A 57671-nucleotide genomic window follows, 5' to 3' on the forward strand; every position below is an offset into this window, starting at 1 on the left:
ATCCTCAAGCAAACTAAAGGTAACTGGGGTGCCCGTAGAAATGTCTGGACGGTAGCAAAAAACACCTATGAAAAAGGGTTGCAATATGCTTATCGTGACCGGAAAGCTAAAAAACGTAACTTCCGTGCCCTTTGGATTCAGCGTATTAACGCTGCAGCTCGTATGGAAGGACTCAGCTATTCTCAGTTGATCGGTCTGTTAAAAAAAGCCAGCATCGAAATCAACCGTAAAGTTTTAGCTGATTTAGCAGTGTATCAACCACAGGCTTTCAAAGCTATTGTTGATAAGGTGAAATAATTCGCACACGAATCAGGTCGAAATAAACATAGTAGCCCTGTTCCGAATCATCGGAGCAGGGCTTTTTATTTGCAGGGCTCGTCGTTTGGTTGCTAGCAGGAGGACTCGCTCTACGATCTCTATTTCATTCTCGGCAGCCCACTGCTTTTTTATTTTGACGAGTTACTTTTGACTTTCTTCATCTTTCTTCCCGGATTTTCTGGTTATCTTCGTGAGCATTTTCAAAATTTCCACATGACAAGCGAAATCATTCAACTCATAGCGGCCAAACTCAATTTGGCAGCCAATCAGGTAAAGAATACAGTCGATTTATTAAACGAAGGCGCAACAGTTCCCTTTATTTCACGATACCGGAAAGAACGTACCGGCAGTCTCGATGAAGTACAGATTGGTGCCGTAAAGGACGAGAAAGCTCGCTTCGAGGAATTGGTTAAGCGGAAGGAAACCATCCTGAATACAATTGATGAACAGGGGCAGCTGAGTGGTGAGTTGAAGTCGCGAATCGAAAAATGCTGGGAGAGTACCGAGTTGGAAGATATTTACCTTCCATATAAGCCAAAACGGAAAACGAAGGCTTCAATAGCCCGCGAAAAAGGGCTGGAACCGTTAGCGAAAATCATCCTGAATCAGCAGGAACGCGACATTGAATCGCGGGCGCTTTCGTTTGTGAAAGATGACGTTCAATCGACTGACGATGCTTTGTCGGGAGCCCGGGATATTATCGCGGAGTGGATTAATGAACATGAAAAGGCCCGGAGTATCGTTCGCCGTTCGTTCGAAATAGGGGCCGTGGTTCGCAGTAAGGTGGTGAAAAATAAAGAAGAGGAGGGCGCGAAGTATCGGGATTATTTTGATTGGGAAGAGCCTTTGAAACGATGTCCGTCGCATCGGTTATTGGCGATGCGTCGTGGGGAAAGTGAAGGCTTTTTGCGACTGAGCATTGCACCCGACGAGGCCGATACTGTTGAACGTCTGAGCCACCTGTTTGTGCGCTCAAATAATGAATGCGGGCGGCAAGTTGAGCAGGCTCTTAAGGATAGCTATAAACGCTTGTTGTCGTCTTCTATGGAGACCGAATTTTCAAATTTGTCGAAAGCTAAAGCCGATCAGGAAGCCATTGGTGTATTTGCCGAAAACCTGAGGCAGTTGCTACTGGCTGCACCCCTTGGCCCGAAGCGTGTTCTTGCTCTTGATCCGGGTTATCGCACCGGATGTAAGTTGGTGTGTCTGGACGCGCAAGGCAATTTGTTGCATAACGAAACGATTTATCCGCATAAACCACAAGAACAAATCAAGCAATCGGCCCGGAAAATTACATCGTTGGTAAGTGCTTACCAGATTGACGCGATTGCGATCGGGAACGGAACCGCCAGCCGTGAGACCGAACACTTTGTGAAAAAACTTCACTATGATCGGGATTTGAAAGTTTTTGTCGTTTCCGAAGATGGAGCTTCAGTGTATTCGGCGTCGAAAGTGGCTCGTGACGAATTTCCGCAGTACGATGTTACCGTTCGAGGAGCCATTTCTATTGGCCGCCGCTTGATGGATCCACTTGCCGAGTTGGTGAAGATTGACCCGAAGTCGATTGGAGTGGGGCAGTATCAGCACGATGTGGATCAGAAAATGCTAAAGGAAAGCCTCGACTCAGTGGTTGAATCTGCGGTTAACAAAGTTGGTGTAAATGTGAATACTGCTTCCAAACACTTGCTAACCTATATCTCCGGACTTGGACCCCAGTTGGCGCAAAATTTGGTCGATTATCGTAAGGAAAACGGCGTATTTTCGAGCCGCAAGGAATTGATGAAAGTACCTCGTATGGGGGCGAAAGCGTTTGAACAGGCGGCCGGATTCTTGCGCATTCCCGAAGCCGAAAACCCATTGGATAATTCGGCTGTTCATCCGGAATCTTACTCTGTAGTCCAAAAAATTGCCAAAGATTTGAAGTGTTCTGTAGCCGATCTGGTGGCCAATAAAGCTCAACTGGAACAAGTTGATTTGAAGCGCTATGTAACAGCAGAAGTTGGTTTGCCAACATTAACGGATATTGTCAACGAATTAGCCAAGCCGGGACGAGACCCTCGGAAAGGAATTAAAGTATTTGAGTTTGCCGACGGCATTTTTAAAGTGGAAGACCTGCAGGTGGGGATGGTGTTGCCAGGAATTGTAACCAACATTACCAAATTTGGTGCTTTTGTCGATGTTGGTGTTAAACAGGATGGATTGGTTCATATCTCACAATTGGCAGATCGTTTTATCAGCGACCCGAACGAGGTGGTTAAGCTGCACCAACATGTAAAAGTGAAAGTAACCGAGCTCGATTTAGCCCGGAAAAGAATTCAGCTAAGCCTGAAAGATATTTCTCAGGATTAGCCGATATTGGAAAACTGGTTTATTCTCTTTCCGGAACAACAATCCAAAGGATGATGTAAACGAACAAGCCCGGGAAACCGGCACTGAAAATCGACAATAGTACGTACGCAACTCGCGCAATCGTCGGATCCATGTCAAAGTATTCAGCAAGTCCGGAAAGTACACCCGCGATCATTTTATCCGGGGAGCGTGTAAGTCGTTTCTTTTCTGGAGATGTGTTCATTTGTGTTTTTTTCGTTAGTTAATCTTCGTCATCTTCATCCTCAGCATAAAGATTGTCTTGATTTTCGAACTCATCATCCAGGAAGGTTTCAGCATCTTCCAACAAAGCCTTAATTACATCTTCAGATGCAGGTACTTCGCTTAACCAATGCACTTTCTGGTTTGTCCAAAAGTCTTCAATATCACTTTCTACAATGAATTTTGGCTCTTCAGTATGGACCACAAAAATCGTGTCCGGGCATTCCTGAGAATTGTCTGCAAGTAAAAATTTTGGTAACATAATCTGCAAAAGTTTAATTGTTGTAGGGCAAAAATAGAGAAAAAGCAATTCATAAGGGGGATTTCGATTTTTATTTTTTGGATGAACCCTTTCTTTTACGATCAATTCAGGAATATGCCGGTTACTTTCTCTTCGTCGGTAAGAATGTATTTTGTGCCCTGGAATGCTTTTCGGTGTCAAATGTCATCTTTATTCTATTATTCAATGAATTATGTAATAAAATGAAACGATAACTTGAGTGGTATGATGCAAAATGTTATTTTAGGCGACAATTTAAAAATAGCCTATGTCAAAGCTAAATGATATTCTCGCTTTAATTGACGGATATATCGGAGGTAGTTCCTGGTTTGTGTATTTGCTACTCGGAACGGGATTGTTCTTTACCGTTTATCTCAAGTTTCCACAGTTTCGGTATTTGAAGTATGCTGTTCGTATTGTTCGTGGAAAATTCGATCGGGAAGGAGATACCGGTGACACTTCCCACTTTCAGGCTTTGACAACGGCACTCTCCGGAACAGTTGGAACTGGCAATATTGCAGGGGTAGCACTGGCGATACATCTGGGCGGTCCGGCAGCACTTTTCTGGATGTTGGTGACAGCCTTGCTCGGTATGACCACCAAATTTGTAGAAGTGACCCTTTCGCACAAATACCGCGAAAAAACCGAAGATGGAACAATGGCCGGTGGGCCAATGTATTACATGAAAAACCGGTTGAACATGAAATGGCTGGCAGTCATATTTGCAGTAGCCACGGTATTATCGTCTTTTGGTACCGGTAGTTTACCGCAGATTAACTCCATTTCCAACTCGCTTTTTGCCACTTTTGGTATCAACAAAATTATGACCGGTGGAGTCTTGTCTGTTTTGCTCGCCATTGTAATTATTGGAGGGATTAAACGGATTGCGAAAGTTACCTCACGATTAGTGCCAATTATGGCATTAATTTATTTTATCGGTGCAATTGCTGTTATTGCCTACAACTACCAAAATATTGTTCCTTCGATCGTTGCCATTTTTAGTGATGTTTTCACGGGGACGGCAGCCACCGGAGGCTTTCTTGGAGCCGGTTTTGCTTTTGCGTTCAACAGAGGGGTGAACCGGGGGCTGTTTTCAAACGAAGCTGGACAAGGGTCTGCACCAATCGCGCATGCCGCGGCCCGTGCTCATGAACCTGTTTCCGAAGGGCTGGTTGCGCTGCTCGAACCATTTATCGATACGATCATCATCTGCTCGCTTACCGGTTTGGTCATTCTTTCGTCGGGAGCATGGAATGAGAAAATAACCAACCAATTTCAGACAACCGATATCATTGTGATGGCTAAAAATTACGATGAAACTAACCCGGGCGATCAGCAAAGCTTGCACGATTTTCTGTTAGGTCGTGAAGTGCTGCCGGAATTCACCGGAGATCTGGATGTTGTTGATGGAAAAATACAGAATGAACTAACGATTCTGCATGCGCGTTCAGTCGCTGAAGATATCGTGGTGAAAGAAAGCGACCTGCTGTATAATGGATCAATAGGGGTGGTGAACGGGATTATCCCCAACAGCGTCAGTCTTGCTTTGGAAGGAAAGTCGCTCGTGCACAGTGCGCCGCTTACAACAATTGCTTTTACCAAGGGTTGGTTTGGCGATTTTGGACAATACATTGTTTCCATTGGCCTGTTGTTGTTCGCTTTTTCAACAGCCATATCGTGGAGTTACTATGGCGATCGGGCGATGACATTTATGTTTGGGGCAAAGGCTGTAATTTATTTCAGAATAGTGTATGTTCTGGGCTTCTTTGTCGCTTCATTTACAGATACGACGATTATTTGGACGTTGTCAGGAATTACCATAGCTTTAATGACAATTCCGAACTTAATAGGCATATTGTTGTTACGACGAGAAATGAAGTCTGAAGTAAAAAGCTTCTGGATTGAATATGCTGATCGTTTCCCGGAGGACAATGCCCCGGTTGATTAATTGAATTATCTAGGACATAATTAAATGGCTCACGAATTAGATTTATCCCGCGTAAAATTATTAATTGTTGATGACAGTCCGATTAATCACCGGATTGTTAGCCTGTCTTTACGTGGTCGTTTTTTGGCGATCGATAGTGCTTATAACGGGCTCGAAGCTTTTGAGAAGTATAAGAAGACACCTTATGATGTGATCCTGATGGACGCGATGATGCCGGTTATGAATGGCTGTGAATCTACTCATGTGATTCGTTTGTACGAAACGGAGCAAGAAATGAAGGACAAAGCATTTATAATCGCGATGACTGCCAATGATGCGGATGGCGATATCAAGCGGTGTCTGGAGACAGGGATGGATGCCTATATTGGCAAACCATTTGTCGCTGAGAAGTTCCTGAACATGCTCCAGGAGAAACTAGATGTTGGAAGGCCCGCTTCCGGCGATCCTGCATGATCGCATGTGTTTCCGATGTCGGCTTAGTGAGTTTGAAACTCGCAAGCTGATTGTATTTGGCAGAGAGCAAACTGCCCGGTAAACGACTTGTAAATGGGGAGCTGGCACCCGGCCACTGATTGCACTGCTTCAAAGATTCACCGCAAAACTCGGAACTAAGAAACTTCTTGCTATTTTTGCGCCTGCAAAACAGAACTGATGGCAAAAATTTATCCTGATAATTTTGAAATTAAGATTGGTTTCGACCGAATTCGAGAACTACTAAAGGGAATCTGTCTGAGTCCGCTCGGTCAAGACCGCGTGGATGAAGTTGAATTCATGTCGAGACCCGGTCAGCTTCAGTTTGAACTGGCTCTGACCGATGAGTTTTCGAAATTATTGCAGGAATCTGATAATTTCCCGGTGAGCTATTATTTCGATATGCGACCGGCACTTTCAAAAATTAAAACCGAAGGGCGCTTTTTGGATGTGAGCGAATTGTTCAACCTGAAGCGTTCGCTTGAAACGATCATGGCCATTGTTCGTTTCCTGACCCAGCAAAAAGAAGAAAGCTACCCAAATCTGAAAAAGTTGCTGGAACAGGTTCAGGTTTTTCCTTATGTGAAAGACCGGATTGATCAGATTTTGAATCAGCACGGAAAGATCAGAGATAATGCGTCACCCGAACTGGCCCGCATTCGAAGGGAATTGTTCGCCAAACAGGGAAATGTTTCCAAGCGTTTACATTCAATCTTAAAACAAGCCCAACGCGATGGGTTGGTTGACGATGATGCCAGTGTTTCTATTCGCGACGGTCGGCCGGTAATTCCGATTTCGTCGGCATTAAAACGACGAATCAGCGGGATTGTGCATGACGAATCGGCGACAGGGAAAACTTCGTACATCGAACCGGCTGAAGTGGTGGAGCTTAACAATGAAATCCGCGAACTGGAATATGCTGAAAAGCGCGAGATTGTGAAGATCTTAGTTGAGTTTTCAGATGATATTCGTCCGTATCTGGACGATCTAATGAACCAATACGAATTTTTGGGGACAATCGATTTTATCCGGGCGAAAGCTCATTTGGCCAACCGAATGGGTGCTATAAAGCCGAAAATTGATTGGGAATGCCAGTTGGAATGGGTAAAAGCGGTGCATCCATTGTTAAAATTCAACCTTGAAAAAGAAAAGCGGCAAGTAATTCCTTTGAACATAAACCTGACAACGGATGACCATTTATTGCTGATTTCAGGACCCAATGCCGGTGGAAAATCAGTTTGCTTAAAAACCGTTGGCTTACTGCAATATATGCTGCAATGCGGCCTGCTGATTCCGGTTGACGATAGCAGTCGTGCGGGTATTTTTGAGCAAATATTTATCGATATTGGCGATGAGCAGTCGATTGAAAACGACCTGAGTACTTATAGTTCGCACTTAATGAATATGAAGTACTTTGTTAAAAATGCGAATGCAAAAACCTTAGTGTTGATCGATGAATTTGGTACCGGAACTGAACCAATGCTGGGTGGAGCTATTGCCGAAGCCATTCTGAACCAACTAAACCAGTTGGGATCTTTTGGTGTGATTACGACCCACTACACCAATTTGAAACATTTTGCATCGGGTGCTGATGGCATTATTAACGGAGCAATGATGTACGACTCGCACCGCATGGAGCCACTGTTTCAGCTTGAAATAGGTAAGCCGGGGAGCTCGTTTGCTTTTGAAATTGCCCGTAAAATTGGTATGCCCGAGGAGATTTTGCAAGAGGCGACCGACAAGATTGGGAAAGACCATATTGATTTTGACAAGCATTTGCGCGATATTTTACGCGATAAACGATATTGGGAATCGAAGCGGCAACGCATTCGGCAAGTGGAGAAAAGTCTCGATGATGTATCCTCGCGGTACGAAACCGACTTGAAAAAGCTGAATGAACAGCGCAAACAGATTCTGGACGAAGCCAAAGCTGAAGCCGCAAAAATTCTGACCGAGGCGAATAAGAAGGTCGAGAATACGATCCGTGAAATTCGAGAAAGCCAGGCCGAAAAGGAGAAAACCAAATCGATTCGCAAGCAGCTGGAAACCTTTAAAGAAGAGGTGGTTGAAAATGACGCTGAGCAGGATGAGTGGATTCAACGTAAAATTGAAAAGCTAAAAAATAAGAAGCAAAAGCGGAAAGATAAAAAGGTTGCAGAAGAAGCGCCGAAAAAAGCGATTCAAGCCCAAACGGAAAAGGAGCTTGAAGCGGGAGGCAAAGTGCGGATTGAAGGTCAGGATACCATTGGTGAAGTGCTTGAGCTGAGCGACAAGAATGTGATCGTAGCCTTTGGGCAATTGCGAACATCCGTAAGCCGGAAGAAGCTGAAAATAGTATCTAATAACGAAGCAAAAAGAGAGCAGAAGACCTACAACCAGACAAAAGCGAATATCAATAAAAACCTGTCGGAGAAACGTCTCAGCTTTAAGCCGGATATCGATATTCGCGGGCAACGGGCCGAGGAAGCCATTACCAACATTCAGGCCTTTATTGATGAGGCGATCATGCTCAATATTTCAGATTTGCGCATTTTGCATGGAAAGGGAACCGGAATCCTGAAAGAAATGATTCGCAATTACCTAAAATCGGAACCCGCGGTGCGGTCGTTCCGCGATGAGCATGTACAGTTTGGCGGAGCCGGAATTACGATTGTTGAGTTGGGGTAGTTGAAAGAGGTTTTCCGACTGGTCGACCTAAGTCATCTTATTGGCCGATGCGGGAGGATGATTCCCGAATCACCAGTTGAGTTTCCATCACCACCGTGTGGGGCGTAACTTTCTCTGCAACCTGTTCAAAAAATAATTGCCCTGCCATTCGACCCATTTCAAAGGTTGGATGAGTAATGGACGTCAGAGGCGGATCAACAACGGTAGAGTGAAACTCATCGGTAAAACCAATGACTCCAATATCGCCCGGAATGCTTAATCCGGCTTCTTTTATCTCTTTCATCAACGCGAAAGCAACGGTGTCGTTTATTCCAAAGACGGCATCCGGAAGCTCAGGTAGGTTCAATAACCGGTGCATTGCCTGTCGTGCTGAATCCGGATTTAACTCACATTTTTCAATATATTCCTGACGGATGGGTAATCCGCAATTGGTTAGTCCTTGCTTGTATCCGCTCAGTCGTTCTTTTGAAATGTTCAGATCTTCAGGGCCGCCAATGAACGCGATTCTGCGATAGCCCTGTTCGTGAAAATGCTGAACGATTTTTTCAGCCGCCAGTACGTTGTCGGCAGTAACCGCCGGAACTTTTCCGTTGAGAGCCACTCGATCGAAAAACACCAGTGGAAATTCACGTTGCAGCAACCGATTGAAAACTGTCATGTCCGAAGTTTCCTGGCTGAGGCAAACAATCAACCCTTCTACCCGGGCTTTTAGCAAATTTTCAATCGCTTCTTTTTCTTTTTCAGCTGATTCATTCGAACTGGCGATTACAATAAAATAGCCATTTTCTTTGGCCGAACTTTCTATTCCGGCGATAATGGACGAGTAAAAGTGTGTGACCAAATCCGGAACAATAATGCCAATCATTCGGGTTTTTTGCTTTAATAAACCCATAGCCAGCGGATTGGGACTATAGTTCAGCTTCTCTGCCAATAGCTTCACCTTTTTCCGAACTTCTTCGCTGATGTCCGGATGATCTTTCAGAGCCCTTGAAACGGTTGAAATGGAGACATTCAGTTCTTTTGCCAGATCTTTTAGTGAAATGTGTCTTTTAGTCATACTGCGAATCCTAGGATTACAAAAGTAGTTTTTTCCCGTTTCTCGGCTCTATCCTACGAGATTGATTCGCAGGTTTTCAGCTTTTTTTTGTTCTGCAATGCTTTGCGACAAGCTTTGCAGAACAAAAAAACAGGTCCCGAAGGGTATTGATAATCGTTTTTGTTGAATTTTCACGCCGGAGGCCCGAATCATATCCGACTGTTTGTTCGCTTATCGCGTTGCTTTTCGTTACGAATCCTAAAGTGTTTTGGGCTAAACGAGCAACTACGATCGGCATTCCTCACTTTGGATTGTACGCGAGGCATTTATGATGAATGTAGATTCGTGATCTCAGTATTCGAAGCTTCTATTACTGATTTTCGGTTCACGAAATAAACCTTGTTACGCGGAACGAATACTCCGAAGTATGGATTCTTGTCTGCAAGTTTGCTATATTGTAGTGTTTTTACAGCCATGGAAGTTAGGCTGACGAAAACAACTAGTTACATGATCATTTCAACCCAATTCAGCATTGTCCTATTAAATTGAAATGCCCCGCTGTACACTAACTTTGTTATGGATGCAGCTGGAACCGGCGTTTCCGGGAGAGAGTAAGGTGAAGTGCACTCCAATTAGCAAATTTGACAAAAGCAGAATTAAACAACGTTAAAGATGGTTTTAGATTACGAAAAAAGCGAGTTGTTAAAAAATGACTATAGTATTGACGAATACAAGTATCTAAACTTGCTCGCCGAAAAGTTTCCGACAGTACAATCCGTTTGCACCGAAATAATCAATCTCGAATCGATTTTGAATCTTCCGAAAGGAACCGAGCATTTTCTGACAGATATACATGGTGCCTACGAAACGTTTAGTCATGTATTAAGAAATGCCTCGGGAATGGTCCGTAAAAAAATTGATGCTGTGTATCAATACTCGTTGGATGAAAAAACGAAGCGGCAACTGGCTACACTCATTTATTACCCGGAAGAAAAGCTTGAAATTATTACCAAAGAGGAAGAGGATCTTGATAGTTGGTATTCGGTTACGCTGCTTCGTTTGATTGAAGTTGCGAGAGTTGCAGCCGACAAATACACGCGTTCGAAAGTACGAAAGGCAATGCCGGAAGACTTTGCCTATGTGATTGATGAATTGCTGAATGAGCGTAATGCCAAAAAAGATCAGTATTACAACAGTATTATAAAATCGATCATTAATGTTGATCGGGCCAATTATTTTATCGTAGCCATCAGTAAGTTTATTCAACGACTTCTCATCGATCGGTTGCATATTATCGGTGATATATTTGATCGTGGTCCGCATGCCGATCGGGTAATGGATGCAATTCAAAACCATCATTCGGTCGACATTCAGTGGGGAAATCACGACATTTTATGGATGGCTGCTGCTACGGGCATTCGGGCAAGCATTGCCGGAGTTATCCGGATTAGTGCCCGATACGACAACCTGGCAACCCTGGAGGATGCGTATGGGATCAATCTCCTGCCACTAGCCACTTTTGCACTGAAAGCCTACGCCGGAGATCCTTGCGAAGCATTTATACCCGTTAATACGCCACCGGAGAATCTGGGGTCGACACAAACCAAATTAACCAGCAAAATGCACAAAGCCATTATGGTTTTGGAAATGAAACTGATGGGAGAGATCATTCGCCGTAGTCCGGAAATGTACATGGACGACCGTTTGTTGCTCGATAAAATCGACTATGAAAAGGGAATCATCACCATTGACGGCCGCGAGATGACCTTAAACGACACCAATTTCCCGACGATTGATCCGCAAAATCCTTACGAACTAACACCGGAAGAAAATGATTTGGCCGAAAAACTTCGGTTCTCATTTTTAAAATGTGAGCGTTTACAACGACATGTAAAAACGTTGTTTTCACGAGGAAGCACTTTTCTTACCTACAACTCAAACTTGTTGTATCACGGATGTATTCCGTTAGATGATAACGGCGATTTTAAAGAAGTGACAATTCACGGTAAAAAGTATAAAGGGAAGGCATTGTGCGAGCAATTTGATTTGATATCGCGACGGGCCTATTACAACCGCGAACGACAGGACAAGCGAAGCAGAGACCGTGATTATATGTGGTACTTGTGGAGTGGAGCAGATTCGCCTTTGTATGGAAAAAAGAAGATGGCCACGTTTGAACGTTATTTTTTGTCGGATAAAGATGCCCAATACGAAGCGAGCAATATGTATTACAAATTGCGCGATGATAAAGAAACCTGTATGCGCATATTGGAAGAGTTTGGGCTCGATCCCGCGAAATCGCACATTGTTAACGGACATGTACCTGTGAAAGTTGGAAAAGGTGAAAGCCCGGTGAAGGCTGAAGGAAAGCTGTTTGTGATCGATGGCGGAATGTCGAAGCCTTACCAAAAGGTAACTGGTATCGCCGGGTATACATTAATCTATGATTCGTATAGTTTGATCCTGGCAGAGCATGCTCCCTTCGAGTCGAGACGAAATGCGATTCAGGAGGAAATCGACATTGTATCAACCCGAAGTATGATTGAGCGGGCAACGGATCGGATTCTTGTTGGCGATACTGATTCAGGCAGACAAATTAAAACTCAAATTCAAGATTTAAACCGACTTCTTGATGCCTATCGGAAAGGTGTGGTGAAGGTTAAAAGTGCTTAGTTTTACTCTTGTTTAGGGAGAACCGACTCAATCTGATTTAGCTTGTACTGTGACTTTTTTACGCTGAAAATGCCGCAATTACTTTTCAAGAGGTAGGGTGAAATGGAAGGTAGTTCCTTTGCCTACAATTGATTCGACAGTTAATGTTCCTCCCATTTGTTTGATTAGCTCCTTGGAAATCGACAAGCCTAGTCCTGAGCCGCCGTAGACTCTGGTTGTGGAGTCGTCGGCTTGCCGGAAGCGCTCAAAAATACTTGTCAGTTTTTCCGGCTCAATTCCGATACCCGTATCGGATACAAAAAAAGTAACTTCTGACTCGGTAAAGCTTTTAATCCCAAAGTTGATTTCTCCATCCATGGTGAACTTAATCGCATTGTTCAACAGGTTGTTCAACACTTGGGTGAAACGGACTTTGTCAGTAAAAAGACTTAGCTCCTGATTCGGAACATGGGAGTTTATCTTTAGATGCTCTTTATTGTACCGTTGCAATTGATGCTGAGATACTTTGTATATATCGAGAATGGTTGCACCAACATTAAAGCTTGTATTGAATATTTTCAACTGCCCAGTTTCTATTTTCGAAATGTCGATGATATCGTTGATTACCTGAAGTAGGTTTTCGGAGCTTTGTTTTAAGATCGCCTCAATTTCTTGCTTGGCTTCAGTTTCCATATCTTCATCCTCTACCAGCAAGTTTGTAAAGCCCAGAATCGCATTTAGCGGTGTCCGAATTTCATGGCTCATGTTGGCCAGAAAGGCTGATTTTAAGCGGTCACTTTCCTCCGCTTTTTCTTTTGCTCTTCGTAATTCAGAGATGAATTTTTTCTTTTCTGTGATGTCTTCCTTCGCCCCAACAAAATGAGTTATTTCACCTTTATCGTCAACAATCGATGAAATAATGGTGCTTTCCCAGAACAACACGCCATTTTTTTGCTTATTTAAAAACTCGCCTTTCCAGTCGTTGCCTGCCAATATGGTTTTCCAGAGTTCGTCATAAAATTCTCTCGGGTGCTTGCCTGATTTCAAGATCGATGAACTTCTACCAATTACTTCATGCTGATCGTAGCCCGAAACTTCTGTAAACTTCGGATTTACATAAATGATTTTACCTTGGTTATCAGTGATGACGGTGCTCACCGGACTTTGATCGACCGCACGTCCTAGTAGTTGTAGCTTGTTTTCGGCCACTTTCCGGTCTGTGAAATCCTGATAAATCGCCAGGTTCTGCATTTGTCCATCCCAAAATATCAATTTGCGGATAACCAACAGGTTCTTGGTGTCAGCTGCTTGAGTAATGATCTCAACCTCATATTCGGTTTGCTCCGGTAACCCGGCTTTACGGCGTTGCTTGCGAAGTTCATGCTCCTCGTAACTTGCCGGAGTGTAGCGCGACGACACTGGAGTTCGGTTGTATTCTTCCTTATCTGCAAAACCATATAAATCCAGAAAAGCTTTATTCAAATAGGTCGTCTTACCCTCATTGGAAACGATGCGCACTCCAAGTGGCAAGTCGTCGATCGTTAGCCGGAAATTTTCGTGGGATTGAATTAGCTCTTTTTGGGCTAATTTCCTTTCGGTAATGTCAACGACTGTCCCGATATAGCCGGTTACTTCTTCCTCTGACGAAAGTTCCGGTACGGCTACGCCCATGATATAGGTTACTGCGCCGTTGGCTTTTAAAAACCGATATTCGGTTTTTGATTGCTGATTTATTGAGACATCCTTTTGCCAGTTTTCGGTAACGCGTTTACGGTCGTCAGGATGAACACTGTCCAGCCACTTGTCACCCATTGCCTGCTCAAAACTCAGTCCGCTAATTTCGCACCACCGAGGGTTCACATAAGTTGTCTGGCCATTTTTGTCGGTTCTAAATATTCCAACAGGTGATTTATCAGTGAGCGAGTGAAAAAGACGCTCACTTTCTATGAGTTTGTTTTTCAACCTGCGCTCGTCGGTTTGATCTTTAAAAACCAAAACAACTCCGGTGGTTCTACCTTCACTGTCTTTTATCGGCGCTCCACTGTCGGTAATGGGAATCTCGCGATTGTCTCTGGTCAGAAGCAAGGTGTGGTTTGCCAATCCAATGGTTAGCCCTTCCTTCAGAACTTTTTCGACTGGCGAATCGGTTTTTTCCCGGGTTGATTCACTGATGATTCTGAAAATTTCACCGATCGGTTTGCCTAAAGCTTCCGCTTCTTTCCAGCCGGTGAGTTTTTCAGCCATATCGTTCATAAATGTAACTGTTCCCCGGTTGTCGGTCGTAATGACTCCATCGCCAATACTAAGCAAAGTCGTTCTATGTTGTGCTTCACTTTCTTCTATTCTAGCCTCGGCAATCACACGTCTTTTTTCATTTCGCAAAATTAGTCCCATTAAAAGACTTGCGCCCGGAAAAATCAGAATTATGGGTAGCCAAATTTCACGAATAACCTGCCAGACAGATTCTTTAGGTAGAAGGAGTTGACAGGCAAGTATTACTATATGAACGATGACCCCCATTACGAATAGAGCGGATGCAGTAATGTTTTCCGGCTTGTTTTTGAGTTTGAATCGGAATAAAAGGCCGATGGCGATAGAAAGTATAATTGAAGAAGTACCGGCCCAAATTCCTCCTCCTCCCAGGTAGATTCGGTAGCCACCGGCTACAATCACGGAAATTATAGCGGCAGGGTATCCACCAAATAGTCCGGCCATCGACAAAATAATCGATCTTCCATCGTAAAAGATGCCATCAGCAACGGATACCGGAAAGTTCATGCCAATGACCGTGATTCCACCGAACAAAAGACCGGGTAAAATATGTTTTGCAAAACCAGTGTATTTTGCCCTGGTTATAAAACCGAATAAAACGGTTAAAGTGATCAGTAATGTCGAATTCAGTATAAGCTCATTGATCATTGATGAGTGAATTTCTTTTTTGTTAGAAACTATATTGATCGGATTTCTGAATCAGAAAGCCAGGATAAGGGGTCGAAATTAACGAATAAATTCATGGAATAAAAGTAACGGTTATATATAACTTGTTTAAATAGTGTTTTATAGACACATTTGCTTATTTCAATATGCCTGTGCTATGAGACAACCAAAAAATGAGTCATATTTATTGATAAGTAAAGGCTCCTTGAAATTGCTTATTGCTGGTTGTATCGATATATGGTTACCGGGTTGAGTGACAAAAAGTTTTTTAATTTATTAATAGTTATTTAGGTGATTCAATTTAGAACTGATCGGCGACTCTGCTTCTATAGAAAAAAAAGAGCTCCGATTTTTTCATTCCGGAATGAAACGAAGCGTATGGTTTCTTGTTCTTAGAGTTGTAGGATTTATTTTTTGCCATCGAATAGCGCATAGTTGAAAGAAACAGTCAAACATACATTTGGTAAAACTGTTATGCAGACAAAGGAGATCGTCAATGAGTTTATTTAGAACACCGGCATCGGGTTCCGGAAATATCTTGCCGTACGATGGTATGGTTGTGTATTATGGATGCATTTTTTCCTCAGCTGAAGCGACTTGTTTTTTCGATACTTTATGGAAGGAAGTTGATTGGAAAAATGATGAAGTTTTCCTGTTTGGCAAGAAAATTATAACGAAACGGAAAGTTGCCTGGTACGGAGATCAGCCATTTCGATACAGCTACTCTAACGTTAGCAAGTATGCGCTGCCGTGGATTGAAGATTTAAGGCTGTTGAAATCGATTGCTGAGGAGAGGACAGGAGAAACATACAACTCGTGCTTATTGAATTTGTATCACGATGGTTCCGAAGGAATGGCCTGGCACAGCGATGCCGAGAAGGATCTGAAGCCATACGGAGCTATTGCTTCCATGACCTTTGGTGCAGAGCGGAAATTCTCGTTCAAACACAAAAAGACAGGCGAAAAGCGCTCGCTGTTGCTGGAACATGGTAGTTTGCTGGTTATGAAAGATGAAACTCAAAGTCACTGGTTGCACCGTTTACCCCCAACTAAAACCATTCATCAACCGCGCATCAATCTCACCTTTCGGACGATTGTACAAGTAGAAACGAATAATTTTTAAGCTGTGCTGTTGTTGGTTTTTGTTTGATCAGTAATCAACTTCGAGGCTCCGTTGAAAACAAGTGTCATGGCACTTTCTTGATTAAATTATTGCAATACCTTTGCCGATCAACCGGTTAAAATTAAGCTGAATATATGAGTTTCAAGCGTCTTCACTCTCGTCTAAAAGGATCACAGAATAGTTTTGATCAGCTAGCGAATGCCTTTGAAGCAGAGGGGCGCGCTATGCAGCAGACGTTTGAGCCTGATATTTGTGAGCCCGATTCTGACTACGAGCGCGAAATTGAGCGAATCCGCAACGTGGACACCAAACTTGGACGGACTTTTGAACGCCTGAACCGGCATCAGCGGCACGCTGTGTTTTATGAAACGCAAAATGCCATTCTTTCGGCAATGGTTGGCAGCGGTAAAACCACTGTTTTGATTGCCAAATTGTTTTACCTGCACTTTATCGAGCATATTCCGTTTGAACAGATGGTGGTGCTGACATTCACCAATAAGGCGGCAAAGGAAATCAAGGAGCGCATTACCGGTTTCATGGGTGAAGCCGATGCCGCAATGAATGAGCAGTTGCGCTATCTGGGTACTTTTCACGGTGTTGCGCGACAACTTTTACATGAACATCCTCATCTTGAAACGCTGGGGTTTAAGCCTGGTTTTGCGATTATGGATGAGCAGGAGAAGCAAGAGTTTCTGGAGCGGTTGATTGTTCAGGAACAGTTGACGATTAAATACCAAAATCAGCTGGCAAAGCGTTGGCGAAAATATAATCAGTCTGGTGAGATTAGGATGGGGAATATGAAGACTGACGATGATTTTGGGAGCCTGGTCCAACGAGCAGATGTGGAGAAACGAGCAATCAATACCATGGATTTTGACGACCTGATCCGCTTGTGCAACAAGCTGCTGAAGGATCATGTCGTTTTGTCGCCGCGATGGATTATTGTTGATGAGTTTCAGGACTGTAACGACGATCAACTCGCGATGATCGAATCTCTGAGGGGAGAGACAACCAAATTGTTTGTGGTTGGTGATCGGAACCAGAGTATTTATGGTTGGCGGGGCAGCAAAGAGCATTTATTTCAGGAAGTGCAGTCTCGTTGGGCGGCAAGCTGGATGGAGTTGCCGCAAAATTATCGCAGCACCGAATCCATTCTTGCAGCTGCCGAAAACTTACTAAATCAGCAGGACGGTGCGCTGATTGCGACCCGTCGAGCTGGAAAGCCTATTGAAATGGTGCGGCATTTCGATGACCAGCAGGAGGCTTATTATTTGCGCGAGAAGCTCTTGGCATTGCAGCGCGAAAACGAATCACTCGATTCGGTGGCGGTTCTTTTTCGTACGCACCAGCAAATTAAAATTGTGGAGACTGTTTTTGAGCAGGCGGGCATTCCTTTTCAACTTGTTGCCCGAAAAGAGTTGCACGAAAATCCGGCTCAGGCCTTTCTGCTTCGAATCTTAAAAGCTTGTATCAACCCAAACGATTCGGATGCTTGTCTGGCTCTGATTTGCGATTCAACTTTTGGAGCATTAAAACGAAGTAAAACCTTGATTCAGGCGCTTCACGAACGGTCTGCCGGAACTACTGTGCCGGAGGCTTTGCGCGAGTACTTGATGAAGCGAAAGGCAGTGTCGGAGGAGCATTTGAAGCTTTTGATACAGATTGAAAAGTTTGAAGCTGAATTTGTGCCGAATCTCAATGCGACAGCTGATGAATTGATTGACTATCTGTCTGTTCGTTCGATTTTAAAACCAACATCCATTCACCACAACGCCTATGTTGCGGCCATTGCCGAGGCCTGGAACCAACTTTCCCGCTATCGGAACGAAAATGGCTGGGGCGACAGTTCGTCCATGTTTCGGGTGGCTTTGGATCAGGTGGTTCTTGAAGGTTCTTTTCAGATTAACGGACGAATAAAGGAGCAGGGCAGTGGCGTGCATTTGCTCACCATTCACGCGTCGAAGGGGCTTGAGTTCGACCGGGTGTACATTGCTGGTGCCAATACCGGGATTATTCCGTTGGAGCAACACAACAAAGCGAGTAAGAATATTAAAGAAGAAAAAAGGCTGTTGTTTGTAGCGATAACAAGAGGGAAAAACGAGGTGGAAATTGGCTGGCATGCCCAACCGACATTGCGCAATGCCGAACCAAAACCGTCATACTTTCTGAATGCCATTCCGGCATCACTATTGATTCAGCGTGAATCTGCGGTTCCATCGTCAGCCGACATAGTAGTGCAGCCGCAGGACGAATGGACCATCGGGCAGCTGGTGCAACACAAAAAGTATGGCGAAGGGCGAATCGTTTCAGTGGAGGAGAAAGAACTGGTTTGCAGCTTCAAATCAGTTGGTGAAAAATCGTTCTCGAAAACTTTTGCGAAAGCTTTACTTACAACGGAAGAGTAAACGTCAAAGCTTTTTATTCGTCATTCTGCTTTCTATCTGAGAATCTGTTGCGAAAGCTGCGACTGATCCTGAAACAAGTTCAGGCTGACGCGTCGGACTCCAGCTTTGTCTCGTTCATCAATACTTATAGCTCCGGTTTCACGACTTTTCTTCGTCTTTTCCACCCATCATCCGGCGAATTTTTAGTTCTTTCCGATGGTCAACTTCACTCCCTGCCCGAAGCGATAGCGTGTATTGTTCCGGTACTTCCACCAGATACGAAAGTTCCGATTTCAACCCTTTGATGACCGTTTCGTTGTTAGCGATTTTTAAGATAGCCGGAGGCAGAAAAAAGAGAAGTGTTTCTCCGGATTGCTCCACACGCATGACCTCTTTTAAAAACTTGGCTCCAAAGCGATCTTCCTGTTGAAAACGCTTGAGCAATTCGTCCCATTTTAGTTTTATTTCGTCCCATTTCATTTTAGGCAACGCCGACTCCTGTGGCCTGTTTAGGCGCTCGCCTACGACACCCGAAAGCGGAGAGGGGAGTTCTTTGTAGAAGTTACGGAGCGCCCAAAGAATGAGGTTTTTATCAATGCGGTGGTCGCCAACGCAAACCGGACAGCCGTTTTTGCATGGGCAACTTTTTACTAATGTGCCGGCATTTTGAATGATTTGATTGACAAAATCGTACACCTTTTCCGAGAAACCCAATCCCCCGGGATAGCCATCATACAGCACAACGGCGTACTTTGTGCGCTTGGTTTCCGCATCCACAAACGAAAAAACGTCGCCTCCCAGATCATTGTCGGTAGCCATAACCATCATAGCTGCTGCAGCTTTAATGCAGTGTACCAGTCCTTCGCTGTAATCGAACCGCGGAATTTTACCTTCGGGAGTTCCCTGCTCCAACGCCGGCGCTTTTCCGGTGGCTACAAAGGTGCGGACCACAATATCAGGTATTTCAATCCAGCAGGCCTCGGTATCCATTTTTGTTCGCAAAATCTCGGATAGTTCCGTAAATCCAAGATTTTGGTGGGTGTTGAATTCAACCATTTTAAATCCGGTAATCATCACTGTCACCCGAACATCGCCAAAAAAACGGTTGATTCGATGTTCTTTCGCTTGTTCATGTTCCATCAGGATGGCAATGTTTCCCGGTTTATGAGGTTCGGTGTAGTAGTTTGAATTTACTTCTTTCACGAAAGCCGTTTTGCTTTCCAGATCCAGTTTAATCGACTTATATTGAACGCTGTCGTGCAGGTAAATGGCCCCGGGGTAAAATTCTTTTTTAGCTTGAATGAGGTCGACAACCGTGATCGTCTCCTGTTTGTCGGAGTCCACAATTTTAATGGTGTCGCCGGTAATGTTGCGCAAACTAATTTCGTGTGCCGGCGATATATCACCACTCCACTGGTAGGTGTTATTTTGCTCCAGTAGTTCTCCTTCTTTTTGAAGCAATGGAATTATTTCGCCTAAATCGGGGAAACTGGCAATATCGTCGATGGTTAAAGGCAGCTCGGCTGATGCCGCGCGAATGTGTGAAAGCTGAATGTACAGGTTGTCACGGTCGATAATGGCATTTTCCGAGTCGGTTTTCAATAGCCAGTCGGGATGTTGCCCCACATACTGATCGAGTGGTTTTTCTTTCAGCATCACAATAGCATGCGCCTCAGAGCCGTTTCGTCCGGCCCGCCCCAACTGCTGCCAGAAGCTGGCACGTGTTCCCGGAAATCCGCCCATCACAACTGCATCCAGACTTCCGATGTCAATTCCGAGTTCCAGCGCATTGGTTGACACCACTCCCAGTAAGGCTCCTTCAACCAAATCCTTTTCAATTTTGGCCCGCTCAACGGGGGAATATCCCCCTCGATAAGCTGAAATCTTATCCGAAAGGTCGACACCATATTCCATTGGATCTGAAGCCAGCACGTCGCGACTCTCTTTGGTGACAATTTCCGTTTCGCGGCGCGATTGGCAAAAAGTGATTGATCGTACGCCCGATAGAACCAATTCGGGGAGAATACCGCGCAACTCTTCGGTGACCGCTTTTTTGCGTTTCGCACCCTCCAAATATTCAGGTTGAAAAAAGTGAATTTGCTTGGCCGGAGCCGGAGAACCATCCTGCCCGACCAGTTCAAATGGTGTATGACAGATATTTTCGGCCAGTTCCAACGGATTGGCAATTGTTGCCGAACTGCACAAAAAGCGGGGCTTATTTCCGTGATAGTCGCAAATGCGCAACAGCCGGCGGAACACATTCGAAACGTGTGAGCCAAATGCTCCACGGTAGGCGTGCAGCTCATCAATGACAATGGTGTCGAGATTGGCAAACAGATGCGGAAACCCATATTTATTGTGATTGGGCAGGAAACTCGCATTCAGCATATCCGGATTGGTCAGGATAATGTTAGCCTGCTCGCGAATGCGGCTTCGCTCGGCGGGAGCGGTGTCGCCATCGTATATCCCGGCCTGAATTCGGTTCTCTCCAAAGAAAGCCACAAACTCTTTGATGTTGCGAAATTGATCTTTGGTCAGTGCTTTAGTGGGGTAAATAAATATAGCCCGGCGCGAAGGATTCTCTAAAATTCGCTGGACAACAGGAAGATAAAAGGACAAAGATTTGCCACTGGCTGTTCCGGTAGTGATAACGACACTTTTACCGGAATGGGCTTTCGTAAACATCTCGCCCTGATGTGAATACAGTTTTTCATACCCGTTTTGTTTCATCCAGTTTTGTAATTCGGGATGCAGGGTTGATGGGGGATTGACAAAAACCGCCGGGCGCGACTCTAAATGTCGGGTTGCTATTATACGGTCGGCATGTTTCAACAAAATACGGGATACAGCACTACTCATAACTCACTCATAAAAAATGGAGAGCAAAGATAGGGTTTTATCCTCCTTTTGGTTAGAAATCAGTCAGCAAGTATAATTGCAAATGTTTATTTAGCGAGCTACCGATCTATTGTCTCTGTCAGGAAAGTGGATGACAAAAAGAACAATTTATTCGATATTATTCTGGAGTTCAGCTTCCCGAATATCGACCGATACACTCATCTCATTTTTACCACTGCTGTAGATTACTCCTTTTAGTGGAGGCAGGTCGTAATAGTCGCGCCCCCAGGCGACTATCAGGTGCTGGTTTTCGGGAATTATATTGTTGGTCGGATCAAAGTCGACCCAACCAAAGCCGGGAATATAAATTGAAAACCAGGCGTGAGAAGCGTCCGCTCCAATCAATTTCTCCTTTCCAGCTGGTGGAATGGTCTCAATGTAACCACTCATGTAACGGGCCGGAAGTCCAACCGAACGAATACACGCGATGGCTACCTGAGCAAAGTCCTGACAAACGCCTTTCTTTTCGGCAAAAACTTCGTGGAGAGGTGTGGCCACATCAGAAAAACCCGGTACAAACTGGAAATCAGTGAATATCCGCTGCATCAGTTCATTTGCCGCATCAAAAACCGATCGGTTGGGTTGAAACGATTCAGCCCCATAATTTCTTATTTCGGGGCTAATTTTCCGGATCAACGGTGATTCTAACGTATATTGACGAGCATCCAAAATTTCCGGAGTGAGAGCTTTTAAATGTTCGATGGCTTGATTCATAGTCACCTGACGGCTGGCATTGGAATAATACGATTGGGTGATTGCCTGGTGATCCCGATCGATTATACTCTTTGAAATGACTTTTAATTCGTCGTGCGGTTCCTGAATTGAAAAACGCGTTAAATGATTCCCGAAAAAGTCTAATCGTTCGGTGATTTCGGATGGTTTCGGATGGATTTCCAGTTTAAAGTCGACTAATTGCTGGCCCGGGAGGTTGCGTGGCTTTAGCGTTGCCATGTTGTGGCAATAGCTTACGAAACTATCGTAATGATAACTGGTTTTGTGAAGGACCTGAAAAATCATAATGGCTAGGCGAAGCTTTGATTAATTAATTGATTTTGCTGGTAGCTATGACTGAAATAAGTGGTTGTAACGGCCAATGAAGCATGAAAAAGCAAGTCGCTTAATTCGGACATTAAATGGTCGAGATCTTCGCGAATGCTACTTCCCGGGGAAACCTGAACCAATTCAGCACTGGTTGCCAACCGTAATTTGGCAAAACCTTCAAAAATAAATTTTTCGTAATTGGTTAATTCGTGCGACTGTTGCGACAGTGGTAAAACGGCCAAATCCTTATTCAGTCGGTTAAATCGGTAGGCCACGGAGCGCGGATATTTTTGATCTAAAATAATCAAGTCAATCACATTTTCCAGCTTGATGTACGAACGGTAACTGTGTCGGTAAATATTTAAGCTTTCGTGACTGTTTAATAACGATTCAAGAATTTCATATTCAATATGTTCATCGTGCTTAACAACCAACAGGCTGCGACATTTTGAGATGTTAAGCATGCTTAGCTCGAGTTGAAGTCCGATGAAATACAACAAAAGGCCATGCTCGATTAGGATGCATTCTTCCACTAAACCCATAAAGGCGATCAGGCGTGTAATTAGCTGATCAAGCGTTTGAATTAGCTTTCGGGTATTGATGTTCTCGTCCAGCAGCACATCTTTCCAAATGGTGTTGATGCGTTCAAAAACCCGCCACATATCTGACGACCACAAATTCCGGATCGAATAATAGGCATTGAAAAACATGTCCATCGTATGCGATAAACTGCCTGCCCTGTTCGAGTTTAGAATGACATCGTAAATTTCTTTTACCGGATCTTGAATTGGTTTGTCGCCCACAAATCCGGGGAAAGTACAGGTAAGATTAGTTACCGCTTTCAGAAGTGCATCGAGACTTTGATTGTTTGGCCTTCGCTCGTTGAAGTTTGTAAAGTTCATCTGCTTAAGAATCATACGCAGAAAGCGAGCGGTTGAAAGTGCCCGCCCAACGTAACGTCCGGCCCAAAAAAGGTTTTCAGCCGTCAAACTTGGGAGATCACTTAGTCCGGATTCTATAAAATTGGTTGGCCGGGAAAGGCTGACAATCGGCTTCTTTTGATCGTTATCCTTGCCAAGAATCCATAAATCTTTGCTCAATCCACCCTTTTGGTTTGTAACAGCGTTGTTGCCAACGCCGGAGGCTACCCGAACCAATCCTCCGGGCATAACTTCGTAGCCACCATTTGAGGCAACTCCGAAGGTTCGGATGGTCATATTGCGCGGTTCCAGATTATGACCGACAAAAGTGGGGGTTGTTGAAAAACCAATTTGTTCCTGTGCTACAAAGCGATAGGGACGATCGATAATTTGAGCCCGTAGTACCTCCAGATCTTCATTGTTCATTTGAAACCCAACAAATACGCTATCGTTGTGTGGGCGATCGATACGCCGAACCACCAGCTCTGAAAGATGTTCAAGTACATATTGTCGTTCTTTTTCCTGTCCGCACCACCACGAAGCAACCTGCGGCAAAATTAATTCCTGATTGAGGAAATACTTTGCGATGCCCGGAATGAAGGGAATCAGGCCCGGATTTTCAAGCACCCGCGATCCAATTGGATTGATAATGCTCACATTTTTTTTGCGAACCACTTCTAGCAAGCCGGGAATACCCAGCTGGGAATCTTCGCGCAGCTCGAGCGGATCTGAGTACAGATCATCGACACGACGCAAGACCACATCAACCTGTTTGAGGCCTTTCAGTGATTTCATCCAAAGATAGCCATCGCGCGCAACCAGATCATTTCCCTGAACAAGCGGATATCCCATGTACGATGCCAGATAGGCATGTTCGAAATAGGTTTCGTTCAAGGGGCCTGGTGTCAACACGACAATGACCGGGGAGTCGATTTTTCGCGGTGACGAGTTGATCAGCAAATTGTTGAAATGCTGAAAGAATGGCTTCAGCTTTTTGTAATACAATCCTTTTGATAGCTCAGGAAGAACCCGGCTAATCGTTTGCCGGTTTTCAAGCGCATAGCCCATACCCGATGGCGCCTGTGTCCGATCGCTGAAAACCCACATTTGTCCGTCGGGCCCCCGGGCGATATCAGCCCCGTATAGTTGAAGGCGTTTGTTTGACAGGTATTCAATTTGGTCGCACTGGCGGATAAACCCACGGTGCGAGTAAATCACTTCCTGCGGAACAATTCCATTGTTTATTAGATCCCGCTTGCCATATAAATCCTTTAATATCAGGTTGAATAGCTCTGCGCGCTGCTGGATTCCCTTTTCAATGGTTTTCCATTCCTTCGCGTCGATAAGTGAAGGAATGGCATTTAAATTCCAAGGGCGGTTCAGCCCCTGAGGATCATTATAAACATTGTAGGTGACTCCGTTCTCCGAGAGATACCAATCCAGATCAGACTGACGAGAGGTCAGGTCTCCATGTCCAATGGTGGCTATATTTTGAAAAAGTACTTCCCAATGTGCTTTCACCGAAGCGTCTTTTCCAATCGCTTCGTCGCTGGCACGTCCAATGGTATAGTCTTCAAATGGTCTGTATTTGGTATCAGGCATCAACTTATGTTATTTTCCAATTGTGTCTTAAATCGAGCGTATGCGGGAACTCCAAACTTACAGGAATTTCTTTGTAATCAAATGTTTTCACATCAGAATGTACAATTACCGACCTTACAGGTAGTTGATCAACCATTTGACTTTCCGGAGAAGCAATTTCTCCTTGTGTGTGACCAAAGTCCCAGAATCGGTTTATTCTGCGCGATTCGGCCTCGTAGCTGTTCACCGGATATGAGTCGTATGAGAGACCTCCCGGATGAGAAACAAAGTAGGTACAGCCTCCGATCGAACGTTTATTCCAACTGTCAACAATGTCGAATACCAGCGGAGTATCAACGCCAATTGTCGGGTGGAGCGACGACCATGGCTGCCATGCTTTGTATCGGATACCTGCAACGTACTCACCCTTTTTGCCGGTAGCAGATAGTGGTACTTTTACGCCGTTGCAGGTGAGTGTATAGCGTTCGTCCACAAAATTATTTAGCTTAACCTGAATACGCTCAACCGACGAGTCGACATAACGGGCAGTACCGCGACCCGACATTTCTTCACCCAAAACATTCCAGGGTTCAATCGCCATTCGCAACTCAAGATCAATGCCTTGAATGTTGACCATGCCGTAAAGTGGGAATCGGAACTCGAAGAACGGATCAAACCAGTCGAGTTTGAATGGGTATCCGGCTGCATTTAGTTGCGAAACAACGTCCTTGATATCTTCTTTGGCATAATGCTCCATCAGAAAACGGTCGTGAAGCTCGGTGCCCCATCTAACCAATTTGTGCTTATACGGTTGGCGCCAGAACCAGGCAACCAACGTTCGAACAAGCAACATCTGCAATAAACTCATTCGGGCATGAGGTGGCATGTCGAAAGCACGAAGCTCCAGAATTCCCAACCGTCCGGAAGAGGAATCGGGAGAGTATAACTTGTCGATGCAAAACTCGGCACGATGGGTGTTTCCGGTAATGTCGGTTAGCATGTGGCGAAACAAACGGTCGGTCAGCCAGTAAGGTACATCTTGTCCATCGGGTATTTGCTCAAAGGCAATTTCCAGCTCGTAGAGGTTTTCGTATCGGCCTTCGTCAACCCTTGGTGCCTGACTCGTAGGACCAATAAAAGCTCCGGAAAATAAATAGGAAAGTCCCGGATGATGCTGCCAGAAGGTTAATAAGCTACGTAATAAATCAGGCCTGCGTAGTAGCGGGCTGTCTGCTGGTCGTTCGCCGCCTAGCGTAACGTGGTTGCCGCCTCCTGTTCCGGTATGTTTTCCGTCGAGCATAAACTTTTCGGTTCCCAGTCGGGCAAGCTTGGCTTCTTCGTATAAGGCAAGTGTGTTGTCAGTTAGTTCTTTCCAGTTTTTGGCCGGATGAATGTTCACTTCAATAACACCAGGGTCAGGGGTTACTTTTAGTTGCTCCATCCGATTATCGCGTGGAGGTTCGTAACCTTCCAGTATAATCGGAACCTGCAATTCTACAGCTGTTGCCTCGAGAGCGGCCGCCATATCCAGAAATACTTCAGCGCTATCGAGCGGAGGCAGGAAAATATAGAGTTTGTTATCCCGAATTTCGCTGCAGATGGCGGTGCGAATAAACGGTAAGGCTTGGGTGATTTTAGGTACTCCGGCATTTTTTCGTTGTTGCACGACCTCATGATACTCGCCCAACGAACCAGTTTCAGCATACAAATCGGGCTCAAAAACAGGCTCGCTGTCGATTGTCGGGCTCTCGAGAAGCGAACCCAGAGGGAGTCTTAATCCCACCGGTGAGTTTCCGGGAGTTAGGAATAAGTTCTTGCGTCGAAATTCCCATTTACTACTGATCCAATGATTTTTATATCGGTTTAGGGGAAGCACGAAACCTGCCGGGTCGTTCATTCCCTTATTTAGTAGTTCACTTAATTTTTGCCGCTCCAACGGATCTTTCAGATCCGTTTTCAATGGATCGACATCAACAGGCAGGCGTCCTTCTTCCCATAAAAAGTAGAAAGCGTCTTCATAGGCCGGGATAATTGTTTCTGCGTCCATTCCCAGGTAGCTGGTCAGGGTTTTTAAAAACTTCTCGGCAAGTTCCGGAGCAGGTTTGTAGGAGTCGGTGAAAGAAGCCAGAAGTTCCGGATTTTTCCAGACCGGAAGACCATCTTTTCGCCAATATATGCCAACTTGCCAGCGAGGTAAGGGTTCGCCTGGATACCATTTCCCTTGTGCATGATGCAGGAGCCCGCCTTTACCAAACCGGCTGAGCAGACGAGTGGATAGCCTGGACGCCAGTTCACGTTTATGCGGTCCGTCGGCAGCTGTATTCCATTGTTCCGATTCCATATCGTCAATGGAAACAAAGGTTGGTTCGCCACCCATTGTCAAACGCACATCGCCTTTCTGAAGTTCTTTTTCTACCTCGAACCCCAGTTTGTAAATCGATTCCCATTGATCTTCGGTATAGGGTTTTGTGACCCGGGGTGATTCGAAAATACGAGTAACTGTGTTGCTGTGAAAGAACTCGGTTTTACAAACATCGGTATAGCCGGTCACTGGGGCGGCACTTTCGTATGATGGGGTACAAGCCAGCGGAATGTGTCCTTCGCCGGCCAGCAAGCCCGAAGTGGCATCGAAACCAATCCATCCGGCTCCGGGGATATAGGCTTCAGCCCAGGCATGAAGATCGGTAAAATCAGCTTCCGGTCCCGAGGGGCCATCAAGCGATTTTTCGTCGGCAGCCAGCTGAACGAGGTAACCCGAAACAAAGCGGGCACCAATTCCCAGATGACGCAAAGCCTGAACTAGTAGCCATGCAAAATCGCGGCACGATCCGGTTCCTATCTGAAGCGTTTCTTCACATGATTGAACACCCGGTGCCATCCGAATGGTATAATTGAGATGCTTGTATAGCTTTTGGTTAAGGTCGATTAAAAAGTCAATTGTTTTACGGGATTTACAGTTGACCGTTTTTAACCATTCTTTCAGAAGCGGACCACTTTCTCTGATCTCCAGATAGGGGATTAGTTCTTTTTGAAGAGTTTCGTCGTAGGTAAACGGATATTCCGTTGCCGATTCGTCAATAAAAAAATCGAATGGATTGATCGTTTTCAGATCAACGATAATTTCAACTTCGACTGATAGCTCATTGGTTTTTTCGGGGAACACCAATCGGGCCTGGTAGTTGCCGAAAGGATCTTGTTGCCAATTGAAAAAGTTCTCTTCCGGTTTTATTTTAATCGAATAAGCTTCAATTGGTGTTCGACTATGAGGAGCCGGACGGAGACGAAAAATATGCGGCGATAAGTTTATCGTCCGGTCGTATTTGTAGATCGTCTTGTGAGAAATGACAACTTTTAAAGCCATGAGCAGTTTATAATTTGGTAATTACGATTTCGAAACATTGTTTTCGATCGAGAAGAAAGAGTCGGAAATAGCCTGAGCTGCGTTATTGAGTTTGATTTGGATGTTATCCAAATATTCATGCATCCCGGTGTTTATAATGTCGGTAATATCGGTGTATTCAAGCTGCGAAGTCATCTGCCCGACTTCTTTCTCTGCACGATTGGAGTAACCGATCGTTTGACCGGAAATAGCCTTCAGTGATAATGTTGTATGTTCCAGACACATTGTGATCGACCGTGGGAATTCCTTGTCCAGAATCAGAAATTCAGCAATTCCTGCCGGAGTGAGTTTTCCGTAAAGTTTCCGGTACATGTCGTACGCGCTAACCGATTTTAACAAAGCTGCCCATTGGATGATATCGACTGAAGTGCCAACATCTTTTGGCGATGGCAATAACAGGTGATATTTTACATCCAGTATCCGCGATGTTTTGTCGGCTCGCTCAAGTAGTTTTCCAATTCGGCCAAAATGCCAGCCTTCCGTACGAGATATGGTCGCGTCGATAATTCCCCAGAATAGCTGGCAACCTTTTTTTATTTCATCAAAGTATATTCTGGGATCTCGTTTTGTCCATATCTTTTTCGACAACCCGTTCTTAACCAGATAATAGAGGGAATTAACCTGTTCCCAAAGCTCTTTGGTAATTTCGGGACGAATGGAACGTGCGTTTTCACGCGCATTAACAATGCAATTGTAGATTGAATTTGGATTCTTGGGGTCGAACCCAAGAAAATAAATCACCTTTTCCTTGTCGATAGTTTTGTGCATCAATTCATATAAATCCCAATCACCGGTTGTAACGACCAAGGGTTGCCATTGTTCTGAAACATTTGGTGGCAACTCCAGCGATAGATTAAAACTTACATCCATAAAGCGGGCATAGTTCTCTGCCCGTTCCATATACCGGTTCATCCAGTACATTGCGTCTGCTACTCTACTCAGCATGTTTTTTCGTTTTATAAATTGTCAACAACCCACGTGTCTTTGCTACCTCCACCTTGAGATGAGTTTACCACCAGTGAACCTTTTTTCAATGCTACACGGGTAAGCGCTCCGGGAATGATTTTCATCTCTGATCCGTATAGAATATACGGCCTCAAATCAACGTGACGACCTTCTATTCCTTCCTCGGTAAGGGTCGGAACGCGTGAAAGGTTAATGGTAGGCTGAGCAATATAATTTCGAGGGTTTTTCTTTATTTTCTGTATAAATTCAGCTTGTTCTTCCTTAGTCGATTTTGGTCCGATCAGCATTCCATATCCACCGGAAGCATCGGTTTGCTTCACAACCAGATCAGCAATATTTTCGATAACGTATTTTTGGTCGTCTTTGCGGTCACAAATGTAAGTTTGAACGTTGGGGAGTATCATTTCTTCGCCTAAATAATACTTTATGATCTCCGGAACATAGGCATAAACAGCTTTATCATCGGCCACGCCGGTTCCGGGGGCATTCACCAACACCACATTGCCTTTCAGGTAGGCACGAAACAAGCCGGGTGTGCCTAGCAACGAATCGGGACGAAAAACTTCAGGATCGATAAAATCGTCGTCAACCCGACGGTAGATTACATCAACCCGTTTCAATCCTTTCGTGGTGATTTTGTATACAAAGTCATTTTTAACAACTAAATCGCGGCCTTCAACTAATTCGGCTCCCATTTGCTGAGCCAGATAGGCATGCTCAAAGTAAGCCGAATTGTAAATACCCGGAGTAAGAACAGCAATGGATGCCGGTGCAACTGGTGATAGCGATTCGAGCATGTCGCGCAGGTAGTGCGTGTAATCATATACCGGCCGAACATTTAGTTTTTCAAATACTTCGGGGAAGGAGCGCTTTAATATTTCACGATTCTCGAGCATATACGAAACACCGGAAGGACAGCGCAGGTTGTCTTCCAATACATAGTAAGCTCCATCGCCACCGCGAATAATGTCGGTTCCGGTAATATGAATCCAAACCCCTTTGGGTGGTTTTAGCCCAATACATTGCTTCAGGTAGGTTGAGCTTGAAAAAATTAATTCCTTGGGGATGATTTTATCCTTTAGAATCTTTTGATCATTGTAAATATCATCAATGAATAAATTCATCGCCTGAATTCGCTGTTTCAATCCTTTCTCCAGAAAGTCCCAATCCTGACCATTAATAATGCGTGGGATGATATCCAAATGGAGAATTCGCTCAATTCCCTGGTTGTCGCTATAAACGTTAAATGTCATTCCTAACGACATCTGAACTCTGTCGGTTGAGTGTTGCAACAGATTGAGTTTTTTTAACCCCATTTTCTTTAGCCGGTCAATAAAAAGGGCGTAATGAGGCCTGACTTGTTTGTCGTTGTCAAAAGTTTCATCGAAGAAACCTTCAGTTACATATTGTTGGAAGTCTATTTTTGTCATATTGCTGCCATGAGGTTTTTGTAATAACGGATTTTAAGAAGGAAAAGTTTTCCTGTCTTTCAAATTGATCATTTAATTAATCCAAATGTATACAAAATGTCATTCGGGCGTTCGTTGTTCGTGCAAATGTTCGGAATTGTTGTGTTTTATTTAATTTTCATCACTTTTAAATTACCCGAACTAAACGTCATAGTGGTTGATTTATGCTCTCTGTTCCACATAAAAGTAATCTTTTTTTTAGTTGTTTTCTAATTTAACCGGCAGGTGTGTCGCAATTATTCTACTCTATCTTGTGCGTTGGTTATCAGGTTAACTAACAAAAATAACGTGTCGGTTTTACCACAAGGAGAAAAAAAGTGAGATATGAAAATGGTTTTTACCGAACTGACAAATCCTGCTCTGATGCCTGGTTTTAAAGTCGATTGTTTTAAGCCTGGAATTTGGATTGAATGGCTGGCGATTGAACATAGTAATTCAGTAGTCGCTGAATCTGCTGCAATAAGATTAGTTTAAATTCAATTAACGAGTCTCTGCAAAATGGCCTACAGACTATGAAAATTCATTTATTTCGCCATTCAAAATAACCAGTCGCAATGGAAAACGCAAAAATAAAACGCATTCAGGATTTGAGCAAAATCTTACTTGAGGTAGGAGCCTTGTTGATGGCATCAGGAGCTAATTCGTCACGAATACGAATTACAACTTTGCGTATTGCCGGAGCTTATGGCTACAGTGCCGAACTGCTGATAACTCACCGGGCATTAATGTTGACTGTCTTCGATGAAGAATCGGACTATTTTTATAGTAGTTTGAAACGAACGTCGCCCCACGGAGCTAATTTCAAGATGGTTAGCGGAATTAGCCGAATGAGCTGGCGGATTGTCGAAGAAGCTTGGGATTTTCAAAAGGTCTGGGACGAAATTGAGCGGTTAAAATCGCTTCCGCACTATCCGCGCTATGTTATTTTGCTGACGGTAGCCCTGGCCGGAGCTTCTTTTTGCCGGTTGTTCGGCGGTGGCCCGATTGAAATGTTGTTTTGCTACGTCGCTACTTTCAGTGGTTTGTTCATTCGGCAGGAGGCTATCAAAAAAAGTTTTAATCCGTATCTCTGTATATTTTTTGCCGCATTTACTTCGTGTTTAATTGCCGGAAGTGCTGTCAAATTTCATCTTGGTACAACACCTGAACATGCTTTTGCGACCTCAGTTTTGTACCTTATTCCCGGAATTCCGCTGATCAACTCATTGTCAGATTTACTGGATGGAAATATCATGAATGGCTTGGTTCGTGGAATGAATGGTTTGATGATTTCCTTTTCAATAGCGTTAGGCATGTTGTGTACAATTCTAATTTATAATATTTAAACCGATGGAGTGGATTACATTTTTTGAAAAATGGATTTGGTTGGGATTTGCTGCGGTGGGTTTTGCGGTGCTGTTCAACGTTCCTCCGCGTACTTTGTGGGTGATTTTTGTGCTGGGAGCTTTAGGAGGCAGTTTGAAATTCTTTACGATGAAACTCGGCGGAGGAATAATCCTGGGTTCTTTTTTCGGTGCCATGTTGGTCGGTTTTTTAAGTATTTCAGCCGCTCATTTACGTCATGCTCCGCCATTTGTGTTTGCTATTCCAGCTGTAATTCCAATGGTTCCCGGAGCCTTTGCTTATCGTATGATGCTTGGAATTATCAATCTTACCGGCGAAGTCGACCACGAGATATACGGACAATTGCTAAGTGAAACGGTTAATAACGGGTTAATAGCGTTTTTTGTCCTCATGTGTTTGGCTTTGGGCGTATCAGCTCCTATGTTGTTGACTCGTCGCGAATCGGCAAAACAGATTAAAGTTCCATTGAAAATCGATGAGTTGATCAAAAGATAGTCTGGCCAGACTGCGATAATTTTTGCTTTTAGAATTTATAAAATGTTACTTTTTTTCGGTCTTAATACAGTGTACAATAGGATGCAATGATTATTGATCGTCAGATGCTGACTGTGTTTCATTCAGAAATAACCGGGTGATTGGTTTGTCACGCTCGTACTCCAGCATGCAGCCCCCTTTTGTGTTGCTTATTTTTAATAAATCTAAATAAAATGTAACTAATCAGGTTGCATAGGTCGTAGTAGTGAGTAGCAGCGACAACTTTAAATTCTGAAGAGTTATAAGCATGTTGTTGATTTCGTTTGGAGTTCGTATTTGCGATCCTTTACCGATTTAAATGATCAGTTGTTTGCTTATGACGTTCAGATCTCACCCCGAAATTCCAGTAAAAATACCAGCAGCACGTTCAACGGGGCTGTACTATAATATATACTTTCTGATACTAGTTCAATGCCCAAAAATTTGAAATATGAAAAACTTAGAAGTTCTGAAACAAGGATATCAGGATTTTGCCAAAGGCAATGTTGAGGCTGTTGCAGCGAATTGGCACAATGATATTGTTTGGGAAGAATGTCCCGGTATGCCGATGGTTGAAGGAGATGCCGTTTACATTGGAGCCAAAGCTGCTGTCGAAAAGGTTCTGGCCCGGCTGCCTGAGTTTTTTGATAATTTCAATCTTGAAATTTCCGACTTTGTTGACGGAGGTGACAAAATAGTTATGGTTGGCTATTACACCGGAGTGTTGAAAAGTACAGGAAAGCCATTTAGGGCTCATGCGACCCATACCTGGGCATTTAAAGACGGAAAAGTCAGCCACTTTATTCAAGCAGTGGATACGGCAACGATTCTTAATTCTTGATTGATTGATTGATTGATTGATTGATTGATTGATTGATTGATTGATTATCAGTGAATCAGTGTGCGATTGTTGGTCGCTGCTCCGTGAAAAATCAGCAAAATATCATTTGCTCTCTTCCCAAAGATATCACCCCGTCGAATATTTACGAAACGATCCTGCAGAGATAATACTTTTTCAATTTCTCAACAGGTCGGAAATCAAACATTAAAAAAATACAGATGAAAATAGTTTTAGTAGCAACATTAGTCATATTTCTGGCTATTGGAGTCAATGCACAGCAAGAACCTGCCACGGAATTTCTATTATTCGAATTTATGGAAGTGCCTGATGAAAATGGCAATGCCTATTGGCAAGTTGAATCTTTTTGGTCAGGAATTCATCAGCAACGAGTAGCCGATAGCTCGATTATTGGTTGGGACCTCTGGTCGTTGACCCCTTCTGGTACAAAGCAGGGATCTCAATTTTTAACGGTCACGATTTTTGCGAGTCTAAAAGACATGCTTAATTCGATGAATTCTCTGGATATTACGAGCTACGCAAAAAAAGCCTACCCCGATATGACCGATGAGGAATTTGGGGGTGTTATGGATATGACCGTAAAGTCGAGAGATTTGGCTCATCAGGTTTTGTTGGTCGGTATTGACAAAACCACTGACGACTATCAAATGAAGGTTGGCAGTATTGTTACTCTGGATATCATGAAGCAAGTGGCTGAAAACTATGAGGAAGCCGAGTCTGAAATTTTTAAACCCTGGCATCAGCAATTGGTCGACGATGGAAAGAAAGCTCACTGGGGATTGTTGAAAGCAATTCTTCCGGTAGGTAATGATGTTTACGGAACCCACATAGCCTATAGCTTTTATAAGGACATGAACCAGTTGGCCGAATTCATGGAGGGCTTCGGGGATAAAATGGATGTGATGACCGGAATGGCCGTTGAGCAAGGGCTGAAAACCCGGGATTGGCGAGAAATGAAAATCGGCAGATTGGTCATGATTGTACGATGAGAAGTACTGTCTGGTGTGTTTAGTATCGTTGATATGTAGGTATTTGTATCCCTTATTTTTGAGATACAGACCTTTTGGTGTTTTTTTGCAAAATAGCGTAACTTTATTCGAAAATAGTCACAATTCTAATTCAATTATAAAATGAAGGTAAAAGCATACGCAGCAAGCAAAGCTGCCGGAAAATTGAGTCCATTTGAATACGAATTACCCGCTTTGGAGAGCGAACAGGTCGATATTAAAGTTCATTATTGCGGCATTTGTCATTCCGACTTAAGCATGCTAAACAACGAGTGGGGAATGACTGAATATCCGTTTGTTCCCGGGCATGAAATCATCGGACAGGTGGTGGCTGTTGGTAACGAAGTGAAAAACCTTCGGGTAAATGATTTTGTTGGGCTTGGATGGAATTCAGCTTCCTGTATGCATTGCGATCAATGTATGGAGGGTAGTCATCATCTTTGTACAAGTATTGAAGGTACCATTGTCAGACGGCATGGTGGTTTTGCCGACTATGTGCGATGCCATTGGTCGTGGGCAATTTCGCTTCCCCAAGGGATTGATATTCAGAAGGCAGGTCCGTTGTTGTGCGGAGGTATCACGGTTTTCAATCCAATTATTTTGGCAGGTGTAAAACCGACTGATAAAGTTGGGGTAATCGGTATTGGCGGATTGGGACACATGGCCTTAAAATTTCTGAATAAATGGGGGTGCGAGGTGGTCGCCTTTAGTTCAAATCCGGACAAAAAGGAACAAATATTGGCCATGGGCGCAACTAAAGTCATTAATTCGAGAGATCCCAAAGAGCTGGAAAGTATTGCCGGAAGCCTAAGTTTTATTCTGAATACAACGAATGTGAAACTGGACTGGAACTCGTATTTATTGACGCTGGCACCAAAAGGAAGATTGCATACAGTTGGTGCAGTGTTGGAACCCATGGAAATTCCTGCTTTTTCGTTGATAATGGGTGAAAAATCGGTCGCGGGGAGTCCGCTAGGTAGCCCGGCTCTCACTAAAACAATGTTGGAATTTTGTGTTCGTCACAACATTTATCCGATGGTTGAAGAGTTTCCGCTGGATCAGGTAAACGAAGCAATGGCCCATTTGGAAGCCGGGAAAGCCCGGTATCGGATTGTTTTGAAAGTTTAAAAAACGAGCTAACGTAATTTTATTTCGAACGGTTTGAGTTTGCTTAATCCGATCGATTCAGAATTCAGTTGGCGTTAGAAATTAGTTCACAAATAGTTTGATGAATACGGATGAGCGATCATGTTGTCCGTATTCATTTTTTTTGTTTCATGATAATGCTGAAGGACCAACGTACAGGTTGAATAGTGGTTTTTGTTGTTTTGGTTTGGCTAGTTTGATCTCAATTTTCGCAACGAAATAAGTCTTTCCCCATCTGTTATATTTTTCCTACTTTTAGACCTCGTTGAAAGAAAATGAACAGGACTGATAGTCGAACTGTTTTGAACATACCACAGTCCACCAGAGCCTAATAATTTGATGATATTATGAAGATACCTGTCGATTTAATCGAAAAATATAATGTACCGGTACCTCGCTATACGAGTTATCCTCCTGCTAACTTTTTTGAGGCTAATTTTGGTACGGCTGATTATCTGAAAGCCGTAACGGAGTCGAATAGTGAACAGCCCGAAAACATATCTATTTACATTCACATTCCGTTTTGTACACAACTTTGTTTGTATTGTGGCTGCAATACGCACATTACGAAAGATGCCGATTTGATGCGTCGTTATGTCGACGCGTTGATAAAAGAGATTCAGATGATTCGCCCGTTGCTTGATAAAAGCCGCAAAGTTTCACAAATACATTGGGGCGGTGGTACTCCAAACGCGATTCCATCATCATACATTGGCGAAGTAATGGCGGTATTGAACTCTGAGTTTGAGTTTATCGACAAGCCGGAAATAGCGATTGAATGTAATCCGGCAGCCTTGAATAAACAATACATTGATGATTTGGCTTCCTTTGGCTTTAACCGGATCAGCATGGGAGTGCAAGACTTTCGCGAAGATGTGCTGAAGGCAGTCCACCGCGAGGTGCCCGAAATTGCGATTGAAGAGTTGGTTCACATGATCAAGTCGCATCAGGGAATGACAGTTAATCTCGACTTTATTTACGGTTTGCCATTCCAAACCGGCGAGTCGTTTGCCAAAACAATTGCCAGGGCTATTGAAATTGCGCCCGATCGGTTGGTGACTTTTTCCTACGCACATGTCCCCTGGGTGAAAAAGGCTCAGCAAAAACTGGAACAATATGGGCTGCCATCAGCTGACGAGAAAGTGAAAATGTTTGAAACCTCGTGGGCGCAGATGAAAGCAGCGGGTTACGTACCAATTGGGCTCGACCACTATGCCCGCCCCGAAGACGAGATGAGCAAGGCTTTGCAAAGTCGCACTTTGCACCGGAACTTTCAAGGCTATTGTACCCGCGAAACAACAGGGCAGGTGTATGCGTTCGGCGTCACCGGAATCAGCCAGCTGGAGAATGTTTATGCGCAAAATTCGCGCACCGTAAGTGAATATCTTGAACATATCGATAAAGGTGAGACTCTTGTGGTGAAAGGCTATATACTGACTCCGACAGAAAAAATTATTCGGCAGATCATCAATGAAATTATGTGCAACCAATACCTGTCGTGGACAAAAATTGGCGACCGGTTTAACCTGCAGCCGGAAGAGGTTAAAAACTTGCTCAACTTCAGCAACGAAAAACTCAACCCGTTTGTCGCCGATCATTTGCTTGAATATAATGATGATGAGATTATTATTTATGATTTGGGTCGCTTTGTTTTACGAAATATAGCCGCTGTTTTCGATATTCATGTTGGTGATCCGAATCGCAAATTTTCAAAATCAGTGTAATGAGCCAAAAAGTAGCTATTATTGGAGCAGGCCTAACAGGTCTTACAACGGCTTTTTACTTGAGGAAGCAAGGCGTTGAGGTAACTGTTTTCGAAAAAGCTGACCGGGTAGGCGGGGTTATTGAAACTTGCCGAACGGACGGCTTCACGTATGAGAATGGTCCGAGTACCGGGGTGCTGGGAACGCCAGAGGCTGCCGAATTGATCGAAGAGCTGAGCGATTTGTGCCGGCTTGAAATAGCAGACGAGGATGCCAAATATCGCTGGATCTGGAAAGACGGTCGTTGGGTCGCGCTGCCCTCGGGCTTGCTTGGCGGCATAACAACCCCCTTGTTTTCCTTCTCCGATAAACTGCGGTTGCTGGGCGAGCCTTTTCGTAAACCGGGAACTAACCCGAACGAAAGTTTGGCTGATTTGGTGCGCCGCCGAATGGGAAAGAGTTTCCTGAAATATGCGGTCGATCCGTTTATTTTGGGGATTTATTCAGGAGACCCGGAAAAGCTGGTGACCAAATTTGCACTGCCAAAATTGTACAATCTGGAGCAGAAATATGGAAGTTTTATTGGAGGTAGTATCAAAAAGGCCAAAGAACCCAAAAGTGAACGCGACAAAAAAGCCACTCGCGAAGTGTTTTCGCTAGAAGGTGGTTTGTCGAACTTAATTGATGCGTTAGTGCAAAAAATAGGTAGCGAACGATTGATTCTGAATGCAGCAGACATTAAAGTTAGTGCAGAAGAATCAGGCTATTCGCTTTCATATAATCAGAATGAAACGGTTCATTTTGATTGTGTTGTTTCAACCGTAGGAGCGTGGGCATTGCCTGAGATGTTTCCTTTTTTAGCCACCGATAAACTTACATCGATTACCAAGCTTCCGTATGCGAAAGTTGTGCAGGTGTCGGTCGGATTTCGGAAATGGGAAGGACGCGAATTGAAAGCTTTTGGCGGATTGGTGCCGTTCTGTGAAAATCGCCGGGTGTTGGGCGCTTTGTTTCTGTCATCGTTTCTGAAAGATCGTGCACCGAATGGAGGGGCATTGATTTCGACGTTTCTGGGCGGAGTGCGTAAACCCGAGATGGTGAAGCTGAGTGATGAAGATATAAAAAGTATTGTTGCTGAAGAGCTAACAGAAATGCTTGGACTAACCAAGTGGAATCCCGATCTGATGGTTGTTAACCGTTACCAACATGCGATACCGCAGTATGGGGCTGAATCGGAACAAAAAATGAAAGCAGTCGCCGAGATTGAAGCGAATTATCCGGGTTTGTTATTGGCCGGAAACTTGCGCGATGGAATTGGAATGGCTGACCGAATTAAGCAGGGACGGGAATTGGCTGAATTACTGATCAAGTAACCACGACGAATGATGAGAAAAGATCAAATCGCAAAACATTACAGAAACTTGCAGCAACAGGTTTGCCAAAAACTGGAGACAGCCGACGGTGGTGGTGTTTTTAAAACCGATCATTGGACCAAAGATATTGGCGAAGGGTTTACCATGGTTTTTCAAAATGGTTCGGCCATCGAAAAAGCAGCCGTAAACTTTTCAGCAGTGAACGGGGTAGTGAACGAAAATATGCGTAAAGCCCTGAAAATAGACGAAGGACAGGAGTATTTTGCCAGCGGCATTTCATCGATCATCCATCCGCGCAATCCGCATGCTCCAATCGCTCATATGAATGTTCGCTATTTTGAGCTGAGCTCAGGGCATTCGTGGTTTGGAGGCGGAATCGATCTCACACCACATTACGTGAATAAGAAAGAGGCCGGTTGGTTTCATCGCGAGCTTAAAAACATTTGCGATCTTTTTAGTCCGGATTATTACCCGAATTTTAAGAAATGGGCCGATGATTACTTTTATTTAAAACATCGTGATGAAACTCGTGGTGTTGGAGGTATCTTTTTCGACCATCAGTCGGCTGATGATGATTTGGCTTTTGAGCAGCTTTTTGCTTTTACCAGAGATCTGACTCAGGCATATCCCCGGATATACAAGGAGCTGTTGAATGCCAATCGTGATAAAGAATATACCGACGATGAAAAGCAATGGCAATATTTGAGAAGAGGGCGTTATGTCGAATTTAACTTGCTGTACGATCGTGGTACAAAATTTGGTCTGGAGTCGAACGGACGCACAGAATCTATTTTGCTGAGCATGCCTCCAATGGCTTCATGGGCTTACGATTTTCAGCCCGTAGCCGGTTCACGAGAGGAAGAGACTTTGAACTTATTAAAGAAAGATATCGGTTGGATTTCGTTTTAGTCATCCCCCTTTTTTTTCGACTAAAACATCGATCTGCAAACAACCGCAACCTCAGTCCGCAAGGGCTGGGGTTTTTTTCGGTGATGCCGTTGATTCGTAACCAATCGGTAAACCCCAAATGTTTCTCAACGCAATGAGTTATAAAGTTGCTCTGTATCTTAAGTGGAAAAGAGATGCTAGATGCTCAATAGTTCCGAATACCCTGAGTACGATTTTAGATTAGAGCTGTTTGATCCGTGAGGATAGCATCGTATTTGATTGCCAGTTACTCTATACTCATGCTCATTTTACGATTTTAAATTGACTTTTAGCCGATTCTATTCGTTCTGCAATACCTCAGAAACATTTAATCTAAAAGCATTCGCTGCAAGTGAGTGAATAACTAGGAAAACTATGGTAACCAGAACTGTTATGGGTGCCACAAACATCCAGATATTAAGTTCTATATGGTGGATGTAACTATTTAGAAACCAGTTTTTATAACCGTGCCATGCCAATGGAGTCGCAATAATAATGGCCAACACTATCTGCACCGATACCTCTTTTATCAATAATCCGGAAACATGGTGCAATTCGGAACCCAGGGCTTTACGAATGCCGATTTCTTTCATGCGTTGGCTAATGGTAATTAGAATCAGGCCAACAATTCCAATAACAGCAATAAGAATGGCCAGTACTGAAAATAGGCCGAACACAAACGAAAAGGTTTTGTCCGGTTTTAAATCTATTTGCATTTGATCATCAAGCAGATAATAGTCAAAAGGTTGGTCGGGGAAGCTTTTTTGGTAAATACTCTCAAGTTCCGGTATAATTGAGCCGACATCCCTGGCGGTTTCGTCGTTAAATTTTAAGGTCAGGTATTTTTTTCTTGCATCGCTAAGTGTAATTACAGTTGGAACGGGGAGATTTTTTATGGATTTATAGTGAAAATCATCTACTACACCCACTATTCGTAGTTCATTCTTTCCGCTTATCACAGTTTTGTCAACGGCTTCGTCTACGCTGGAATACCCTGCACGTTCAGCCGCTTTCTTGTTCATGATAATTGTATTGTGTTTTTCAGTTTCACCTTCTCGGAAGGTTCGCCCCGCAAGCACTTTAACATCATAGAAATCCATGAAGTATTCGTCAACAGCGATTTGAAAATAACCGTTAGCATCGCTGGCATTGTAGCCTTTTCTGTAACAACCAAACCAAGTTTCAATTTCTCTTCCAGGTACATCCGATGTAAATGTTGAGCCTTCCACCTTTGGCAGTTGCATGAACTTATTTTTTAGCACCAATAATTTATTGTGCAATTCGGATTGGGCTTCGCCGGTGCGCGGAGCGCTAATTACCATGCTTTTATGGTAATTTACTCCCATTTCTTTCTCCATCAAATAGTTTGCCTGGTCTGTGGCTACAAATGTTCCGCACAGCAATATTACCGATATAATAAATTGCACGGTGACCATTACTTTTCTGAAAAAAATGCCATCTGCGGAGTTTTTTAGTTTTCCTTTTAAAACGGCAGCTGGCTTGTACGATTGAAGGATAATTGCAGGGTAAATGCAGGACGCTGCAATTCCGACAAAGAAGGCAGCCAAGCCGGTAAAGATAAATCCGGGATACCGGAAAAGATTGAAATCGCCAATGTTGGTGACCGATTTGAATAATGGGTTGAGAATAACAAAAAGTAGCAGGGTAAGAAACAAGCATATGAGATTAAAAAGTAGCGCTTCTTGCAGAAATTGGCTAACTAACGAGAGTCGCGACGCACCATTAACTTTGCGAATGCCAATTTCTTGGGCGCGTTCAACAGCGCGGGCGGTCGTCAGATTTATATAATTAATCCAGGCGACAATCAGCAGAAAGACAGAGAAACCCCACAAAATGGAGATGATTTTTCCGTTACCGGGTGGCTCCGTTTCGTATTCAATGTTCGAAGTTAAGTGGATATCCTGCAAGGGTTGTAGGTAAAACACATCTCTTTTATTTACGCGATCCAGTCGTTCCTTGTAGTTGTCGGCAACCATTCGGGGAAAAGCTTTTTCCGAGAAAGCCAGGTAATCGGTTCCTGGTTTTAGCTGCAGGTAAGTCGTTCCGTAGTCGTAGCCCCATTCCGTGCGTAAATTAGGCCTGAAGTGGTATAGGGTTTCCATTGAAAAAAAGAAGTCACTTTTAATGATAGAATTGGTAGGAACATTTTCGTAAACAGCGCAAACTTCGTAATTTTCGCTGCCATCAACACTTAAAATCTCTCCGATTGGGTTATCTCTGCCGAAGTATCTTTCGGCAGCACGTTGCGAGATGGCGACAGTGAAAGGCTTTTCGAGACCTTTGGTTGAGCCCTGCACCAGCGGAATGGTAAATACCTCGAACATGGACGCTGTGCCGTAGTAAGCTTTCTTTTCATTAAAGAAGACTTTGCCGCCATTTTCTTCGCTGTAACTAATCGTAATATTATGCTTTGGTGTGATGCGCGACTGATTCATCACTTCGCTGTAATTGCTTTTTAGCCAGTCGCCCGCCGGGAAAAACGAATTGGCCGTTTCCCATAGGATTTCGTTTCCGTCGTAACGGTTGTAGGCCAAGCGGTATATATTATCAGCATTTTCGTTGTGACTGTTATAACTGCGTTCGTAGTACACGTACTCAAAAATAAATAAAGCACTAAGTATGCCCGTTACCAGTCCAATTACATTAATTGAAGAGATGTACTTATCCCGCTTTAAGTTGCGAAAGAATAATTTTAGGTTCAAAAAATTCATAGTTCTGGTATTAAAAGGTGTACCGAATTGATGGTTGATAAAGATCTGCACAGGAGGAAATACCTATAACAATGCCAAATTCATAATCGACATAGAAATAGGAATTTAGATAAATCGATTGCCGTTTTGATGTCAAATTATTTTACATTCGGTTGTGAATTTATTTGACAACTTGGGTTATTGTTTCTTGCTTTTCATGTCAGGTCAAATATTCTTTTTAGTGGTGGTGTTTAGCTAAATGCAAATGGTAACTATGGTACCTTTTCCTGGTTCCGATTGCAAGGTGAGTTGTCCGCCGTGCAAGCGGATAATTTGCTTTGACAAGCTAAGTCCAATTCCGTTACCGTTTTCCTTGGTTGAGAAAAACGGGATAAACACTTTTTCCATATTTTCCGATGAAATTCCCTGCCCGTTGTCGCTAAAACTAAATTCGGTTCTACCGTTTTCCAGTCCAACCACAGTCAGCCCAATTTTACCATCGACAGCACCATTGAGAGCTTGTTGTGAGTTCAGAAATAGATTGATAAACACTTGGTTGATTAGATTTTCATCAGCGTAAAGTTCCTGAACTGACTGGTCCAGTTTTATGAAAATTTCAGGTGCTTCTTTCCCTGCGGTTTCCTGCATCAGAAATTTCAATTTTAGCAGCCATTCGGTAACTTCTATGCGGCTGATTTTGGGCGTGGGTACCTTGTTCAATTGCCGAAAGTTATTTACGAAGTTGATGAGGCCGTTGCTCATGTCGTCAATCACATTCAGCCCCTTCACCGTTTTGTCAATGGTCGATTGTGTAATTTCTTTCGGATTTTTTATGGCTTCTTCGTTGGTGAAGAAAGAGCTTAGTTTTTTTGTAAGCGATGTTATGGGGGCAATCGAATTCATTATTTCGTGGGTAATTACCCGAAATAATTTATGCCAGGCTGCCAATTCCTGCTCATCCAGTTCGCGCGAAATGTCCTGCAGTGAGATTATTTTATAACTTTTGTCGCGGTACTTAATTGCCACCGCCGAAATGGAAAGCACCGTAACCCCGTGCTTCCCGTTTTGGCGGTGAATACGGTTTTCGCCCGGTTTAATTTTGGTAAACTGGTGGTACAATTCGAGGTTGTCGTCGCGTAGCCGGTTCAGGTTCGATGTATATTCTATTCCCAGAAAGCACCGGGCGTTGTGGTTGAGTACTTCAAAGTTTCCATCTTCATCAATGGTAATAAAGCCCACACTCAGGTTCTCAATCAAAGTTTCCAGCAACTGCTCTTTGTAACTGATGTCAATCTTTTTTTGCTTCAGTTTTTCGTTCAAAAATCTTAAACTGCCGTATAGCTCTTCAATGCTTTTTCCTTTAATATCTTTGGGCAGTTGCAAGCTGGTATCGTCGTTTCTGATAGCATCGATAAAATAGGCCATACGGCGGTTGGTTTTATTTAGAAAGTTGAGCATGGAAACAGCGAGTAGGAAAATTAGTGGCAAACTGAAAAAAAGAATGGTAGAAGTACCGAAAACGGCGATGTAGTAGCCAGTGCCAATGGCAATTATGCATAAAGCAGCTATGTACGAAGCCAGTCTGAAATATAGATGTTTAGATATCATAGCGCTTAAGTTTGTTGTAAAGCGTTTGTCGCGTGATTCCCAGCTGTTTGGCCGCCATGCTCAGGTTTCCGTTTTGCTTTTCGAGTGCACGTGAAATCAGTTGTTTCTCCATTTCTTCTATCGTAACACAAGCCATTGATTCTGCCGTAGTGCCTGATTTAAAATAAAAGGAATCGGCACCGATCGATTGATCTTCGCATAAAATTACTGCTTTTTCGATAGTGTGCTCCAACTCCCGCACATTGCCCGGCCACTGGTGTTTTTGTAGCTTTTTTATAGCTTGCTCCCCAATTTTACCCTGTGGTTTCATGTACTTGTGGGCATACTTTTCATAAAAAAAGTGGGCGAGTAAAGCAATGTCTTCATGACGTTCACGAAGTGGCGGAACTTCAATGTTAATCGTATTTATGCGATACAAAAGATCTTCGCGAAAACGCTGTTCTTCAATTATTTTATCAATGTTGCAGTTGGTCGCTGATATCAATCGGATGTTTATCGGAATTTCTCTGTTCGACCCCAAAGGAGTGATGGTTCGGGTCTGCAGGGCAACCAGCAATTTGCTTTGTATCGACAACGGAATATTTCCAATTTCATCTAAGAATAAAGTGCCGTTATGTGCCAGCTGAAATTTCCCAATGCGGTCCTCGCGGGCATCGGTAAAAGCTCCTTTTTTATGGCCGAAAAGTTCACTTTCAATTAAGTTTTCGGGTAGGGCGCTGGCATCAACCGTCACCAGCAGTTCGTTTGCGCGCAAGGATTGCCGATGAATTTCTCGGGCTATCACTTCTTTCCCAGTACCATTTTCGCCAGTAATTAAAACATTGGCATCGGTTTTGGCTACCTTAGAAATCAGGTCTTTTATTTTCAGCATGGAAGCCGACTGCCCAATCAAGCGCGGAGCTTCTCTATTAATTACTCGTCTAAGGTCGCGTTCACTTTGTTTGAGTTCAAGCACTTTAGTATTACTTTTGCTCAGTTTTACTGCTGCATTCAGAGTGGCAATCAATTTGTTGTTGTCCCAGGGTTTAAGCACAAAATCGCAAGCACCCATTTTTAAGGCTTTTACAGCTAGTGCCACATCTCCGTAAGCAGTAAACAAAACCACCTCAATGTTTTTATTGAATTTTTTTATTTCCTGAAGCCAGAAGATTCCTTCGTTTCCATTGGCCTGCCCCGCTGTATAATTCATGTCCAAAAGAACAACATCCACATTTCCCCGCTGTAGTGTGCTTATTAAACATTTTGGATGGTTGAGTGTGATCACCTTTTCAAACTCATCTTCCAGTAATAACTCTAAGGCACTCAACACATTTTTTTTGTCATCTACCACTAAAATAGTTGCTGCAATTGCCATGTCGAATCATTTTTTTTTAAAGTAAGGGTATTTTGAGTTTCCCTGTCTTAGGGTGTCAAATAATTTTACAAATAAATGTATGAAAAGTTGACGTGTTTTAGGTGCTTTGTTTTGTTATGTATCAGTTGATCAGTTGTTAATGAAGTTGGCATGAGGCTTGGTTTATTTAGTTGCAGATAAATGATCAAATACCAAAATGAAACTACTACTACTCTCTTTTTTTATTTGTTTCGTACTGATTCTGGAGGCGAAAGAGCCCTTGTCTTTGGAGGCATGTGTTTCTTTTGCTCTGGAGCACAACTTAAGCTTAAAGAGTCAACAATACGATGTTTTGAAGCAAAGACTGCATTTGGCCAATGCAAAACAACAGTTTTTGCCAGCAATAAGTGCCAATTCGTATTACAATGAACGGTTTGGCCGATCGATCGATCCGGAAACGAACACCGCTTTGACCAACCAGTTTTTTACCTCTGGCTTTGGAATAAACGCCAGCTTGAGTCTGTTTGAAGGTTTTAGAAGAAGCAATCGGATTAAGCTGGAAAAGAATCTTTTGGAGTCGGAACGGGCAGGGATCCAGAAAGCGGAAGACTGGCTCACTTTTCAAATCATTGAGCTTTACTCGAATGCCCTGTTTTATCAAGGAATTATTGATGTCATAAGAGAACAGGTTGACCTTTCGTACCGACTGCTAAAAAGACAAAGACGTATGGTAGAATTAGGACAGAAGTCACTACTCGATTTGACTGATGTGGAAGCACAAATGGCAGAGGATAGTTTGGAACTTGAGCGATACGAAATGGAGATGAACTTGGCCTTTCACAGTCTAAGAAAAGCGATGAATTATTCACTGGATGAGGAGCTGGAGTTGGAAGTTTTTCAGCTGCAGGTAGTTGAAGCGCAGAGCTCTAACTGCAATCCCGTACAGGTAATGTTGCTGGCCGAAAAACATTTGCCGCAAATTAGAATTTTGGAAGGGCAGTTAAAAAGTGCCGGACTTTTGTTAAAAGAAACGAAGGCTTCCCTTTGGCCCAGTTTGACATTAAACATAGGAGTGTCGTCGGCTTACAACGAAACTACCCATGACCCCGACGGCGAAACCATGTCGTTTTCAAAGCAGTTGGATGTAAACAGCGGAAGCTATGTGGGAGTGAACTTGTCGATACCTCTATTTAGCAGGTGGTGCAACCACACCAATGTAAAATTGGCAAAATTAAATAACGAAAGCGCGAAACAACACTACGAGGAAATGTGGCAACAACTCCGCTTTGATGTGTATGAAAACACTTTGCTGCTGGGAGCAGCATTGGCCAGATACAAGGCAGGCATTAAAAACGAAGCCAAGCAACAAATGGCATTTACCAACGGCGAGAAACGCCTGGAAAACGGCTTAATCAGTACGCTCGATTTTTATGCGCTTGAAAATAGTCTCACCCATTCAAAAATTGAACGGTTGCGCCTTAGCATTGAATTATTTCTTCAATATAAAACGATAGAGTATTACGTGAGTGGTACTATAATGTAAAACAACTAAACATGGGAATGGATGTTAAAATAGAAGACAAACGCTGGATAAAACCGAAGCACTGGCGTTTAATTGTACCGGTATTCGTAATTATTATGGGTGCATTGTATTCGCTTTTTAGCGAGCCGGTTAGTATTATAAAAGTGGAGCTCGAAAAGCTGAGTGTTGATCAGGTTTTCGAGGACAATTTTCACGATTACATTAGTGTGCTGGGAACGGTTGAGCCAATTACCAGCATTTATTTGGATGCCATTGAAGGTGGCCGCGTAGATGAAATTCTCATTGAAGAAGGTGCCATGATGAAAAAGGGCGACGTTATTTTGCGTTTGTATAATCAGGATTTGAAACTGAATATTATGAACAGTGAGTCGAGTCTGGCTTACCATACCAATGAGCTGCGGAATACACTTATTCAAATGGAGCAGCAAAAAATTCAGAACAAAAGAGAGCTGTTGCGTCTGGATTACGATATTCTTCGGCTGACGCGAAATCATAGACAAAATAAGGCTTTGTTTATGGAAAGTCTGATTTCGGAAGAAGAATATCTGCTTACCAAAGAAGATTTTGAACTGGCGATCAAGAATAGGGAACTGGCTTTTTCGAAAATGACACAAGACTCCATTTTCAGGGCGAACCAGAAAGACCAAATGGACGACAACCTGGCCAGTATGCAAATGAACTTGAAAATGGTGAGGCAGCGCCTGGAAAATCTGAATGTAAAATCGCCGGTTGATGGGCAACTCGGCTTATTGAATGCTGAGCTCGGTGAGGCTATTAATAAAGGACAGAGGATTGGACAGGTAAATATTTTAAATTGGTTTAAAGTGAATGCCAAAATTGACGAACACTTCATTGATAAAGTGCGCTCCGGACTAAACGCCAGTTTCGAGCGTCAAAACGAAACGTTCGGTTTGAAAGTGAAAAAGACTTATCCCGAAGTTCGCGAAGGACAGTTTGAGGTGGATATGAATTTTGTGGGTACTTTGCCCGATAATATTCGAATTGGGCAGACCTACAACATTAAGTTGGAACTTGGTCAGCCAGAGAAGGCGGTATTGATTCCGCGTGGCGGATTTTTTCAGGTTACTGGAGGCCAGTGGATTTATGTGCTGGAGCCGGGAGGGCAGTTCGCCGATAAACGCTCCATAAAAATTGGCAGGCAGAATCCACAGTATTACGAGGTACTATCCGGATTGGAATCCGGCGAGAAAGTAATAACTTCTTCTTATAGTACTTTCGGCAATAACGACAGAATCATTTTTAAAGAAAAAAAATAACTCCTAATATTACAGTAATGATTAAAACGACCAATCTGTATAAAACTTTTCGAACCGAAGATGTGCAAACCTCGGCACTCAACAAGGTAAATTTTAATGTAAAAAATGGCGAATTTGTCGCGATTATGGGGCCTTCGGGTTGCGGCAAATCTACATTGTTGAATATACTTGGCTTGCTCGATAACCCCACCTCGGGGGAGTATTTTTTCGATGGCAAAGACGTGTCGAAATACAAGGAGAAGCACCTTACCTCCCTTCGCAAAGGAAACATCGGATTCGTATTTCAGAGTTTTAATTTAATTGATGAATTGACTGTTTTTGAAAACATTGAGTTGCCTCTTGTTTACCTGAAGATTTCGGCAAAAGAGCGAAAGCAGCGAGTCGAAGCCATTATGGAGCGCATGCAAATTGGCCATCGCAAAAAGCATTTCCCGCAGCAATTGTCGGGCGGACAACAACAGAGAGTGGCCTTGTGTAGGGCATTGGTTGCCAAACCCAAACTAATACTTGCCGATGAGCCAACCGGTAACCTCGATTCGAAGAACGGGATTGAAGTAATGAACCTCTTGCGCGAACTGAACAACGAAGGCACCACCGTGATCATGGTTACCCACAGTAAGCGCGATGCAGAATTTGCTCACCGCGTAGTTAACCTTTTCGATGGACAGATAATTACAGAGAATTCTCAACGCAAATTCGAAGTAGTATTATAAGTGAGGTTTTTTTTGATACTTATGTAATCTGAAGATAATGAGTGTATTGTTTGTTTTCGTTAGTGGGATTTTACTGGGGGGATTGCGTAGTTGACAGTTAGGTGGCACAGTATGATGGAGGTTATGAGGAATCAGGAGTCGGCTTTGAGATATGAGTGATGAAACCCTCAATGTTCTGGATGGAAGCCAGGAAGTACGAATAGTTTAAAGGTTCGACTAAATACGATCAGCCTGATGGGTTTTAAACCGGATAAAAATTGTTGGCTTTAGACTTGTTCTTCCTTTAAATGTATTCATTTTTTTATTTTCAAATGATGAGTGAAACAAACGCGCTGCGCTCTAATTCGGATGGATTGAAAACCAACCTCAAGTAGTTTACAGAATAAGTACTCCTTCTATCTGATCGATCTTTTCTGTGATCTCGATGATCTGATCTGCGCTGTCCATCAGTGCGATGCATGTAATCGCGACATGTTTCAAACTTGAAGTATGCTTAAATGAAAATTCACCATGATCGGGGAGTAGTGCCTTTATTTCTTCAACTTTCCCGCTGTTATTTGGAGTAATGAATTTAAACATGTATTTCAGTGGCCAGGTTTCGGTTTCCATGAGCCGATATCGTAAATTTTTAAACTTTTCCGTTTTCATATTCAATTTTCCTTCTTGTTTTTAAACGCATGAGTTGCTTTCATTGTTTGCGTTTTCTCTGCTGGAGTGGTGGCATGCAAATTTCCCAACACTTAATCTGCGATTTCAGACGGTCGGCAAACATAGCGAAAAAAGGTCATTCTCAGTCAGGACGAGGTCGCATTCCTTGTCCTTTATATGGTTTTCTATTTGGAGCCTTGTCCCACCGAAACAGGAGGTTAGCAGGGAGTATTGAGAGTCGTGGAGTTAGCGGCGGTGACTGTTTTGTCCTTCAACCCATGGGTGTATCGTTGGTTTGGTAAATTTCGCTGCAAGCTGGATTTACGGTGGACTAACGCCGATTAAAAAAACGGGTGTACAATCCTATGTGGTCGCCATACCATTTTGGATCTTTTATCCGGCGTAGCAGATATTGACGTTTTTCTTTTGAATAGGTTGCTTGGATGAGTTGGCCGAAGTAACCGCCAATCACCCGTTGAATTATGAAAATAACACTTCTGTTTGTGTGATAAAAAACCGTTGATTTTTGATTTAGAGCGAACTTTAATGCTAATACGCGTGAGGCGAAATTCTTCAGTGGGAAAAACGTTTCATCTAAGCCAAGCATCGACCGGCAAAGAGCAAAGTAGGCGATTGCTTTCCGCTTGGGTTTAATGTGTGGTAGTGTTTCAACCAGCTTGTAGCGTCTTGAGTACAGGTACAGGTCATAGGCTTCTCGTAGAGACATTCGGCCAAATAAATAGCCTTCGTTAGATAATTGACTATGGACAAAATTATGAATGATTTTATTTCTGTCGGATGGTACATAGCAACCACAGAGTGATGCAAGCTGCTTTTTGTCTCGATTGATCATTTCGGAATGAAACCAATTGGTATATTTTGCGTCTGTCGGAATTCGGTGAATCTCAATCTCGGCTACAAATTCAGGATGATGCAATCGGGGGTAATGTTTCTCTGAAGCAATGTCAATATAATCATGAAAGTACTTCGGATCAGAATATTTATACCCTTTGTCCAACATAAGTTGAGCCGCAGGAAAAAAATCTTCTTCACGAACAAGGAAGTCGATATCTGCCAGAATTCGTTCGCCATGATCGCTGTAAACATTGTCGAGAAGGTTGGCCGACCCTTTGAGGAAGATTGGGTAAATGTCATTTTGAGCAAGGGTTGCCGCAATCTGTGTTACTTGCTCAATGATCTGTTTGTTTCTGGTAACATTCAGCGTATATATTTCTTGTAGGTGATCTGCTAACTCTTCAGGCAAATCAGCCAAAATATTGTGGTCCCTAAATTTTAAATAGATAGCCGGTAAAACCAGGTGGTTACTACATAGCGTCACAAAATGATTCCAGTTAATCCGGCCTTCCCTGATTTTCTCCAATATTGCGGCTCTAACTTCGGGTTTTTCGTCCAAAGCCAGGCAATTTCCTACATAGTGGAACATTTCATTCTTATTCATTCTGAAACAATTTTTCTATGGCGTTCAAAGCCTTGTCGCTGTTAGAATAGGTCAGTTTATAATAGTCGAATGTTGATACTTTGTCAAGCAACAATTGCACATTTTCTAGATTCGGTTCAACCCAGATTTGTTCGAGAAGTAATTTAAAAGCCACAAACGGATCCAACTTCTCCCACTCAAAATCAATCGAACTGTCGTAGTTGATAAAGATAATTTCATGGACTGGATACACCATTTTCATCTTATCATTTCCAATTGGCAGGTAGCGAACTTTCTTTTCACTGGTTATGTGATGCAACGGAAGGTCTTTGAGAGCCGGAAAATGCGAGCTGAGCAGCTCCAGAGAGCCTTCTTTCACAGACATGGCGATTGGAAACGGATAGGCATTCTGTGAATTTTTGTCGAAGGGGACAAAATCATCGGAAATAAGATGATAGCCGCTTGCCTGCAACAACGCGGCGATGGTTGTTTTACCACTACCCGGAGGCGCCGAAAATAAGATTGTCTTCTTTTCGTTGGTTATGGCTGAAGCATGAACGGTCATTAACCAGTCGTCTTCAGTTTTTTGATGAATTAAATTTACCAGATCGATAAAAATTTGCCCTTTTGTATAGTTGCTCTTATCCCGATCCCAAATGCATCTCAGGTTATTGTTCAGCCGATAAACAACTTGTCCGTTTGATGTAAATAATTCAAAATGAAATTCAGGTTTTTTGTTTTCTGCAATAGCTAAGTGAGCAATCAAAGGGTGTATGTACCGTTCGAGCCACGCTGTTTCGTATGTAAACCTAACGACTGTCGTGTTCAACTGATAGTGAAAAACAGAGTAGGGCTGAAATTTTGAGTTGACTATATCATCCGTAAAAAGTGCTGTTTCATCTTCGGATTGAAAGGGAATATTTGCTTCGGAGATTCGGTCATAGATGTCTGAAACAAACGTTTTACTTTCTTCGTGCGCAACGCCATATTGGGTTGCAAATTCTTCGGCGACAGTTTCCAACGGATTGTTCGTAGCCAATTTTTTGAAAACATACCAGGCGGGTTCTTCCAATTGAAAATACAGGTTACTGTTTTGTAGCCAAACCAAGTACGTGTCACCAATTTTTTTATCTACATATAACACATTAGCCATGTTAAATAGGGTTGAAAGTGCGAGCATTTTTTGATACTGTTCAGTTAAAGATAGGAACTATTTATAAAACAAGCGGTTTTATTTATCATTACTAATTGTATCGCTTGTTACTTTAACAATTCAGTCGAAATAGGTTTTTGTAAGCATATTCAGGAGCAGAATTGGCATTGTGATATTTAGAGGTATGGAGGCGTTTTATATAAGCATGTTTTATGATTTGTCCATGCGGAAGAGGCAGATTAAGTAAAATATGTTCGTTTGAGACCGTTTTTGCGTAAAATTACCCATTGCTTTCCAAGCTCAGTCGTCCGATTTTTACAGTAGAAATATATTGTTCGTGCAATTAGTGCTTGCTCTTGAAAAATAGCAAGTTTTAGCACAGGCAAGATTCGACTTGATTATATAATTTAAAAATGATAAACAATGAAAAAAAGTAACGAGATTAAGAAACAAGAAGGGGCAGAACTGAATGAAAATAAAATGACCCGTAAAGAAGCGATAAAGAAAGCTGGTTATTTGGCAGCCTCTGCAGCAACAATGATGGTGCTATTAAGCAACCCTCAAAAAGCGAGTGGAAAAAGTAGCCACACTTGCTCACCTAGTGGCGACGATGGTGGTTCGAACAATGGAAATCACTATGGGAACGGAAATAATAACGGAAACCATTACGGTAACGGCAATGGTAATGGTAATAGTAAAGGTTGGAGAAATAAAGAATAAAGTTACTTGAGCAATTTGTTCGGTTAAGGAAAAAATCTATTGGTTCGGATGGCATATCCGAACCTTTTTTTTAGTTTTATTTTGATACTTACCCCTTAGCTGATATAAGTTTTCCGCTTGATTTAGTTTACAATACAATGCGTGGCAAATCAAATTCATATTAAATTTGTTTCCGGCTTTCGGGTATTTTCAAGATCAAAAAGTTAATCAAAAAGGCTCCGATAATCATCCAATTTCCCCAGCCTAATTCGTAGACAGACACGATAATTTTTCCTCCCAAAGCGACCAAACCTCCGGTCAACATGGCTACAATGCTTAAGCTCTTATTCACCTTCATATTGGCCAGAGCAGCAATAACCGGAACAATAAAAGCACCCGAATAGAACGCTAAAGCCATCAGTAATGTGCCAATGATCGACGTAATCTGCAAGGCGATTAACATGCTAGTAGTCCCGATTATTAAGATAGAAATACGAGTGCTGTTGAGCGATCTTTTATTGTCGATATCCTCGTTGAAAAATTCTGTGACCATCATCGAGGCTGTCAGAAGGGTCGTATCAGCAGATGACAGAACCGCAGATAGCAATGCTGCTGCCATAAGTCCAAGCACCCATTCAGGCAGAAATTGGGCGATTAGATCAATTAAAACCACCGAATGTGTCAACTGCTCCGATGACAGGTTTTCAACTGCGAATACCCCAAGATAAGTCATTAAAAATGCGAAGGGAATAAGAACGCTGGCAACCAGTGCAATACTTCGCCTGGCAGTTCGTTCGTCGCGGGCACAAAATACTCTTGAGTAGATATCCGGACCGACAACAAAAGTGCTGGAAAAGGTGAGGAACAAAATTAATAAGTCGGTGAGAGCAAAATGAGCATTAAAGGGAAAACTGTCGCCGATCGAGCTGGTATGGGTATCATGTGTTAGCGTGAGAAAAATTGCCGAACAGGTCACTCCTACAAGGATGATGATCGCTTGGATAAAGTCGGTTTTTAGAATGGATATTTGCCCGCCGATAAGGGTATATACAATAAACACGGCCGATGAAATGATTACCCCGTCGGGGTAGGGCAAGCCAAAGAGGCTAAATAAAATTTTAGCCGCAGCGATAATTTGGGCGGCAACAATACCGGTCCAGGCCATTGGGATAATCACTGAGGCCGATTTACGTGCCGTTTGTCCGTAAAAGCGGCCAATCATGTCAGTTAGCGTATACTTGCCGAACTGGCTAACCTTTCCAACCAAGGGATACAACAACCACAAACCAGCTGATGCAGCCAGTAAATACCATGCAGCAGCCCAGCTTTGGTGAATCGCCAAATTGACAGAACCTAAAATCGCAGAGCCTCCAAGAATTGAAGCCAGCAAACTCCCGGAAATCTGAAAAACACCATTGCGTTTTCCGGCAATAAAATAGTCGGACGGACTCTTAATTTTTAAAGCCGAAATAATTCCAATAATCAAAAGAATGAGGCCGTATAAAAGGAGAATGGTAATTTTCATTTAAACAGGTTTTATCGTCGCCGGGCGAAGCACAAAAATAACAATAGAATTGTTTCCTTGGGGTTTATTAGGCTTTGATCGACTGATAAAAAACATTGGATATGCGTTCTATTCTTCGTAAATTCTTGATGAATAGAAGCAAACGTCCTATGAAAAGCAAATTGTTACTAGGGAATGAAGCTGTAGCACAAGCAGCTGTTGATGCAGGTATTTCCGGCGTATATGCCTATCCCGGTACTCCGTCAACCGAAATCACGGAGTTTATTCAGCAAAATTTGGAAGCCATTGAACGGGATATTCACCGCGATTGGTCAGCAAATGAAAAAACGGCTTACGAAGAAGCACTTGGAATGAGCTATGCCGGTCGCAGGGTCTTGGTTTGTATGAAACAGGTGGGATTGAATGTCGCTGCCGATGCATTTATCAATTCAGCGATAACCGGTGTGAACGGAGGATTGGTGCTGGCTGTTGCCGACGACCCGGGGATGCATTCCTCGCAAAACGAACAAGATTCGCGGTACTACGGAAATTTTGCGATGATCCCGATCCTCGAACCCTCCAATCAGCAAGAAGCCTATGATATGTGTTACGAAGCCTTTCAACTCTCTGAGCAAACTCAACTACCGGTTATGCTTCGGCTAACAACCCGTTTGTCGCACTCACGTTCGGCAGTTGTTTTTCAGCAGTCTATCCATCCCAACTCATTGAAACTCCCGGGTAATTTGAAACAATTTTTATTGCTCCCGGTTTTTGCGCGAAAAAGCTATGCCGCTTTATTGGATAAACAAGAGGCATTGAAAAAGTTGTCCGATGACTCGAAGTACAACAAGTTCCAGCATGGTAATGATAGGAGTCTTGGTGTGGTTTGTTGTGGTTTGGGAGGAAATTACTTCAACGAAGTTTTTGCCGGTCGGGAAATTCCCCATCCCAGAGTAAAAATTGCCCAATACCCGCTACCTGATAAATTACTAATCGAGCTTGAGAATACATGTGATGAATTACTAGTTGTTGAAGAGGGGTATCCATTTGTTGAGGAGCAATTGCGCGATTTCTTCGGTAAAGGCACGAAGGTTCGTGGCAAGTTGGATGGCGCTTTGCCTCGATATGGAGAACTTACAACCGATCAGGTAGGCAAAGCATTGAAGAAAGAGTATGAGTCATCGTTCCAAATTCCGGACAGTGTTGTTCCTCGTCCACCTTCGTTTTGCCGAGGGTGTGGACATATCGATGCTTTTGATGCTTTGCAGGAAGTGGTGCAGTCTTATGGTGCCGGCCACATTTTTTCCGATATTGGTTGCTACGCCTTGGCTGCATTGCCACCATTCCAGTCCATCTATTCGTGTGTCGATATGGGGGCTTCAATTACCATGGCCAAGGGAGCGGCTGATGCGGGCTTATATCCGTCTATTGCCTTTATCGGCGATTCAACCTTTACCCACTCGGGTATTACCGGCCTACTGGATGCGGTGAATGCGAATAGTAACATGCTGATTGTAATCTCTGACAATGAATCTATTTCGATGACAGGAGGGCAGGATCCCGCGGGCTTGGGCAAAATAGAGGCAATATGCGAGGGCGTTGGCGTCGATCCGAATCATATCCGGGTTTTTGTGCCTTTGAATAAAAACAAGGAGGAAATGATCCGGATTTATAAGGAAGAGATTGATTTTAAAGGTGTGTCGGTTGTAATCGCCCGAAGGGAATGTTTGCAGAAGGCAAGTAGAAGAATCAGACAAGAGAAATCGGGTCACCGTTAAATTGAATGGTATGAAAATAGATATTATTCTCGCAGGAGTTGGTGGACAAGGAATTCTGTCCATCGGTGCCATTTTGGGAGATGCCGCCTTGTATGAAAACTTGTTCATCAAGCAGGCAGAAACTCACGGAATGAGCCAACGGGGAGGGGCAGTGGTCTCTCATGTTCGGATTGCGGATCATCCGGTTTCCGCCGACCTTATTTACCGAGGTCAAGCGGATTTCCTGTTGGCAATGGAGCCCATGGAGGCTTTAAGGCAGCTGCCGTTTTTAGGTGAAAAGGGGATGCTGATCAGCAATATGGAGCCATGTCTCAATTTGCCGAATTATCCACCCGTTGAGAAACTTTGGTTTGAGATAGAACAACTCCCCCGGTATGTATTAGTTGATGGAGGTGTAATAACACACGAGCTTTGCAATCCAAAGGGAATCAATATGGTCATGTTGGGAGCACTTTCTGTATTTATCCCATTAAAAAAAGAATCGTTGCATCAAGGGATAAAGGATGTTTTTGAAACGAAAGGAGAGAAGATTATTTCATTGAATATCCAGGCTTTTGAAACCGGGCGGTCTGTTGTACTCGACCGGTGATCCGGATCATTTCATTTCTATCTTAAAATACCCGGAGAAAGTGAATATCTTTTTTAATTTTACCCATCACATCTCGATAGGAGTTTTTTCGTGGAATTCAAGACTGGCGGCGATAAAATCGTATAACGGTGTTGAATTCCATTCATCAGTAAATATAGAGGCGGAGGTGAGCCCGAAGCTTTTTAATTGTAGCCATTTTTCATGCAAAGCCGATCAATAAAGGAAATACGAGACGAACTTAAGAATTATCCTCCGGAGCAAATTCAGGACCTATGCTTGCGGATGGCGAAGTATAAGAAGGACAACAAAGAGCTGTTGACCTATCTGCTATTTGAGTCGGAGAATGAAGCAGCCTTTATACAAGCCGTTAAAGATGATATTGATTTAGGATTTAAGAGCATGAATCGCAAAAGTGGCTATCTGATCAAAAAAAGCCTGCGCAAAATACTGAAGGATACAACCCAAGCCATTCGTTATTCAGGCATTAAAACGACGGAAATTGAATTGTTAATCTACTTTTGCCGGATGATGAGGACCGAGAAAATACCGATGCAGTCCAGTTTGGTAATACGGAACATGTATGCCCGGCAGGTTCAGAAAATAGAGACCACGGTTGGCAAGTTGCACGAAGACCTTCAATACGATTTTGAAGACGACATTGCCTACTTAAAAGCATAAAAAAACGGGGCTGAATTTCAGTCCCGTTTTGGTTTTATTCGAGTTGAATAATTAGTCGAATTTGTGATCCGTTTCAGACGATTCGCTATCGCAGTCGCAATCCAATCCTTTTTCGTATTGTTCCAAAGCACGCAAGCTCATTCCCATCGAAGAGAAACCTCCATCGTGGAATAGGTTCTGCATGGTCACTTTACGTGTCAGATCCGAGAACAACGTGATGCAGTAATCCGCACACTCATCGCCGGTAGCGTTACCTAGTGGTGACATCCGTTCGCCGAAGTCAAGCAATCTGTCGATACCTTTCACGCCACTGCCGGCAGTTGTGCGGGTAGGAGATTGCGAAACAGTGTTAATACGGACATTGCGTTCGCGGCCATAGATGTATCCAAAGCTACGGGCAATAGATTCGAGCAGTGATTTGGCGTCAGCCATATCGTTGTACCCGTA

Annotated in this window: 42 protein-coding genes (1 of these 42 running past the window's edge); 24 read left to right on the top strand and 18 right to left on the bottom strand. The window is 43.3% G+C overall.

The features are described 5' to 3' along the window. A partial coding sequence (gene rplT, locus ABZD21_RS10935; protein ID WP_372775024.1) for a 50S ribosomal protein L20 occupies positions 1-297 on the top strand: 297 nt, incomplete at its 5' end. A gap of 234 nt (positions 298-531) precedes the next feature. Next, on the top strand, positions 532-2667 hold the full coding sequence (locus tag ABZD21_RS10940; protein ID WP_372775025.1) for a Tex family protein: 2136 nt from the start codon (positions 532-534) through the stop codon (positions 2665-2667). A gap of 19 nt (positions 2668-2686) precedes the next feature. Here the strand turns inward: ABZD21_RS10940 and ABZD21_RS10945 are convergent, their stop codons facing one another. Together ABZD21_RS10945 and ABZD21_RS10950 are read right to left on the bottom strand one after the other, a co-directional pair. Beyond that, the gene (locus ABZD21_RS10945) at positions 2687-2890 is read right to left on the bottom strand and encodes a PspC domain-containing protein (RefSeq protein ID WP_372775026.1); all 204 of its coding nucleotides are present in this window, start codon (positions 2888-2890) and stop codon (positions 2687-2689) included. A gap of 18 nt (positions 2891-2908) precedes the next feature. Further along, on the bottom strand, positions 2909-3169 hold the full coding sequence (locus ABZD21_RS10950) for a hypothetical protein (protein ID WP_372775027.1): 261 nt from the start codon (positions 3167-3169) through the stop codon (positions 2909-2911). A 286-nt stretch (positions 3170-3455) separates the two neighbouring features. Here ABZD21_RS10950 and ABZD21_RS10955 point away from each other — a divergent pair, with 286 nt between their 5' ends. The 3 genes from ABZD21_RS10955 (at position 3456) to ABZD21_RS10965 (ending at position 8273) form a co-directional block, all read left to right on the top strand. Beyond that, entirely contained in the window at positions 3456-5135 is a 1680-nt protein-coding gene (locus ABZD21_RS10955; protein WP_372775028.1) for an alanine/glycine:cation symporter family protein, read from the top strand. Between the two features lie 24 nt (positions 5136-5159). Further along, positions 5160-5588 carry a response regulator gene (locus ABZD21_RS10960; protein WP_372775029.1) on the top strand — a complete coding sequence of 143 codons (429 nt, stop codon included), beginning with the start codon at positions 5160-5162 and terminating at the stop codon, positions 5586-5588. Between the two features lie 198 nt (positions 5589-5786). Continuing rightward, positions 5787-8273, top strand: a complete 2487-nt coding sequence (locus tag ABZD21_RS10965) for an endonuclease MutS2 (protein WP_372775030.1) — start codon at positions 5787-5789, stop codon at positions 8271-8273. Between the two features lie 37 nt (positions 8274-8310). On the opposite strand, the gene ABZD21_RS10970 is transcribed toward ABZD21_RS10965, so the two are convergent. Continuing rightward, on the bottom strand, positions 8311-9330 hold the full coding sequence (locus tag ABZD21_RS10970; RefSeq protein ID WP_372775031.1) for a LacI family DNA-binding transcriptional regulator: 1020 nt from the start codon (positions 9328-9330) through the stop codon (positions 8311-8313). A 651-nt stretch (positions 9331-9981) separates the two neighbouring features. On the opposite strand from ABZD21_RS10970, the gene ABZD21_RS10975 reads away from it, so the two are divergent. Next, positions 9982-11982 (top strand): fructose-1,6-bisphosphatase, encoded by a 2001-nt coding sequence (locus tag ABZD21_RS10975; protein WP_372775032.1) that lies wholly within the window; start codon positions 9982-9984, stop codon positions 11980-11982. A 78-nt stretch (positions 11983-12060) separates the two neighbouring features. Here ABZD21_RS10975 and ABZD21_RS10980 read toward each other — a convergent pair whose 3' ends face one another. Then, entirely contained in the window at positions 12061-14880 is a 2820-nt protein-coding gene (locus ABZD21_RS10980) for a PAS domain S-box protein (RefSeq protein WP_372775033.1), read from the bottom strand. 514 nt (positions 14881-15394) lie between these two features. Between ABZD21_RS10980 and ABZD21_RS10985 the strand changes: the two genes are divergently transcribed. Beyond that, positions 15395-16021 (top strand): alpha-ketoglutarate-dependent dioxygenase AlkB, encoded by a 627-nt coding sequence (locus ABZD21_RS10985; protein WP_372775034.1) that lies wholly within the window; start codon positions 15395-15397, stop codon positions 16019-16021. 134 nt (positions 16022-16155) lie between these two features. Beyond that, the gene (locus tag ABZD21_RS10990; RefSeq protein ID WP_372775035.1) at positions 16156-18426 is read left to right on the top strand and encodes an ATP-dependent helicase; all 2271 of its coding nucleotides are present in this window, start codon (positions 16156-16158) and stop codon (positions 18424-18426) included. Between the two features lie 138 nt (positions 18427-18564). On the opposite strand, the gene ABZD21_RS10995 is transcribed toward ABZD21_RS10990, so the two are convergent. From ABZD21_RS10995 to ABZD21_RS11020, 6 genes are all read right to left on the bottom strand, one after another. Beyond that, on the bottom strand, positions 18565-21264 hold the full coding sequence (locus tag ABZD21_RS10995; RefSeq protein WP_372775036.1) for a DEAD/DEAH box helicase: 2700 nt from the start codon (positions 21262-21264) through the stop codon (positions 18565-18567). A gap of 147 nt (positions 21265-21411) precedes the next feature. Further along, a complete protein-coding gene (locus tag ABZD21_RS11000) occupies positions 21412-22320 on the bottom strand; it encodes a transglutaminase N-terminal domain-containing protein (protein WP_372775037.1) in 909 nt (302 codons plus the stop codon). A 5-nt stretch (positions 22321-22325) separates the two neighbouring features. Next, positions 22326-24866: a circularly permuted type 2 ATP-grasp protein gene (locus ABZD21_RS11005; RefSeq protein ID WP_372775038.1), complete on the bottom strand. Its 2541-nt coding sequence runs from the start codon at positions 24864-24866 to the stop codon at positions 22326-22328. 4 nt (positions 24867-24870) lie between these two features. Beyond that, complete coding sequence (locus ABZD21_RS11010) at positions 24871-28206, bottom strand: DUF2126 domain-containing protein (protein WP_372775039.1); 3336 nt, start codon at positions 28204-28206, stop codon at positions 24871-24873. 21 nt (positions 28207-28227) lie between these two features. Beyond that, positions 28228-29190, bottom strand: coding sequence for an alpha-E domain-containing protein (locus ABZD21_RS11015; RefSeq protein ID WP_372775040.1), 963 nt, complete (start codon positions 29188-29190; stop codon positions 28228-28230). A gap of 11 nt (positions 29191-29201) precedes the next feature. Next, entirely contained in the window at positions 29202-30641 is a 1440-nt protein-coding gene (locus ABZD21_RS11020) for a circularly permuted type 2 ATP-grasp protein (RefSeq protein WP_372775041.1), read from the bottom strand. A gap of 363 nt (positions 30642-31004) precedes the next feature. Here ABZD21_RS11020 and ABZD21_RS11025 point away from each other — a divergent pair, with 363 nt between their 5' ends. The 9 genes from ABZD21_RS11025 to hemF all read left to right on the top strand — a co-directional run bounded on the left by ABZD21_RS11025 (position 31005) and on the right by hemF (position 39534). Next, the gene (locus ABZD21_RS11025; protein ID WP_372775042.1) at positions 31005-31154 is read left to right on the top strand and encodes a hypothetical protein; all 150 of its coding nucleotides are present in this window, start codon (positions 31005-31007) and stop codon (positions 31152-31154) included. A gap of 80 nt (positions 31155-31234) precedes the next feature. After that, positions 31235-32005, top strand: coding sequence for a threonine/serine exporter ThrE family protein (locus ABZD21_RS11030; RefSeq protein ID WP_372775043.1), 771 nt, complete (start codon positions 31235-31237; stop codon positions 32003-32005). 4 nt (positions 32006-32009) lie between these two features. Beyond that, the gene (locus tag ABZD21_RS11035) at positions 32010-32519 is read left to right on the top strand and encodes a threonine/serine exporter family protein (RefSeq protein ID WP_372775044.1); all 510 of its coding nucleotides are present in this window, start codon (positions 32010-32012) and stop codon (positions 32517-32519) included. Between the two features lie 469 nt (positions 32520-32988). Further along, on the top strand, positions 32989-33378 hold the full coding sequence (locus tag ABZD21_RS11040) for a nuclear transport factor 2 family protein (protein ID WP_372775045.1): 390 nt from the start codon (positions 32989-32991) through the stop codon (positions 33376-33378). Between the two features lie 218 nt (positions 33379-33596). Beyond that, positions 33597-34385: a hypothetical protein gene (locus tag ABZD21_RS11045; RefSeq protein WP_372775046.1), complete on the top strand. Its 789-nt coding sequence runs from the start codon at positions 33597-33599 to the stop codon at positions 34383-34385. A 141-nt stretch (positions 34386-34526) separates the two neighbouring features. Beyond that, the gene (locus ABZD21_RS11050; RefSeq protein WP_372775047.1) at positions 34527-35531 is read left to right on the top strand and encodes an NAD(P)-dependent alcohol dehydrogenase; all 1005 of its coding nucleotides are present in this window, start codon (positions 34527-34529) and stop codon (positions 35529-35531) included. A gap of 365 nt (positions 35532-35896) precedes the next feature. Then, positions 35897-37273 carry an oxygen-independent coproporphyrinogen III oxidase gene (gene hemN, locus ABZD21_RS11055; RefSeq protein ID WP_372775048.1) on the top strand — a complete coding sequence of 459 codons (1377 nt, stop codon included), beginning with the start codon at positions 35897-35899 and terminating at the stop codon, positions 37271-37273. Further along, a complete protein-coding gene (hemG, locus tag ABZD21_RS11060) occupies positions 37273-38625 on the top strand; it encodes a protoporphyrinogen oxidase (RefSeq protein ID WP_372775049.1) in 1353 nt (450 codons plus the stop codon). The genes hemN and hemG overlap by 1 nt, the downstream gene beginning before the upstream one ends. A 9-nt stretch (positions 38626-38634) precedes the next feature. Further along, positions 38635-39534 (top strand): oxygen-dependent coproporphyrinogen oxidase, encoded by a 900-nt coding sequence (hemF, locus tag ABZD21_RS11065; protein ID WP_372775050.1) that lies wholly within the window; start codon positions 38635-38637, stop codon positions 39532-39534. 317 nt (positions 39535-39851) lie between these two features. Here the strand turns inward: hemF and ABZD21_RS11070 are convergent, their stop codons facing one another. The 3 genes from ABZD21_RS11070 to ABZD21_RS11080 all read right to left on the bottom strand — a co-directional run bounded on the left by ABZD21_RS11070 (position 39852) and on the right by ABZD21_RS11080 (position 45225). Further along, positions 39852-42284, bottom strand: coding sequence for an ABC transporter permease (locus tag ABZD21_RS11070; RefSeq protein WP_372775051.1), 2433 nt, complete (start codon positions 42282-42284; stop codon positions 39852-39854). A gap of 234 nt (positions 42285-42518) precedes the next feature. Beyond that, positions 42519-43871: a PAS domain-containing sensor histidine kinase gene (locus tag ABZD21_RS11075; RefSeq protein WP_372775052.1), complete on the bottom strand. Its 1353-nt coding sequence runs from the start codon at positions 43869-43871 to the stop codon at positions 42519-42521. After that, positions 43861-45225: a sigma-54-dependent transcriptional regulator gene (locus ABZD21_RS11080; RefSeq protein WP_372775053.1), complete on the bottom strand. Its 1365-nt coding sequence runs from the start codon at positions 45223-45225 to the stop codon at positions 43861-43863. Before ABZD21_RS11080 ends, ABZD21_RS11075 begins: the two co-directional genes overlap by 11 nt. A gap of 196 nt (positions 45226-45421) precedes the next feature. On the opposite strand from ABZD21_RS11080, the gene ABZD21_RS11085 reads away from it, so the two are divergent. The 3 genes from ABZD21_RS11085 to ABZD21_RS11095 are packed head-to-tail and all read left to right on the top strand — an operon-like array spanning position 45422 to position 48737. Further along, entirely contained in the window at positions 45422-46747 is a 1326-nt protein-coding gene (locus ABZD21_RS11085; RefSeq protein WP_372775054.1) for a TolC family protein, read from the top strand. Between the two features lie 11 nt (positions 46748-46758). Next, positions 46759-48024, top strand: coding sequence for an efflux RND transporter periplasmic adaptor subunit (locus ABZD21_RS11090; RefSeq protein WP_372775055.1), 1266 nt, complete (start codon positions 46759-46761; stop codon positions 48022-48024). 17 nt (positions 48025-48041) lie between these two features. Further along, on the top strand, positions 48042-48737 hold the full coding sequence (locus tag ABZD21_RS11095) for an ABC transporter ATP-binding protein (protein ID WP_372775056.1): 696 nt from the start codon (positions 48042-48044) through the stop codon (positions 48735-48737). A gap of 375 nt (positions 48738-49112) precedes the next feature. Here ABZD21_RS11095 and ABZD21_RS11100 read toward each other — a convergent pair whose 3' ends face one another. The 3 genes from ABZD21_RS11100 to ABZD21_RS11110 all read right to left on the bottom strand — a co-directional run bounded on the left by ABZD21_RS11100 (position 49113) and on the right by ABZD21_RS11110 (position 51976). Continuing rightward, positions 49113-49346, bottom strand: coding sequence for a DUF493 family protein (locus ABZD21_RS11100; RefSeq protein ID WP_372775057.1), 234 nt, complete (start codon positions 49344-49346; stop codon positions 49113-49115). Positions 49347-49716: 370 nt separating this feature from the next. Then, positions 49717-50844, bottom strand: coding sequence for a nucleotidyltransferase family protein (locus ABZD21_RS11105; RefSeq protein ID WP_372775058.1), 1128 nt, complete (start codon positions 50842-50844; stop codon positions 49717-49719). Beyond that, complete coding sequence (locus ABZD21_RS11110) at positions 50837-51976, bottom strand: hypothetical protein (RefSeq protein ID WP_372775059.1); 1140 nt, start codon at positions 51974-51976, stop codon at positions 50837-50839. Before ABZD21_RS11110 ends, ABZD21_RS11105 begins: the two co-directional genes overlap by 8 nt. A gap of 423 nt (positions 51977-52399) precedes the next feature. On the opposite strand from ABZD21_RS11110, the gene ABZD21_RS11115 reads away from it, so the two are divergent. Beyond that, positions 52400-52696: a hypothetical protein gene (locus tag ABZD21_RS11115; RefSeq protein WP_372775060.1), complete on the top strand. Its 297-nt coding sequence runs from the start codon at positions 52400-52402 to the stop codon at positions 52694-52696. Between the two features lie 160 nt (positions 52697-52856). Here the strand turns inward: ABZD21_RS11115 and ABZD21_RS11120 are convergent, their stop codons facing one another. Then, entirely contained in the window at positions 52857-54200 is a 1344-nt protein-coding gene (locus ABZD21_RS11120) for a sodium:solute symporter (protein WP_372775061.1), read from the bottom strand. Positions 54201-54349: 149 nt separating this feature from the next. Between ABZD21_RS11120 and ABZD21_RS11125 the strand changes: the two genes are divergently transcribed. The 3 genes from ABZD21_RS11125 to ABZD21_RS11135 all read left to right on the top strand — a co-directional run bounded on the left by ABZD21_RS11125 (position 54350) and on the right by ABZD21_RS11135 (position 57224). Beyond that, complete coding sequence (locus tag ABZD21_RS11125; protein ID WP_372775062.1) at positions 54350-55957, top strand: thiamine pyrophosphate-dependent enzyme; 1608 nt, start codon at positions 54350-54352, stop codon at positions 55955-55957. Between the two features lie 10 nt (positions 55958-55967). Continuing rightward, positions 55968-56546, top strand: a complete 579-nt coding sequence (locus tag ABZD21_RS11130) for an indolepyruvate oxidoreductase subunit beta (RefSeq protein ID WP_372775063.1) — start codon at positions 55968-55970, stop codon at positions 56544-56546. Positions 56547-56747: 201 nt separating this feature from the next. Continuing rightward, on the top strand, positions 56748-57224 hold the full coding sequence (locus ABZD21_RS11135) for a hypothetical protein (RefSeq protein WP_372775064.1): 477 nt from the start codon (positions 56748-56750) through the stop codon (positions 57222-57224). 51 nt (positions 57225-57275) lie between these two features. Here the strand turns inward: ABZD21_RS11135 and ABZD21_RS11140 are convergent, their stop codons facing one another. After that, positions 57276-57671: the end of an enoyl-ACP reductase gene (locus ABZD21_RS11140; protein WP_372775065.1), read on the bottom strand. It continues 471 nt past the right edge of the window; only the last 396 of its 867 coding nucleotides appear in the window; its start codon lies beyond the right edge, outside the window — the gene reads right to left on this strand; the stop codon is at positions 57276-57278.

The sequence above is a fragment of the Mangrovibacterium sp. genome, assembly GCF_041596335.1.
Taxonomy (GTDB): Bacteria; Bacteroidota; Bacteroidia; order Bacteroidales; family Prolixibacteraceae; genus Mangrovibacterium.

What these genes read in the sequence shown, in the direction of transcription:
- ABZD21_RS10945 (WP_372775026.1), bottom strand. Translation starts at nt 2,890, where the DNA reads ATGAACACATCTCCAGAAAAGAAACGACTTACACGCTCCCCGGATAAA.
- ABZD21_RS11045 (WP_372775046.1), top strand. Translation starts at nt 33,597, where the DNA reads ATGAAAATAGTTTTAGTAGCAACATTAGTCATATTTCTGGCTATTGGA.
- ABZD21_RS11095 (WP_372775056.1), top strand. Translation starts at nt 48,042, where the DNA reads ATGATTAAAACGACCAATCTGTATAAAACTTTTCGAACCGAAGATGTG.
- hemN (WP_372775048.1), top strand. Translation starts at nt 35,897, where the DNA reads ATGAAGATACCTGTCGATTTAATCGAAAAATATAATGTACCGGTACCT.
- ABZD21_RS11085 (WP_372775054.1), top strand. Translation starts at nt 45,422, where the DNA reads ATGAAACTACTACTACTCTCTTTTTTTATTTGTTTCGTACTGATTCTG.
- ABZD21_RS11030 (WP_372775043.1), top strand. Translation starts at nt 31,235, where the DNA reads ATGGAAAACGCAAAAATAAAACGCATTCAGGATTTGAGCAAAATCTTA.
- ABZD21_RS11075 (WP_372775052.1), bottom strand. Translation starts at nt 43,871, where the DNA reads ATGATATCTAAACATCTATATTTCAGACTGGCTTCGTACATAGCTGCT.
- ABZD21_RS11025 (WP_372775042.1), top strand. Translation starts at nt 31,005, where the DNA reads ATGAAAATGGTTTTTACCGAACTGACAAATCCTGCTCTGATGCCTGGT.
- ABZD21_RS10965 (WP_372775030.1), top strand. Translation starts at nt 5,787, where the DNA reads ATGGCAAAAATTTATCCTGATAATTTTGAAATTAAGATTGGTTTCGAC.
- ABZD21_RS11035 (WP_372775044.1), top strand. Translation starts at nt 32,010, where the DNA reads ATGGAGTGGATTACATTTTTTGAAAAATGGATTTGGTTGGGATTTGCT.
- ABZD21_RS10985 (WP_372775034.1), top strand. Translation starts at nt 15,395, where the DNA reads ATGAGTTTATTTAGAACACCGGCATCGGGTTCCGGAAATATCTTGCCG.
- ABZD21_RS10960 (WP_372775029.1), top strand. Translation starts at nt 5,160, where the DNA reads ATGGCTCACGAATTAGATTTATCCCGCGTAAAATTATTAATTGTTGAT.
- ABZD21_RS10955 (WP_372775028.1), top strand. Translation starts at nt 3,456, where the DNA reads ATGTCAAAGCTAAATGATATTCTCGCTTTAATTGACGGATATATCGGA.
- ABZD21_RS11130 (WP_372775063.1), top strand. Translation starts at nt 55,968, where the DNA reads ATGAAAATAGATATTATTCTCGCAGGAGTTGGTGGACAAGGAATTCTG.
- ABZD21_RS11050 (WP_372775047.1), top strand. Translation starts at nt 34,527, where the DNA reads ATGAAGGTAAAAGCATACGCAGCAAGCAAAGCTGCCGGAAAATTGAGT.
- ABZD21_RS11125 (WP_372775062.1), top strand. Translation starts at nt 54,350, where the DNA reads ATGAAAAGCAAATTGTTACTAGGGAATGAAGCTGTAGCACAAGCAGCT.
- ABZD21_RS11040 (WP_372775045.1), top strand. Translation starts at nt 32,989, where the DNA reads ATGAAAAACTTAGAAGTTCTGAAACAAGGATATCAGGATTTTGCCAAA.
- hemF (WP_372775050.1), top strand. Translation starts at nt 38,635, where the DNA reads ATGATGAGAAAAGATCAAATCGCAAAACATTACAGAAACTTGCAGCAA.
- ABZD21_RS11020 (WP_372775041.1), bottom strand. Translation starts at nt 30,641, where the DNA reads ATGACAAAAATAGACTTCCAACAATATGTAACTGAAGGTTTCTTCGAT.
- ABZD21_RS11005 (WP_372775038.1), bottom strand. Translation starts at nt 24,866, where the DNA reads ATGCCTGATACCAAATACAGACCATTTGAAGACTATACCATTGGACGT.
- ABZD21_RS11120 (WP_372775061.1), bottom strand. Translation starts at nt 54,200, where the DNA reads ATGAAAATTACCATTCTCCTTTTATACGGCCTCATTCTTTTGATTATT.
- ABZD21_RS10970 (WP_372775031.1), bottom strand. Translation starts at nt 9,330, where the DNA reads ATGACTAAAAGACACATTTCACTAAAAGATCTGGCAAAAGAACTGAAT.
- ABZD21_RS10995 (WP_372775036.1), bottom strand. Translation starts at nt 21,264, where the DNA reads ATGAGTAGTGCTGTATCCCGTATTTTGTTGAAACATGCCGACCGTATA.
- ABZD21_RS11070 (WP_372775051.1), bottom strand. Translation starts at nt 42,284, where the DNA reads ATGAATTTTTTGAACCTAAAATTATTCTTTCGCAACTTAAAGCGGGAT.
- ABZD21_RS10940 (WP_372775025.1), top strand. Translation starts at nt 532, where the DNA reads ATGACAAGCGAAATCATTCAACTCATAGCGGCCAAACTCAATTTGGCA.
- ABZD21_RS11015 (WP_372775040.1), bottom strand. Translation starts at nt 29,190, where the DNA reads ATGCTGAGTAGAGTAGCAGACGCAATGTACTGGATGAACCGGTATATG.
- ABZD21_RS11110 (WP_372775059.1), bottom strand. Translation starts at nt 51,976, where the DNA reads ATGGCTAATGTGTTATATGTAGATAAAAAAATTGGTGACACGTACTTG.
- ABZD21_RS11115 (WP_372775060.1), top strand. Translation starts at nt 52,400, where the DNA reads ATGAAAAAAAGTAACGAGATTAAGAAACAAGAAGGGGCAGAACTGAAT.
- ABZD21_RS10980 (WP_372775033.1), bottom strand. Translation starts at nt 14,880, where the DNA reads ATGATCAATGAGCTTATACTGAATTCGACATTACTGATCACTTTAACC.
- hemG (WP_372775049.1), top strand. Translation starts at nt 37,273, where the DNA reads ATGAGCCAAAAAGTAGCTATTATTGGAGCAGGCCTAACAGGTCTTACA.
- ABZD21_RS10990 (WP_372775035.1), top strand. Translation starts at nt 16,156, where the DNA reads ATGAGTTTCAAGCGTCTTCACTCTCGTCTAAAAGGATCACAGAATAGT.
- ABZD21_RS11000 (WP_372775037.1), bottom strand. Translation starts at nt 22,320, where the DNA reads ATGATTTTTCAGGTCCTTCACAAAACCAGTTATCATTACGATAGTTTC.
- ABZD21_RS10975 (WP_372775032.1), top strand. Translation starts at nt 9,982, where the DNA reads ATGGTTTTAGATTACGAAAAAAGCGAGTTGTTAAAAAATGACTATAGT.
- ABZD21_RS10950 (WP_372775027.1), bottom strand. Translation starts at nt 3,169, where the DNA reads ATGTTACCAAAATTTTTACTTGCAGACAATTCTCAGGAATGCCCGGAC.
- ABZD21_RS11080 (WP_372775053.1), bottom strand. Translation starts at nt 45,225, where the DNA reads ATGGCAATTGCAGCAACTATTTTAGTGGTAGATGACAAAAAAAATGTG.
- ABZD21_RS11105 (WP_372775058.1), bottom strand. Translation starts at nt 50,844, where the DNA reads ATGAATAAGAATGAAATGTTCCACTATGTAGGAAATTGCCTGGCTTTG.
- ABZD21_RS11135 (WP_372775064.1), top strand. Translation starts at nt 56,748, where the DNA reads ATGCAAAGCCGATCAATAAAGGAAATACGAGACGAACTTAAGAATTAT.
- ABZD21_RS11090 (WP_372775055.1), top strand. Translation starts at nt 46,759, where the DNA reads ATGGGAATGGATGTTAAAATAGAAGACAAACGCTGGATAAAACCGAAG.
- ABZD21_RS11010 (WP_372775039.1), bottom strand. Translation starts at nt 28,206, where the DNA reads ATGGCTTTAAAAGTTGTCATTTCTCACAAGACGATCTACAAATACGAC.
- ABZD21_RS11100 (WP_372775057.1), bottom strand. Translation starts at nt 49,346, where the DNA reads ATGGAAACCGAAACCTGGCCACTGAAATACATGTTTAAATTCATTACT.